Origin of the sequence: Lactonifactor sp. BIOML-A5, from assembly GCF_009677585.1 — a bacterium.
GTDB lineage: Bacteria > Bacillota > Clostridia > Lachnospirales > Lachnospiraceae > Lactonifactor.
The window spans coordinates 1-45,946 of record NZ_WKYV01000034.1; the positions used below are offsets into that span (position 1 = coordinate 1).

The following is a 45,946-nucleotide window of genomic DNA, read 5'->3' on the forward strand; positions in this document are numbered from 1 at the left end:
GGAGATTTTTTCGGCAGTCAAGGCCGAAAAAAAGTGAGCATGGGCAGAGAATGCACATCAAGCATTCTTTGCACATACGAACGGTGCTCCGGCGGGGATTCCGGTTTTGTCTTAGACTCTCTTCGCGACGGAGGTGTCCCCGGAACTTAAGCCTCCCTCCTGTCCGAACCAGCCAGCCCGCTGCCGCGGGATTTCTCTCACCGTCCCCCCGCCACCTCACACTTTCCGACTTGAATCACTTTAAGCTGAAGTCCAAGCGCTACAGCACTAAATCCCAATTATTTTCCCAACCGATAATACTCCTCCGTCACTCTCTCCAGCTCCTCTCTAACCAATTCTACTCTCTCCCCTTTCCTGGGTGCACTTATCCTGGCAGTCAATTCCATCATTTTCATATTTAGCAGTGTCCTTTGCAGCTCCACAGAATCCTCTGCCTTTTCCATACGCCTTTTAGAGGTCTCATACTCCTTCCAATTGCCTTCAAATGTCCGTATCTCACCCTTATCGAAAAACAGGAAACGTTCTCCTGTCTCCTGAGCCAGGTGCCTGTCATGGGTTACGATGAGTAAAGTACCCTTCCACTGTTTTAGCAGCAATTCCAGAGCCTCTGCAGTATACATATCAATGTGATTGGTGGGTTCGTCCAGAATTAAAAAGTTAGCATCCGAGGCCAGCAGCTTTGCCAGCATTACTTTTGCCCGTTCTCCCCCGGAAAGTACAGACACTGGTTTTTCTATATGCCTGGATGTCAGATACAGATTAGCAAGAATAGCCCTGATTACAGACTCCTTTTGGTTGGACGTAGACCGGACATTCTGCAGTACGGTTTTTTCTGGCTCCAAGGTCTCATGGTCCTGGGCAAAGTACCCCAGCCTGGCTTGTGGGGAGAAGCGTACAGCAGGATCCTGTTCTACTATTTTTCTGATCACAGAAGTTTTCCCCGTGCCGTTTGGCCCCATTATGACCGTACATTTGTTAGCTGATATTTTGAAATCAGCATCTTTTATGATAGTCGTTTTGCCGTAAGCAATTTTAATGTGCTCCGCTGTGAGAGCATTTTTTCCCTCCATGGGATACTCAGCCCCCATTTTCATAGATATTTTGGGCAAATCTTTTGGCTTTTCTTTCTTCTCCAGCTTATCCAGTCTTTTTTCTATTGCCTTTCCCCTGTTCTGCACATGTCTCTGCTGAATCGCAGCTGTTCCCTTGTAAAGAATCCACTCACTGCTGCCCATTCGTTTGGGCGGCCTTCTCATCCCCTCCGCCTCATGTTTAATCTGATGCATGGCTGATTCCAGATGTTTTTTCTCTGTCTGGAACTGTTCATACTCAAACAGGGCATATTCACGCTCTCTGCTTTTCTGTTCAGACCAAGCGGTAAAATTCCCAGGAAAAACCCGCAGTTTTTCGTCCTCAATCTCCCAGATGGTATCACATACCTGGTCCAGAAGGTATCGGTCATGGGATACCAGTACAAACGCACCTTTAAAACCCTTCAGCATTTTTTCCAGAGTTTCAATTCCCTGCACATCCAGATTCGTTGTGGGTTCATCCGCAAATAAAAGCTTTGTCTCTCGGGAAAATGCTGCCGCAATGGCCAGCCTTGTCTTTTCTCCCCCGCTCTTGCAGGCAGAGCCTTTGAGGTTCATGCAGCTTAAAAGGTAAGCGCTTGTATCGCCCTCCGTCTCCTGCTCCTGAGTAATATAGGAAGTACTGCAGGATACTTTAATATCTCCTGCATCAGCCTCAGTCTGTCCGCTGAGAATTTTAAGAAGTGTACTTTTCCCGCATCCATTAGCCCCTACCAGGCCTATCCTGTCGTGTTCCCCAATTTCTAATTTATCAATAGAAAATAATTTCTGTATTCCGTATCCTTTTTCCAGATTATGTGCTTCTAATAACAAAAAAAATCCCTCCTAAACACTCTGTCCAGAAAGGATTTTTGCATACAAATAGAATGCCGGTATCTAAAAATACCCGCAAAAATACCTGCAAGAAAAATCCGGTGCTGAACAGAGCAAAACAAATAAAAGGGCATCTACCCTTTTCATTTTAAAGTTTCCTGTTGTTTGCTTTTTGTTCAGACCTTACATTCTCATTTTCCTGCAGATACCCCGTTCTTTCTTATATTGCTTGTAATATAGCATAACTGTTCCGGACTGTCAAGGGTTCTGCAAAAGGCATGTGTTATGAATCTATGATAATATCACCTTTAGAATCATTTGAGATTATGTCCTTTTTTAACTATAAGAGATAACCGACGTATACGTCGAAAGCCGAGCCTGGAACAAACGGCCATGCCCGGGAGCATAGCCGCTGATAGGAAACCGTATTAACCGTTCACCTTGCTGTCCATTCGCAAGTGCAGGCGATGAATTGCCAGCCTTGCAATCGGCTGAGCAATACACATTTCCACAAACAGCGATATAGCAAAGTTGCGCGGCCATTTGAAGAAAAACATTCGGATAGGTTCCCATGTGATAGAGCGCGTTCCAACCCATGTACCTATTACAGTCAGCAAAATTGACATCATAAAGACTGTACACAGAATATTAACAACAATATGCGCTTGAAAGCTATCCCCTTTGGATACTATTTTTGCGGTCAGTTTTTCCGCAGGCACATAGGTCAGCAACACAATCGCAATCACACTCAACCAGATAAACGGCAGGACGGTCAGAACATCTTGATACACATATAGGTGGAACCCGGCTTCAAAGCAGGTAATCAGCGGAGCGATAATGTTTACCGAGATAATGGAGATAATCCCCATAAACAAAGCGAACTCCTTTTTGTTGCGTGGTAACTTCATGTAAAATTCCATTGTCCAGACTCCTTTCAAGGGAAAAAAATAAGCGTGAAATCATACTGATTTCACGCTGAACCATTATACGCGCTCTTTGAACAAGAAATATTATACCACACGCTTTCTGGAAATTTCAAGAACAAAATTTCACACTTCTATTACTTCTTTATTCCATATGAGCACAAAATGACGGCACGAAGACCCAGAAAGAGCGAAAAAGCAGTAAAGCCTCATTTTCAAAAGCTATTGACAGAGTTATGCAAAAGGCAGAAGACAATCCCCTGCCTTTTGCGGTCTCTAACTTCCTGTCACAAATTTTTCCAGCGCCAGGGCAACCCCTGCATGACGATTGGATGCAGTAACATAATCCGCAGTCTCCTTTATCACGGTAGCCGCATTTTCTACAGCGACGGTGAATGCCGGCAGTGACATCATGGTTGCGTCATTCTCACTATCTCCGAAAATCATAACCTGATTGAGAGGGATTTCTAAAAAGGCTGCTAACCATCGAACAGCATTTCCTTTATTCGCTCTTTTGTTTGTAATCTCCAAATTGTTATACAGCGAAGAAGTGACAGCAATATCCCCTCTGCTTCCAAGCAGCATTCTTATTCCTTCTTTCGCCCTGAGATCCGAAAAATACAGATTAATCTTTTCAATCCCTGTTCCCTTGTTTCTCACATACTCTATCACATCACCTACAGCCTGTCTTGTTTTTCTCATCATTCTGCAAATCTCCGGTTCTATTCCATAATCCTCCAGATGGGTCAGAAATCTGCTTTCAGACTTGCCGGTGCCGTCTGCAAAAACGTCGTATATAAGGGAATATGGTGTTACCTCCTCTAACACATCCACTGCCAGCAGAGGGCTTAACAGCTCTCTCTTTATCCACTTGTTTTCCTGCAAATCAATAATCTCTGCACCGTTGGCCAGAATCGCATATCGCACCAAGGAAATCAGCTCTCTGCATTCTTTGAGCCCTAAAAGATTCCTACCCGTAGCTGGTATGATTTCGATGTTCCGGGTTCTGCATTTTTTTAAGGCTTCCAGGGTTCTGTCAGAAATTCTTTTCTTCTCATCCAGCAGCGTATGATCCAGATCTGTGATAATTGCTTTTATCTCCATTGTCTTGTCCAGTTTCCGGGATAAGCCTTACGGGGTAAGGGTGATTCGTTTTACATAGTAATATTCCTTCAGAGAATAGGAAGACCAGTCCTTCCCCACTCCGCTTTCCTTTATGCCGCCGTGGGCGTAGGGCAGAGGGGAGCCGCCGCCCCACACATTGACAATAACCTCACCAGCCTCCAGCTGTTCAGCCAGTTCGAACGCCTGGTGCATATCATTGGTGTATACGTAGGCGGAAAGACCGTACCTGGTATCATTTGCCAGGGCAACGGCATCTTCGGGGGAGTGATACGTAAGTACCGGAAGAACCGGGCCAAAAATTTCTTCCTGACATACCCGCATGCTGTTATGTACCTGTGTAAGAAGCGCCGGCATCATATAATTCCCCTCCGGTCTGTCTTCCGGAATATTCCCGCCGCACCGAAGTTTGGCCCCTTGTTTTACAGCTTCCTCTACGAGACGCATCACCCTGTTCCTGTCCTCCGGGGTGATCAGCGGACCCATAGTCGCCCCATCTTCTCTGCCCCATCCCAGTTTGCATGCCTCAAACTTTTTCTGCACAAGGCTGCAGAATTCCTCTGCCACAGATTCGTGTACAATAGCCCGGTTCACACTAGTGCACACCTGTCCGCAGTTATTCATCTTCATAGATGCAACAAAATTAGCCGCCTTTTCCACATCCGCATCCGGGAGCACCACTGCCGGAGCATTGCCCCCCAGTTCCAGAGAATACGTCTTAATGCTGGTACTGGACTCCTGTATCATCTTTCTGCCTGTGGCAGAGGATCCAATCAAGGTAATCAGCCTGGGAACAGGACTCTGATTGAGCACTGCTGCCACTTCCTCCGATGGACCTGCCACAATGTTAATAACTCCTGCAGGGAACTGGATAGAGGCCGCGATTTCCCCCACCTTCAGCGCGGAAAGAGGCGTAAGAGAGGACGGCTTTATTATACAAGTACATCCGGAAGCCAGTGCTGGTCCCAGCTTTGCCCCTACATTGAGAAGCGGCATATTCCACGCAAGATGCCCCACCACAACACCTATGGGGCGGTATTCGTGGAGGTGGTAAGTGGCATGATTAGAATTATAATCGGGAATACTGATACCTGTCAGACGCTTTGCCTCCTCCCAGTAGAAATCCAGGGCGTCGATTAAAATGTGATAATCTCTGGAAGCTGCGAACAGAGGTTTTCCTGTCTCCATGCTTAAGATATCTACAAGTTCCTCTTCCTTTTTTAAAAGCGCCGCTTTTAATTTATGGATCCAGTTTCCCCTCTCTGTCAGGGATAATGCAGACCACGTTAAAAACGCCTTCTGCGCACTTTCCAGGGCAGAAAGTGTCTGTTGCTTATCCGCTGTTTTTAGCTGGCAGATCTCTTTTCCGGTGCCAGGATTGTAGATACATTTCCCCCTGCCTTTCCCTTCTTCTAATTCTCCGCCGATATATTGGTAAAACTTCATAATTCACTTCCTCCTTTTCCTATTTTGCCAGTCCTGCTTCCTCAAGAATGGGTACGTAGGTATCCACCTCTTCCTTCAGCCACGCTGTATATTCGTCTGCCCCCCTCCATATCATATTGGTATTCTGGGAAGTGACATATTCTTTGTACTCCTCACTGTCTACTGCATTCCTGAATGCCTTTTCCAGTACCGCAATGACATCCGATGGGGTACCCTTTGGCGCCACGAATCCACGGGTTGAATACACCTCACAGTCCCACCCGGATTCCCTGGCTGTCGGGACATCCGGATAGCTCTCCTGCCTTTCCGCTGTAAGCGAGGCAATAAATTCTATATCTCCGGAATCCAGCTGGGCGATACAGTCCACAGGGCAGGATACCGCCACATCAATATCCCCATTTGCCAGTGTCAGGCCAAGTCCCACACCGCCCCCCGCATTCGGCACTACATTAACTTCGATTCCAGCCACACTGCAGAACTTCAGAATAGCCATGTGCCACATCCCGCCAGCCTGTCCGGTTCCCCAGCTTAGTTCTCCCGGATGAGCCTTTGCATACTCTACCAGTTCCGGTAAATTTGTAAACCTTTCCTCCCCTTTTTTGATAAACAGGGAAGCTCCGTCAAAATTAACAGAACAGATTGCCTCGACATCCTCTCTGGAAAGCTCTGAGTATCCCAGGGCCTTCAGGGTAGCCAGATTCGTCATATTCATGGCAATGGTATATCCGTCTGCCTCAGAATCTGCCATCTGCTGCAGTCCGATAGAAGTAGAACCGCCTTCTACGTTTGTACATACGAACGGAACACCCAAATCCTTTTCCATAACAGAGGTCAGTACACGGGCAATCAGATCGCTTCCGGTACCTACACCCTGAGGGATAATCACCTCGATCTTTTTGCTGGGATAGTCTGAACTCCCGTCTTCACTCTTTGCAGCATTGCCTGATGTTTCTTTCTGCTGTGAATCTTTTTCTGCAGATGCAGCTTTTTCCCCGGAATCATTTCCGCATCCGGCCATAATCATAACTGCTGCCACTGCAATACCCAAGATCTGAAAAAATCTTTTTATCATTCTGCTTCCTCCTCTTTACTCCTTTTTGCTTTCCTGGTTTTTATCACTTTTCTGGTTTTGGGGACAACAACCATAGCGATTGTCAGCGCCCAGAATACACAGGGAATCGGCCTGAAAAATATAGCATAATTCCCCTGGGACATGGTCAAAGCCGAACGAAAATTTGTCTCTGCAAGAGCTCCCAGTACCTGACCGAGGATCAGTGCAGAGGTGGATATCCCTACTTTGTCCATAAAAAATCCCAGAATGCCGAAAATAACCATGACATAAATATCAAATACTTTATTAGAAGACGCGTAGGAGCCAATTACACATGCCATAAGAATCAAAGGCATTAAAATCTTTTTGTCTGTATTAATAAGCTTCGCAAACCAGCGGGCCGCCAGCAGTCCAATGATAATCATGAAAATATTAGCTATTATTGTATATACATATACGCTGTACACAACCTCCGGCGTCTCCTGGAAAATCATCGGCCCCAGACGTATTCCGTGGATGGCAAAAGCTCCCAGAATAATGGCTGTAACCGCATCCCCCGGAACCCTCAGAGCAAGCATAGGGATCAATGCGCCGCCCACAGTGGCGTTGTTGGCACACTCCGGCGCTGCAATTCCCTCAGGAATGCCTGTCCCGAATTTTTCAGGATGTTTGGAATTGCTCTTCTCACTGTTATAAGCCACAAATGCAGCTATAGGACCTCCTGCTCCCGGAAGAGCGCCTATGATAGTTCCTATAATAGAACAGCGCAGCAGCACCCCTTTTAATTTTCCCAGTACCCCCCATCCCGGGAAAATCCTGTCTATTTTCTGCTGCTGCTTCTTTTCGGAGTCAATCGTAAACAGCTGATTCATAATCTCAGACACACCAAACAAGCCAATAAGTGCAGGAACCATGCCAATACCGCTCATAAGATTCTGTGTACCAAAAGTAAATCTGGGAATCCCTGTAAGGTTGTCCATTCCAATTGTGGTGATAAATACTCCAATGATAGCTCCCAGAAGCCCTTTCAGAAGAGAATCTGCAGACGCATTCGCAATCACACAGAGTCCGAACACAGCAATCACAAAATATTCCGGATAGGTAAACTTTGCTGCAATCCTGGCAATGGCCGAGCATCCCACAATCAGAAAAATACAGCTCACAATACCGCCGAAGAAAGATGATACCGTAGAAATTCCAATAGCCTTTCCGCCCTCGCCTCTGCAGGACATAGGATATCCGTCCAGAGCAGTCATAACCGCAGAAGAGGTTCCCGGAATTTTCATCAAAATAGCAGATATGGACCCTCCGTACACTCCTCCTACAAAGATTCCCAGCAGCATTGCTATGGCACTGCCTGATTCCATCCCAAAGGTAAATGAAGTCAGTACTGCTACAGCCATTGTGGCAGTCAATCCTGGTATAGAGCCTACCGCGATTCCCAGCACTACTCCTACCAGTACCAGACATATTGTCCCAAAGGACAAGGTGGAAAGAACCGATGATATGGTCGCCAGCATACACACACCTTCCTTTCTACAAAAACTGCATAGGTACAGAGACCCTTAAGAATCTGACAAAAACCAGATAGACAAAGGCAATGGCGGCAGCTGGTATAAAAAAAAGCCGTTTCCATTTCTTCTCCCCACAGATAAGCATAGTTGCATCCAGAAATATCCAGGTAGAAATCTCAAACCCCACCGGACGGAGGGCTATACCATATGCAATCATAAAGGCCGGAATAAAAATCATCCGGAATAATCCCCGCATATTGCTGCCAATCTTGCCCTTTAGTTCCGCTACTTTGTACAGTTCTCTGTGAAGATAAGACATTTCTTCCGTTCCATATTTTCCTGATATCACCCGATATATTTCTGTACCCATAAGTATTACGGCCGTGACAGTAAAAAAGGCCGCGCAGCACAGAGGGAAAAAACTGGGTCCGGCAACTGCAAGACCTCCCAGCATAGGCATCTGGATGCTTTCAAAATAGATGTAAACAGAAGCAATCAGTAATAAAACAGAAGTGATTACATTTCCAATCAATGTATTTCCTCCTTCCTTTTACATGGAGCAAATAGGCCTCCCAGTTCCTGGCAGACCTATCATACCTTTACCCAATAATCATTTTTGTCTCGACCAGAGCTTTCCGGATACGCTCTACCTCCTCTTCCGTTCTTGGAAGAAATGGCTTTTTCGGGATACCAATATCAATTCCCAGCATAGGAAGAACTGCATGGTAAAAGGGAACCGGAATGCCCGAACCGGTCACTGACCTGAGAAGGTTAGCCTTCAGCTGCATATCTCTGGCTTTCTGGAATTCACCAGCTTTGCAGGCATCATATATTTCTTTGATAAATTCAGGGAAGGCATTAGACAGCCCTGATACCACACCGTGTGCTCCTCCCACAACTGCAGGTACCAGGTGGGTTTGAGAGCCGATTAGGAAAAGGAACCCTTCTTTTTTTACTTTTGCCATATAATCATAGAAAAGAGCAATGTCTGCCGAACTGTCCTTTATCCCCTCTAATCCAATGTCGGCCAATGCTGCCAGCAGATCTCCGCTGATACAGAAATTAGAGTATTTGGGGTTATTATAGGCAATAACCGGCAGATCCACTGCCTGGATCAAGTCTTTGTAGTATTGGACAATGACATCCTCTGTATGCCTGTAATAGCAGGGGGTGACAGCTGCCACAGCGTCTGCTCCCACTCTCTGGGCATGTTTTGCCAGCTCGATGGTGCTGTTGGTGTCGGTGCATCCTATCATCAGAATCACCGGCACGCTTCCTTTTGCCACAGACATTACCGTTTCTGCCACTGTTTTTCTCTGTTGAACGGTCATAATTGGGCCTGATCCATAGGAACCGCCCACAAACAGTCCGTCTACCTTACCGCACAGATATTCGGTATAAGCTGTCAATTTCTTTGTATCAACCTCACCGGTTTCATCAAAGGGGGTAATCACTGCCGGATATACTCCCGTAAATCTTTTTACATCCATAGGAATCTCCTTTCCTTTTACGTTTTCCTGCTTTCTCTTATCCTGCCTGGTTAACGATTACAGCTTTCTCTGCCGCCCATAAATGCATCCAGCTCTTCTCTGCTGGGATAGGATTCTATATTTCCTTTCAGCGTGACGCTAAACGCCCCCACAGCATTTGCCAAAGCCAGGCATGTTTCCATCTCAGCACCCTCCAGTACGCCGCAGAGATATCCCGCCGCAAATGCGTCTCCTGCGCCGAAGGTATCCACCGCCCGCTCTGCCCGGAACCCCTTGGAATAGCACTTTTCTTTGTTCTCATAGCCGATGCATCCCTGCTCTCCAATTTTTACCACCACAGTACCGGCCCCATATGCCTTCATCTGCCTTGCGATTTCATCCGGCTCCTCTGTTCCGTATAAAAGACGTCCCTCTTCCTGGCCCGGAAATACAATATCCGCATATTTCAAGAGCCTGTTCGTCGTGCGTCTGGCCTGTTCCAGCGGCCACACCTTCAGGCGAAGATTGGGATCAAAAGAAACCAGCAGACCACTCTCTTTTGCCGCTGCCATGGCATATTCCGTTGTCTCCTCAGCTTCTTTGCTGAGTCCGGGTGTAATTCCGCTGATATGGAGGATTTTTCCAGACTTTAGATAGTTTAGGTCTATGAGGTCTGGAGTCATTGTACTGGCTGCGGAACCCTTTCGATAATAAAAGTTTCTGCTCTCCCCGTTTTCCAGTCTCTGCCTGAAGAATATACCTGTAGGTGCATTGTCATCCATCAATACCTGACATACCTCTACTCCTTCCCCGGCAACCGTATTTTTTATCTTTGCGCCAAATTCATCATTTCCCAATTTACTAATCCAGCCTGCGCTGTGATTAAGTTTCACCAGGGCCACTGCGGTATTCGTCTCCGCTCCGCCTATGTGACATTCATAGTCCTGGGAATACCGCAGCTTCCCTTTGCTCAGGCTGTCAAAGACTACCATAGTCTCACCTAATGTTATTACCTCCGGCATATTTCTTCCTCTCTACCTCAGGCCGTTCATAGCTTTTTTGGCAATCCCTACAAGGTCTTCTACCCTGGAGGTTCTGGGATTGGAATAAATATTGCCGCTTTGATATGCCTTCTGCGCAATCTCCTCCAGATCTTCTTCCTTCACTCCCCAGTCTTTTAGGCCCTGAGTAATACCAATGTCTGCATTCAGCCTCTTGACAGCCTCTACCGACTTTGCAGCTGCCTCCATAGGAGACAGCCCCTCCACGTGTTCCCCTAAAAGCTTAGCTACCTCTATATACTTTTCTGTGGCTGCAGGGAGATTGTATTCCATTACCCAGGGGAGCATAATTGCATTCACCGTACCATGGGGGATCTTATACTTGGCGCCCAAAGGCATGGCAAAAGCGTGAGAAAGTCCCAATTTGCCCACATTAAAAGCCAGGGCCGCAATAAGGCTTCCCATCAGCATATCCTCCCGGGCGTCTATGTCATCTCCTTTGGTTGCCGCCTTTCGGAGAGCTCCTGCAATCAAACGCATAGCGTGATAGGAGAGTCCTTCTGATACGGGCTGTGTGGCCTTAGACACATAGGATTCCATTGCATGGCAGAATGCATCCATACCTGTAGCTGCAGTAACATGGGAAGGTACACTTAGGGTCAGCTCCGGATCCAGAATCGCCGTATCCGGCATAATCTCCCAGCCGCCCACACTGGCTTTTATGTCTTTTTCTTTGTCCCCCACCACAGCCCAGAAGGTGACCTCACTTCCGGTTCCGGCGGTAGTCGGCACCGCAATTATGGGAAGGGGCTTGTTTTTTATGTTTCCGAAGCCAAGGTAATCAAAAATTTTTCCATCGTTTGTCCACATAACAGCTACATTTTTAGCCGTATCCATGGAGCTTCCTCCTCCGACTCCAATGACCGCTGTAGCCTTTGCCTCTTTCAGCATCTCTACCGCCTCATCTACCCCTTTATAGGTAGGTTCCGGCTCCACATCATGGTAAATACTATATTTTATGTTTCCCTCCTGCAATGACTCTTCAATTGTTTTCAGCACACCGCTGGCATATACCCCCCGATCTGTCACTATTAGAACACTGTCGCTTCCCAGGTCTTTTACCTTTTCAGCGGTGTGCAAAGCTGCACCCCGTCCAAAAAACAGTTCTGTAGGCATTTTATATGTATACAACTGACTCATACGTTCTCCTTTCATACAACTTTACATAACCATTCACCCCTGTACTTCTCATAGTTAGCTGGTATCATAAAAACGCAGCATACAACCTTCTCCTCCTTTCGTTTATACTCTGTTATAGTTCAGTAAGCTTTATCACAAAATGATTATGATATTTTTTTATCAATCAGTAATTAATTCTTTTCTTTTTGATTTTTAATAGGAAAACTTTTTATACTTTTTGGTAAAATTGTGCAATTAATTCACCTTCTTTTTGTATTTTTTGCACCTATTGTATAATTTCAGTTTACACAAAGCTTGATAATTTGTCCAATTCCTATTATAATATATAAGTTATAACAAAATTGTGATAATACACTGTGCGATACATAATTCGCAGACAGGAGGCGTCATGTTTTATAAAAATTATGAGTATTTTCTTACGATAGCCAAATACCGAAGCATAACAAAGGCTGCAGATGAGCTTTATATTTCCCAGCCTGCCCTTAGCAACTATTTAAACCGTCTTGAGAAAAAACTGGGAATTGCACTTTTTGATCACTCTTCTATTCCGCTGAAGCTGACCTTTGCGGGAGAGCACTATCTGGAATATATAAATTCCCTGAATCATATGGAGAAAAGACTGGAAGATGAATTTTCCGAGATACGAATGGAAAAGCGGGGAAAGATAGCGGTTGGGCTTAGTCCCTGGAGAGCTTCCCATATGCTCCCAAGAGTGCTTCCCGATTTCAGCGAGAACTACCCGCACATCAATATACAGGCAGAAGAAGGACTGGAACATGAGCTCTATAATTTTATTGAGTGGAAAAAAGTGGATTTCAGTATAAAAAGCCTTATCCATCCCTCCCCTCAATTTCATTATGAGATTATAATGAAGGAACGTATTCTGTTGGCGATTAACATCCGCCACCCCATTCTAAAACATATTTCGTTCCAATACGATTACGATCCTAAAAACGTCCCCCATTTTGATTTGGAACGCGCCAGAAATGAACGTTTTATATTTCCAAAGCCCACCCAGAACCTGTATCATGCAATTCAGGAGATCCTTATCGTAAATCAGATAGACGGAACAGGCTTTGAAACTGCCAATGTGGCCACTGCTTTGAATCTGGTAGAAGCCAATTTTGGGATCACTTTTGTACCCGAGGCTTGTATTCTTCATTCGAATCCCTACCCCAATATTGTATTTTTTACAATTGGTGAACCTGTGCTTTTTTGGTACTTAACTGCAGTATATAAGAAAAATGAATATCTTCCCAATATTTGCCGCCTGCTGATAGAAGATTTTAAGAAAAATTATCAGACTCCCCGTCAATAAACCTTCTGCATAATCATATTCTACGCAGAGTATATGGTTCCCTCCGGATAGAGCTACCCACTGAAACTTTCTATATCCGGGCGAGAGGAAACCCGTGACGGGGACTGGCTTCTCTGGAACACAAAAAAGACGCCCCTAAATTACTGGGAACGCCTTCGTTGGATTGATTTAATGTAAATACACCACCACTACAATATCTTGTTAATTATTTTTTGAAATTCTTTTTATATTATTTCTTTTCTTTTTTTGTGCACTATCCTGTTCTTTTTGGACTGTGTTCAAATATTTTCTGGTAGCTGCTGTCACCTCTCCGCTTAAAAGAGTGATCGCAATCAGGTTAGGGATCGCCATGCATCCGTTCATAGTATCCGCAAGCTCCCAGATAAATCCCGGAGCAGTAACACATCCCGGAAGGATCACCACTATGTAGAGAAGCTTGTAAAAACGTATGTATCTTTCTCCCAGAAGATAAGTCACTGCCTGCACGCCAAAATAAGACCAGCCTACAATGGTAGCAAAGGCGAACAACACGATAGCAGCCGCCATAAACTTGCTTCCTCCGGGAATTGCGGTCTCAAAAGCCAACCCCGTCAATGTCGTCCCGTCTATGTTTTCAATTCCATTTACAATGTTAGAAAGACACTGGGTTTTGTCATACACTCCGGATGTAAGTATTACCAATGCTGTAATCGTACAGACAACAACGGTGTCCGCAAACACCTCAAAGATTCCCCACATCCCCTGAACCACCGGTTCCTTTACATCCGATGCAATATGGGCCATCACAGAAGATCCAAGACCTGCCTCATTAGAAAAAATCCCTCTGGCAATTCCCATTTTCATGGCCTGACGCATTCCATACCCCAGTACACCGCCGCCCACAGACCGCAGCTGAAATGCCTCAGTCACTATTGTTGAAAACGCCTGGGGAATATTTCTCCAATGAACAGCCAGAACAAAAATACCGCCTGCAAGATAGAAGACAGCCATAAAAGGCACAACTTTTTCCGTTACCTTTGCTAAGCGTTTCACACCCCCGAGCAGCACCAGTCCAACAGCAGCCATTGAGAGCACTCCTGTCAGAACCGGCGGAACCGAGAAGGCCTCTTTCAGCCCCACAGCCATAGAGTTAGCCTGGGTCATGTTTCCCATTCCCAAGGAAGCCAGAATACATAAAAAAGCAAACACTGCAGCCAGCCACGGACAATGTAGCCCCTTTTCTATATACAGCATCGCCCCGCCCGTCCAATCTCCTTTTGAGTCTTTTCTCCGATAGCGGATTCCCAAAATGTTCTCTGCAAAATTTGTCATCATACCCAACAGTGCAGAGACCCACATCCAGAAAATTGCTCCCGGACCTCCTGCAATTATGGCAGTTGCCACCCCTGTAATATTTCCCGTTCCCAGTGTGGCCGCCAGCGCTGTGCAGAAAGACTGAAACTGAGAAATGGCATGCTCATCATCTGTCTTTCGTACATTACGATTACGAAAAAGGGCTACAATTGTCCGTCCCATCCACAGCCTGATATGCGTGAATTGAAAAAATCCTGTACGCACAGTAAACAGAATCCCAACCGCCAAAAACATTACCAGCATCCCCGGTCCCCATATAAATCCATTCAGGCCGTGCACTGCATTTTTTATTAACTCTGCCATTACATATCCTATACTCCCTTGTCTGCTCCATCTATGTATATGCATACCCGGAAGATAAGATGACGTCAGGCTGCTTTCCGGCTGATGATTATGCAGGAGAATTATCCATCCCCAAACACTCTCCTGAATTCCAAAGCATCCTTTAGCGTATGTCTCCATCCATACACCTTAAGATCCACTCTGTTCTCCTCTCCCACCTGCACCCCTTCTGCTTCCAGCATCCTTCGCTGCATGGCGCTGTCAGCAAAGGCACTTGCCCCTGACAGATATCCTTTATGGTTTACCACCCTGTGTGCAGGCACCTCTCCTGATATCCCCCGATTCAGCGCATATCCCACCTGACGGGAGTTGTTCGGTTTGCCGCACAGCATGGCAATCTGTCCATAGGTCGCTACTTTTCCATAAGGAATTCTTCTGCAGACAATCCCCACTCTTTCATAAAAATCCATCTTTTGTCCCGTCATATAAACCTATCCTTATGAGGAAAAATCCCAAATTCTCCGCCTGTATGTATAAATAATACATTTCCGTACAGCAGGGGATTTCCCCTGTTGATTTCTGTTATTACTCCATGCATAGCCTTTCCTGTATATACCGGATCCAGAACCATACCAGTCTCTCTGGCAGTTTTTGCTATAAAGGCAATCACCTCATCGGATGCGATTCCATACCCATCGCCTACATAGTCATACGTAATACACACCTGCTCCATGGATATCTCTTTGCCGAATTCAGCAAGTTCCATTCCCTCCCGGATAATATCCCCAGCCCTTTTTCTTCCGTCTGCATTTTGATCATAGATGTTAAAACCAACAATCTTCTTTTTGCTTTCGTAGTATTCATTTGCGGCATAAAGCCCTGCGTACGTCCCGCCGGAGCCGTCAGTGACACAGATTGCGTCAAAGGTAAGCCCCATCTCCTTCTCCTGTTCTAAAATTTCTTCAAATGCCTGAAAGTAGCCATACATCCCGATGCCATTGCTTGCCCCCTCAGGGAGGACATAAACTTTACAATCTTGCTCTTCGTACTTCCTTTTAATCTCTTCCATAACCTCATTTCTTCGTGATCCATACGCCTCTTCAGAGATAAATGTCACCTTTGCTCCAAAAAGTACATCCAGAAAATAATTCCCTTCCGGATCTTTTGGCTCACCTTTAAGAACCAAATGGGTTCTTTTTCCCAGACGGGCAGCCGCCGCGGCTGTGGCCCTGGCATGATTCGATTGAATCCCCCCGCAGGTTATAAATACCTCTGCACCACTCTCAATCCCTTGTTTTAAGGCATATTCCAGCTTTCTTACCTTATTTCCGCTCATCTCAAATCCGGTAAAATCATCACGCTTTATATATAATTTTGTGTGAGCCCTTGAGTAGCTCAAACCCTCAGGGACCATAATCGGGGTAGGTAAATTGGCAAGGCTCAGTTTTGATGGTTTGATCATAATTTCTTCCCTCCTATTTTTAAAATTATACCACGGCATTTTAGAATAAGAAATCTCTTTCCTATAATTGCTGCGGACTGCATTTTTTCAAAACAAAATTGTATAAATCTTGCTTTTTTCGTGCACAAACAATATTTATATGTTATAATTATAACAAATTTTATAGAAAGGAGTGCATGACACTACCACTCTAATACATAAAAGTCATGCAATGTTAAAAGTATGGGTAGCAAGAATTTAATCGTAGGCCAGTCTGGAGGACCTACTGCGGTTATCAACTGCAGTCTCTACGGCGTTGTTTCCGAAGCCTTCCGTCATGGTGACAAAATCGATCATGTATATGGTATGGTCAATGGCATCGAAGGTTTCTTAGCCGGTACAGTTCTGGATTTTGCAGAAGCGTTACCAGGCGAATCCTTAAAAGGTCTGACCACTACTCCTGGCGCATATCTTGGTTCCTGCAGATATAAACTGCCGGAAAGTCTGGAAGATCCTGTATATCCTGAGTTGTTCAAAAAGTTCGAAGAAATGAATATTGGATATGTATTCTATATCGGCGGAAATGATTCCATGGATACGGTGAGCAAGCTTTCCCGCTATGCCGCACAGATCGGAAGCGATATCCGGGTGATGGGTGAACCCAAGACTGTAGACAACGACCTGGTGATGACAGATCACACCCCGGGATTCGGAAGTGCTGCAAAATATGTGGCATCAACAGTTCGCGAGATTGTAATTGACGCGAACGTTTATGAAAAGAAGTCCGTTACAATTGTAGAAATTATGGGCCGTCATGCAGGATGGCTGACAGCAGCCAGTGTACTTGCAAGGAAATTTGTAGGTGACAACCCTCTTCTGATTTATCTCCCCGAAGTTGCATTCGATGTAGATAGATTTTTAGCCAAAGTTGAGGAATGTCTGGAGAAGAATCCCAACGTTATCGTTTGTGTTTCCGAAGGAATCAACGATGGCAAAGGCACCTTTATCTGTGAGCTGGATAACAACGTTGGCGTTGATAGTTTCGGCCATAAGATGCTGGCGGGATGCGGCAAATATCTGGAAAACTTAGTAAAAAACAAACTTGGCGTTAAGGCTCGTTCTGTAGAACTTAATGTCTGCCAGCGCTGCTCTTCTTCCATGATGTCAGGAACTGACCAGAAAGAGGCAATAGGCGCCGGAGAATTTGGCGTACGCGCGGCATTAAAAGGTGAAACCGGTAAGATGATATCTTACGTGAGAAAAAGCGATCTTCCATACGCAATTGCATACGGACTGGAAGACGTGAATCAGATTTGTAATGAAGAAAAAACCGTACCTCTGTCATGGATTACCGATGACGGTTCAAACGTAAGCGAAGAGTTCGTTCGCTATGCCCTTCCGTTAGTGCAGGGCAGAGTTGAAGTTCCTGTTGGTACAGACGGACTTCCTGCTTTCGTTTCCCGCAAATAAGTATTTGTACAGATACGTTACCAAGCAGCTGACACATGGCAATTTGGCAGCTGCCTGATATAAATTTATTCAAAGAAAGGATGAATACCAATGGCATTAGTAACCACAACCGAAATGTTTAAAAAAGCCTACGAAGGAGGCTATGCAATCGGTGCATTTAACGTAAACAACATGGAAATCGTACAGGGTATCACAGAAGCAGCCGGAGAATTAAATTCTCCACTGATCCTTCAGGTATCCGCAGGCGCCAGAAAATATGCTAACCATACTTACCTTGTAAAATTAGTTGAAGCTGCTTTGATCGAGAATGATATTCCTATCGCTCTTCACTTAGATCACGGCGCAGACTTCGAAATCTGCAAATCCTGCATCGACGGCGGATTTACCTCCGTTATGATTGACGGTTCACATCACTCTTTTGAAGACAACATCGCTGTAACTAAGAAAGTTGTTGAATACGCACACTCAAAAGGTGTAGTAGTTGAAGGTGAACTTGGAAAATTAGCAGGCGTGGAAGATGATGTTAAAGTATCAGATGCAGATGCAGCTTATACACATCCGGACGAAGTAGAAGAATTCGTTTCCCGCACAGGCGTTGATTCCCTGGCAATCGCTATCGGAACAAGCCACGGTGCATTCAAATTCAAACCAGGCCAGAAACCAATGCTTCGTTTCGACATTCTGGAAGAGATCACAAAACGTCTTCCTAACTTCCCAATCGTACTTCACGGGGCATCCTCCGTATCACAGGAATACGTAAAAATCATCCAGGAGAACGGCGGAAACTTAGCAGACGCCATCGGTATCCCGGAAGATATGCTTCGTCAGGCAGCACGCTCTGCAGTTTGTAAAATCAACATTGACTCAGACCTTCGCCTGGCAATGACAGCTGGTGTTCGTGAAGTATTATGGAACAATCCTGCTGCATTCGATCCAAGAGAATACCTGAAAGTTGGACGCGCTAATGTTAAATCATTAGTAGCTCATAAGATTACCAATGTATTAGGAAGCGATAATAAAGCTTAATTTCCAAAAGGGGACGTGTTCTTTCTAAAAAGAACACGTCCCAAATTCATCTTGCCCTGTCCCTAATTCAGGATCTTCATCATATTTTGATACAGAAATTCTTTTGTACTTTCCCTGTTTACATCCTCTATCTGTTCCTCATGCCCCAGGAAAATAAAGAAACTGATAAAGTTTGACACGAATATCATATACACATGAGTCCCTGGAATTTCTTTTCGGATACACCCTTCTTTTTTCCCCTGCTCTATAATCAAATTGAGAATGCTGTCCAGCAGTTGGCAGTTGCCTTTTTCTTTTATGAACTCCTGATGGAGTGAATTTTGAATTTCATAGGAATTACTGGTTATTTTGAAAAATTGAGTGGTGCTTCTCTTTCCAAAGCTGCTCTCCAGCCATTCAAATACCCCGTATATCTGCTCCTTCAGGGATTTTTTTACCAACAGGAGTTCGTATATCTGCCCCAGCTGCCGCTCCATATCAAACATAAGAGCTTCCACAATCATTTCCTCTTTGCTGCTGAAGTACTCATAAGCAGTTCCTTTGCCGATCCCTGCCCGGTTTGTGATATCTGCCACTTTCATTCCATTGATATCTGCATCCTCCTCTATCAGGTCTATAACGGCCTGATAGAGAGATAACACTTTTTCGTTTCTATTTTTGCACGGACTCTGCGATTGCTTCATTCCCCTCATCCTCCTGCAATCTTGCTTCATCTTTTTTATAATTTTTTCTGTTAAAAATTGAATAGATACATGGTACTACAAAGAGTGTCAGGAAAGTACCGTAAAGCAGCCCTCCTATGGTAACAATTGCCATCGGCTGCACCATATCGCCGCCCATTCCCAGACCCATAGCCATTGTGGTCAGACCCAGGATTGTGGTCAGTGCAGTCATAACAATTGGACGAAGCCTGGATTTGCCTGCTGCAATAATGGCCTCTCTCTTGGGCATTCCTTCTTTTCTCAGCTGGTTAATATAGTCAACCAGCACAATACCATTATTCACTATGATGCCTGACAGCATGACAAATCCTATCATAGCAATAACGCTGATCTCTTTTCCTGTTACTAAAAGCCCCAGAAAGCCTCCGGTAAAGGCCAATGGTACCGTAAACATGATAATGAAGGGTGACAGGAGAGACTGGAACTGAGCCACCATAATCAGGTACATAAATACCAGAGCAAGAAGCAGCATGAGCATCAGTTGTTCCATGGCGTCATTTATGGTTTCATCCTCTCCTTTCATTTCCGCGGTATAGCCCTCCGGCAGCTCATAGTGTTCCAGGATTTCCTGAATTTCATCGCTGACCAGTCCGATGTTGTGGTCTCCGTCTATCTCCGCAGTGACAGACATATAACGGGACTGCCCATTTCTGGTAATCGCCTGAGGACCAACGGCCTGCTGGAAATCTGCGATATCGCCGATCCGTATTTCTTCTTTCTCTCCCTCGTTGTTTGTCACGGATATTTTAATGTCTGCAATATCTTCTCTTGTCAGCGTCTCATCCGTATCTTTTTCCAGGAACACATCATAATCCTTCGTGGGGGTAGAGAGGGTAGTTGCTGAAGATGGCTCCGCAAGCTTCGCATTAATAGCCTGGAATACTTGTGCCACTGTAAGCTTATGTTCCATGGCTCTCTCTTTGTTTACCACAACCCGGTATTCTGCATCGGTGTCTTCCATACCGTCCGAAATATTCTGCAATCCCTTTACGTTTTCTATTTTGTCTGCCAGCCCTGTGGCCAGAGTCTGAAGGGTATCCAGTTCCTTTCCCTTGATCTGGATATTAATCCCCGAGCCCCCCATAGCACTCATATCCATGGATGAGGTGGTAACCGCCACTTCCCCATCGATCCCCTTAGTGCGCTTCAGAATTTCCTTCTCCAACTGATTACTGTCCAGCTTCTTATCCTCTTTCAGAATAAGATAAATCTGTACAGAGTTATCGGAACTGCCTAATGACATGGAGGAGCCCCCTGCCATAGCACCTATCGTTTCTATATCATCAATATCCTGAATCTTATGGATTACCTCATCCGCTATCCTGGTAGTATCCTCAAAAGAAGTTCCCTTTTCAGTTGTAACAGTAAGTGATGCCTCTGTACTCTCCATCTCCGGCATAAAAGATGTCCCCTGCCGGATTTCCAAAACCATACTTCCGGCAAACATAAGCACTGCCAGAAGCAGAACAATGGCTTTGTGAGACAATGCCCAGTCCATGAGCAGACCATAGGCATCCCTGACCTTATCCAGCTTTTTAGAAGGTTTTATCACAGTCTTCCTCAGCAGCCCTGCAGACATCATAGGTACAAGCGTCAGCGCAACCACCAGACTGGCAGCAAGAGAATATGCAATGGTAAGACCCATATCCACAAACAGCTGTCGGGTAATTCCTTCTGTAAATACAATAGGAGCAAATACACAGACAGTAGTAAGGGTAGATGCCGTAATGGCACCGGCCACCTCTTTCGCCCCCTCAATGGCTGCCTTCTTTCCCGGAACCCCTTCACTCCGCATACGGTAGATATTTTCGATTACTACTATAGAATTGTCTACCAGCATACCTATTCCAAGGGCCAATCCCGACAGTGAGATAACATTCAGCGTTACACCGCTGAAATACATCAGTACCACCGCAGTGACAACACTGATAGGGATAGAGCAGGCAATTACTAACGTAGGACGTATATTCCTCAGGAAAAGGAAAAGAATTAGAATTGCCAGAATTCCCCCGTATATCATATTCTGCAGGACAGAATCCACTACCATATCAATATATACACCCTGATCCATCAAAACAGTAACTTCCAAATCCTCATTTTCTGACTTTAGCTGTTCAAATTTGTCCAGAATACGGTCTGTGACATCCCCGGTAGAGTACTCAGTCTGTTTCTCCACAGAAAGCATAACGCCCGGCTGTCCGTTAATCTTCGCATAGACTTCGGAGGAATTATCTGTCACCGCCACGTCGGCTACATCTGACAGGTGTATAGGTTTTAGTCCGTCCATCCCCATATCCAGAATCACCAGATCCTCCAGTTCTTCCAGATTTTCAAATTTGTCGCCAACCCGCACCAGATAGCTGATGCCGTCTTCCATCACATACCCTGCAGGCATGGCAAAGTTCTCCCCTGCCAGAATTCCCTTCAGCATATCCAGGGTAAGGATATCGTTCAGATCACTGCCCTCCATCGCACTCTCTTTGGCATCATCCAGCTGCTCTTTTCCTGCGTCCAGCTGGGTTTGAGCCTGATCGAGCTGGCTGGTGCCGGCATCTATTTTAGATGCAGCCACACTCATATCAATGGTTGCAATAATTTTCTGCGTGTTTAAAGCCGCCAGGGCATCGCTGGCCTGCACCTTGCCTGCCTCCACCTGAGTCTTGGCATTTTCCATCTCCTGCTGCTGCACCTTCAGCTGAGCGCGTGCATCATGCAGCTTTGCTTTGGCCGTGCGAATCTCGTCCCCTGTCTTTCCAAGGGCTTCCAGCTGCTGATCCATGGAAGCTTTTGCTGCCTCCCCGTCAGAAACATTCAGCTGCTTAAGTATCGCCTCCAGCTGTTCCTCCAGCTGATTCCGGCTCTTTTCTGCCTCTTCTATCTGTTTTTGGAGTTGCTCAATCCTTTTCTGAATAGAACTTGTATCGTCCCCGGCAGACGCTTCCGTCATGTCCTCTGCCCCCGAAGCCACATCCGCTGCCTGAGCCCCGGCAGTCAGCTGTTCCTGCAATTCCTCCAGTTCCTTATACATCTGCTGCAGCTGTGCATTATAGCCCTCAATCCCCTGCATAAGGCCTTCCAGACTGGCTTTCAGCTGCATAAGCTGCTCATAAGCTTTATCCGTCTCCGCAGCAGTTTTATCTAAAGCCTCCTCCGCCGCGTCCAGCTCAGCTTCCTTGCTGTTAAGTGCCTGAATCACCGGCAGAAAAAGATCCAGCTGTGTCTCCCCTTTTGTAAGTTCTCCCTGGGCGCTGTGAAGCTTTGCCTCACCCTCTCCCATCTGAGATGCCAGTTCATCTTTCCCTGCATCTAACTGATCTTTCCCCTTCTCTAGCTCTTCTTTTCCGGAGTCCAGCTTATCCTGGGCCTCCTGCAGTTCATCTTCCTTTTCCATGAAGGTTCCGTTAATGGCATCCCTGACCTTCTGGTTTGTCTCATCAACCTTATCCTGCCGGAGGGTCACCTGAACCTTCTGCTGGATTCCTCCGGTAGTACTTACACTGGCTACCCCCTCCAGGCTTTCGATTTCCGAGCTGAAGGTGTCATTTACATAGTCACTGATCTCCCCGCTGTCCATTCCTTTGACATCAACAGCGGCAACCATAACCGGAAGCATATCCGGATTCAGTTTCATAATGATAGGTTTACCGATAGAATCATCCCAATAAGATCCAATCTGGTCTAATTTCTCCCTCATCTCAATGGTTACCGAGTCCATATTGGTACTCTCATTAAACTCCAGTATAACCATTGACATATTTTCACTGGAACTGGAACTTACATTTTTTATGTTTCCAACGGTAGCCATGGATTGCTCCACCGGCTTTGTAACCACCTCTTCAACCGTCTCCGGATTCGCCCCGGGATATGTAGTTAACACCACTGCATAGGGCAGGTTCATACTTGGCAGTAAGTCCGTACTCATTTTTGTAAAAGATACGATCCCAAGGATAATCACCAGTACCACGGCAACCACAACGGTATAGGGTCTTTTCACACTATAGCGCGATAACATATTTTTCCTCCTGCTGCTTTATTCTAACATCTGTCAAACCTTCGACCGACCAGCCGGTCAATGATTAAAAGTATACTCGCATCTAGTGTGTCTGTCAATGAATGATACCTACGTTTTTTCAATAAGCTCCCACAGTTTCACCGGCCACAAAAAAAGCTGGGGCTGACATATCTGTGTCCTGTCAGCTCCAGCCTGTCTCTCTATTCGTATTCCACCGCCTCCACGGCCCGCACAACTGAGCCCAGGAAAGAAAGAGACCCAAACGCAACTATAACGTCATCCTTTTCTGCTCTCTGAAAGCTTTCCCGCACAGCTTTCCTGATACTGCTCATGGCCTCCACCTTTGGATTATATTTCCGTACTAATTCAGCCAGTTCTTCAGCCGGAAGCGCCCGGGGATTGCCGGGTGTCTGAATGGTAATAATATCATCTGCCAGTGAAGCGGTTCTCTTAATTACCTTCTCACACTCTTTGTCCTCAAACATACCCATAATAAAATGCATTCTCTTTTCCGGGAAATACATAGTAAGGGATTCTCTTAAGGTCCTGGCCGCGTCCTCATTGTGAGCTCCGTCGATAACAACGATAGGATCTTTCTGAAGAATGGTAAATCTGCCTCTCCAATGGGTTGTCATCATCCCTTCCCGTATCTTCTCCTCCGAGATCGCATAGCCCAGATCCCGCAGGGCATCTACTGTCTCCAGCGCTACAATGGCATTTTCGATCTGATAACTGCCCGCCAGACGTATTACCATATCCTCATAAACCCGTTCCCTGCATCTGTATGAAAATATCTGTTCTTCATATCCTGACGTTACCCCATAGGCATTCTCTTTTTTTGCCGTTCTAAGGGTGCAGTTTTCTTTTCTGCACTTTTCTTCAATGACCCTCATTGCATCCGGCTGCTGCCAGTCAGTTACCACAACAGTGCCCGGCTTAATGATACCGGCCTTATTCTCTGCAATCTCTGCAAGGGTATCTCCCAGAAATGCCATATGATCCATACTGATGGATGTCATAACTTCCACCAATGTTGTCTGTATCACATTTGTGGCATCTTCCAGGCCGCCCAATCCAACCTCAAGAACCACAAAGTCACATTCCATCTCCTTAAAATATAAAAATGCCAGGGCCGTCTCTATTTCAAATGGTGTCGGGTGGGGACGTCCTTCTCCTGTCATCCCCTCAATTGCCCCTGCGATCTCTGTTACCAGACGGGCCAGCGCCTCTCTGGTAATATACTCCTCATTTACCTGGATTCTTTCCCTGTACTTAAAAAGCGTGGGTGATATGTATCTTCCCACCTTATACCCCGCACAGGTCAGCACAGTGGAAACATAGGCCAAGACCGAGCCCTTACCGTTCGTGCCTGCTATGTGTACATATTTGCAGGCGTTCTCAGGGTTATTCAGCCGTCTTAATAATTCCCTGATATTATCCAGGCCCAGTACGCTACCGTACTTATTGGCATCCTCCAGATACTGTCTTGCTTCCCGATAGTTCATATTCATACCCTCTTCCTCAATTTATTGTGCTGTTTCTTGTTTCCTGCGGGTTTCAAATTTTTCCTGCCTTTTGTTCCTCTATTTTTTCTGCCAGATCATTCAGATATACCCAGCGTTCCATTTTTTCTTCCAGCTCTTTTTCTGTCCTATCCTTTTCCTCTGACAGTTGGAACAGCTTTGCCGAATTCGTGGCATTGGCAGACATATCCTCATCTAAAGATACAATTTTTTCTTCCAGAGCCTCAATGTCATCGTCTATCGTTTCAAATTCCTTCTGTTCTTTAAAGGAGAATTTCAGCTTCACAGGCATGTTCTGTTTCCACTCTTTTCCCGGGGCTTTCTTCTTCTCACCGGTGTTCTTTCTGACGGAATCATCCTCCGCCGTCTGCCGGTACTGTCTGGACTCCAGATAATCTGTATAGCCTCCCTCATACTGCTGCAGGCGACCGTCTCCCTCAAAGGCAAAGATACGATCCACAACATTATCCAGAAAATATCTGTCATGGGATACCGTAATCACAATCCCGGAAAAAGAATCCAGATAGTCCTCCAGAATTGTCAGTGTGGGAATATCCAGGTTGTTGGTAGGTTCATCCATGAGAAGAACATTAGCTCCCCCTGCCAGTATGCTGAGCAGATACAGCCTTCTCTTTTCTCCTCCTGAAAGCTTTCCTATAGGAGTGTACTGCATGGATGCGTCAAAGAGAAAGCGCTCCAGAAGCTGTGACGCGCTGATTCTTCCATCCTTTGTGGGAATATATTCCGCGATATCTCTTACATAGTCGATGACTCTCTGTCCCGGATCCATATCCACTTCTTCCTGAGCAAAATAGCCGATTTTAACTGTCTCTCCAACCTCTATGTCTCCTTCGTCCGGTTCAAGGACGCCTGCCAGCAAATTCATAAGTGTGGATTTGCCACAGCCATTTGGACCTATAATTCCCAGGCGCTGATTCTTCAGCACAATATAGTCAAAATCGTGAATAATCCGCCTCCCCCCATACTGCTTGCTCACATGGTGAAGTTCGATAGTCTTCTTCCCCATTCTCGTCTCCGCGGAATCCATCTCCACGGTCTGATCTCTGCACGGACCCGTTCCGTTTTTCAATGCTTCCAAACGCTCCAGCCGTGCCCTCTGTTTTGTGCTTCTGGCTCTGCAGCCTCTCTTGGCCCATTCCAGCTCCATGCGCAGAATGCTCTGGCGTTTTCTCTCCGAAGCCAGCTCCATCTCTTCTCTCTGGGCTTTCATTTCCAAAAATTCTGTATAATTAGCCGTATAGCTGTACAGATTTCCGTGGCTGATTTCCACAATCTTATTTGTAACCCTATCCAAAAAGTATCTGTCATGGGTAACCATAACCACAACACCTTTAAACTTCATCAGATACTCCTCAAGCCACAAGACCATCTCATTATCCAGATGGTTTGTGGGCTCATCCAGGATTAGAATATCTCCGGGGTCTACCAAGGTTCTGGCAAGCGCCACCCTTTTTTTCTGTCCCCCCGAAAGTTGGCAGATTCCTGTCTCATGCTCTGTAATTCCCAGCTTGTTTAATATATTCCTGGCCTCGCTGTCTCTGCTCCACTCATTTTGCCGGATCTGTTCTATGACATAGGACAGAATTGTAGAATCCCTGGGAAACTCCGGATTTTGAGGCAGATAGGAAGTCCTCAGGCCGTTCTGGGCAACGATCTGCCCCTGGTCCGGTTCTTCCAGTCCGGCGATCATTTTCAATAGCGTTGTCTTTCCCGTCCCATTGATCCCTATAATACCTATTTTATCCCCCTCGTGAATTCCGTAGGAGACATCATCAAAGATAACCTTATCCCCAAAGATTTTGCTTACATGCTCTATATTTAATACATTCATATTTTCACCTGCTGATATAATTTTCTATGGCTGTCCGGCTTCCCCGTACATATCCTTGTACCATCTCCGGCTTTCCCCCGCCTTTTCCATGAAAGACAAGATTAAACTCCTTCGCAAATTCTCTCACATCCTGTGTCCGGCTTCCAAGAATATACTGGTATCCGCTTTCATCATCCCCCGCAAAAACTCCGCAGATACCGGTACATTTTTCTGCTCCTGCATTCACAAAGTTTCTCATTGCAATGGTATCCAGCCCCGGCTGGAACAGACAGACCGTCTTCTGTCCCATTGGAATCTGCTCCAGTTTCTGGATAAGAAGCTGTTCCTGGAGACCGGCAATGCGCTCCTTTTTTTCCTGGAGCTCGGCCAGAAGCCTTTTTACTGCAATTGCCACTTCCTCAGGCTTTGCAGACAACAAAGCGGAGATTTCTGCAACATTCTTTTCCTTCAGATTATAGTCTTCCAACGCCCTCAGGCCGCACAGCATACTGACCCTTGTTCCTCCTTTATATCTGGCGGATCCAGTCAGTTTGATGCTGCCGATCTCTCCGGTAAGGCTGACATGGGGTGCACAGCAGGCGCACACATCATACCCAGGGATCGTTATCAACCGTATCTGTCCCTCTATCTCTATCTTACTCCTATATTCCAGCTGTGCAAGTACTTCCTTTTCCGGATACGATACCTGTACCTGCAGATTAGCCGCAACTGCCCGGTTGGCTTCCAGCTCCACACGCCGCAGCTCCTCCTCGTTGAGAGGTCCGCTGAAATCCATGGTAACTGGCCCGTCCCCAAGATGGAACCCAACATTGTGATACCCGAAAAAGCGGTGAACCAGCCCTGACACAATATGTTCCCCCGAATGATGCTGCATCCTGGAAAACCGCTTTTCAAAATCTATGGCCCCCTGTATTGCAGAGCCTGGCTCCAGAGGGCCGCGTGTGTAGTGAAAGATACGGTCACCGGTCTCCTGGGTATCCCATACTTCGATCCCCTCCAGGCTTCCGGTATCCCCTTTCTGCCCTCCTCCTTCCGGGAAAAAAGCCGTACGGTCAAGTTCAACCTTCCATCCTTCTTCTATTGCTTCACAGGATATCACTTCTGCTGTAAATTTCTGCAGGTGACTGTCCCTGTCAAATAATCGTTCTGTCATTCATATCCTCCGGTCTGCTGTTCTGCAGCTGCATTTTGGGCCAGTACCTTGCCTAGGTTCCATTTTCTAACAGGCAAATCCCTATATTGCAGGTATATCCTGTCATGATAGCTGGCCAGTTCCTGACTGATATATTCCCAGTCCTGCACTTTCCATTGTCTTTTGGAAATCCGGGCAATCTCCGGGGCTGCATCGTCGGATAATGCCTGAGTCATATAGACAATGTCACGGTAAGACAATTCCTCCATATGGCTGATATTATATCTGGCAATCCATGCATCCGGTCTGGCCAGGGCAAATCCAAGATACCCCACCGCACCTACGGTAACAACAAATTTAAAGTAGTTTATTTTATTATGATAAATGCTGGCAATTGCTCCTGTCAACCATATTGTCAATACTCCTAAAAACCATAGTACCAATATCCGGAGAAATGTCAAATGATACTGCCTGATATACAGGACCATCCTGTATGCGGAAGAGCAGATAAGAATATACGTACAGCCGGAAACAACCGTCAGACATACTTTCAGAATCCGATTTTCCCTGACGTGTTCTACACATAGGGTAACAATGGCCAGATTCAAAAGACTTACAAACAAAAGCTCAAAAAACCCCTGCCTTGCATACTCTGAATACGTCATTCCTTCAGGAAGCCGGAAAATCCCCCCGGCAAATAAGTACATAACCTGAATTCCGCAGAATAACAAATAGATACCTGTAAGAGCACCTGTAACGATAATCGCAGTCACCGGCTCAGCCCTTTTCTCCGCCTGTCTATTCTTTTGCTTTTTTACAATATTCACAGCAAAAAAGCTGTACATGAACACAAAAGCCGCAAACGCCATGAGAAAAGCTCCTAAAAATCTGGTTGGAATAAATATATTCCGGAACAGTGCGCCGAACAGATGGGAAAATATCTCATCTGCTCTTGCAAGAAGCAGCAATACCAGTAAGGATACAGGCACAGCAATTCCGACTCCCATATAAATATATTTTCTGCCTGGATTCTCTTTCTTTCTATGCTCTTCCCGATAAGCTTTATAATGGGCAAAGGGATAATAGCATCCTCCCAAAATATGAATGCATTTCCAAAGAAAATGCCCTGCATAATCTTCAATGCTCCTATTTTCATTTCCATAGATCTGCTCTGTCATAAAAAGAAGTAAGAGCAAAAAGGCTCCCGCTTTATGAAAGGTTCTTAGCACCTCACTGGCAGTCAGACATACCCCCGTACCCAGCAGCACTGCCAGGAGTACATAGATCCAGGTGCTCTTCCTAATCTTTCTTCCCATATGCTTCAGCCCCAGGATACAGAATCCGAACGTAGCTGCAACCATAAAAGGAAATGTAATTCCCGCAGGATTCTGATACATACAAACAGCATAAAAAACGCCGTACAGGAGAGCTGCAGCAGCGAAATACCGGTAATGCTCCTTCATGAATACGATTTCAGGTGCCTCTTCCCTCTGTTTTCCTATATCTGCGGGGAGGAATACCTCCTCCTGCACATCGGTCATCTCTATACTCATCTGATACCCTCCTTACTCTTTCTCACAATCCTCTTCCACATATTCCAGAATATCTCCCGGCTGGCAGTGCAGCGCCTTACAGATAGCCTCCAAGGTACTGAAACGGATAGCCTTTGCCTTATTATTCTTTAATATGGACAGATTTGCCATGGTAATATCCACTTCCTCCGCCAGTTCCTTCAGGCCCTTTTTTCTCTTAGCCATTACAACATCCAGATTAATAACAATTCCCATAAGGCACCTCCTAAATCGTCAGATCGTTTTCATTCTTGTAGTTCACCGCCTCATGAAATACCTGAGAGAGGACCAGGCTGAAAAGCCCTCCCACAAGAAATACCAATATAATAATCAGGGTAGCCGGAGTAATAATAAAAAACAAACGGCCCCCCATGACAACCGCCAAACCAAATGCCAGACAGCCCATAACCTTGAGGCTTTTGGTATTCTCCTCCACAAAACAATTTTTCCGGAGTACGGTTTTAAATATCTTTCTCAGCTGCCAGATAATGGCTACTGCCAGGATACCGGCCCCCCCATAGATAAAAAGCATCTGTGTATAGAACTCCTGAAACGAAGGATAGTAGCTCCCCAGCCACTTCATCCACCACGGGAGAGAAATACAGGTAATGATACCTCCATAAAACATAATATCCAATAATACCTTAGTAACAGAAGCCAGATGGTTTTGCTTCATAAGAATCGCCCCTTTCATTTTTGCGTTTGGTACGTACCGCTACTTTTTTATTTCATTTCACCATACACTATATCACCAGTAAGAATGAATTTCAATATATTTTTATTGTTTTTCGATAAATATTTGTTAAATATCAAAAAAGGACCAACCTCATGGTTAGTCCTCTCCTGCTGTTATGTAGGGGCACTTCATACTTTCTAATATAGTTCTCATACTATTGTTCACCTTCTCTAATTCCGCCTGCCAATCATCCTCTCCTTTGTACCAGAATTCTGTGACATATTTTCGGATTCCGATCTCCCATGCGGCTTCTATTATCTTTCTGAAGTCCACATGACCGCTCCCAAAGGGAACCTCCCGGAATTGGCCCGGCTTCGTTTCCTTTAGATGGAGTGAGGTTATATGTCCCCTACCAGACTGCAGGTCTTTTATCTCATCAAACCCCAGAGATACAGCGGCATTTTTTATATTTCCGGAATCCGGATAAATACCTAAATAGACAGACCCTATCTGCTCCACATAATACATGGCTTTCCATACTGTATTCATGAAATTATTCTCCATGGTTTCCAATTCAATTAATACCCCATATGCCGCAGCCATATGGGCTGCTCTCTGAAGGTTATCAGAGAAGCGCTTTTGTGTTTCAGACGTGGATTCCTCATAATAAACATCATACCCTGGGATCATAATAATGCGAATTCCAAGATCATCTGCCAGCTCAATAGCTTTTTCCAGAATTTCCATCCCTCTTTCCCGCAGCTTGGCATTACCGCTGCCCAGTGAATATTTTGTGAGGGCACTTACACACATTGAGCGGACAGGGATGCCCACTTCATACATGTTCTGAATTAATGACAGTCTTTCTTCTTTGGACATATAAATACGGTTTATTTTTTCCTCAGTACTGTCAATGCTTAACTCCACATAATCATAATGAGCGAATTTCGCTGCTTCCAGCTTCTCTTTCCAGCTTAATTCAGGGGGCATTGCTTTTTCATATAATCCAATTGTATAAGCCTTCATCTCTTCAACCCCTTATGCATTCAGATAATACATAGCCAACTCATCGATTTCCCGGTTTGCAGCTATCAGAATATCCCTGCCCTGTGTATGCCGATAGAGTACGTTGGCTGCGCCGCAGCCATGATCCAGTGTACAGGTCCGCAATTCCCCGTTGCCGTCGCTTATCAATGCCAGCAGGTCCATATCACCCTTTCTATGTCCGATAAATACTGCCGGGGTGCTGCCTATATAACCCTTCCCTGCAGCATGCAGAAATTCCAGTTTTTGAGGATGCTCATATATCTTCCGAAACCTTCCGTTCTTTTTTTTATAGACCTCCAGCTTATCCCCGTGAAAAGGAGAAAACAGGAACAGTTCCTCTTCCCCGCACTGGTCAATATCTGCAAAAAAAGCTTCACTTGCCGGTGTTTCCAACAGCCTCTCTATCCTCCACATATCTTTGTCTTCCGACGGAGGGGATACCTCATAGATTCCCTGATGACAGGCAATAATACCTTTCTCCTCCCCATTTCGGCAGATCTTGCAGTATCCGTGGTTCTTCAGCATACTGTCCTTTATAACCTGAAGTTTCAATGGATGGCCATTGTGACACTGGGACAAATCAAAGGGAAGTTCCGCTCCGTATACTTTTCCAGGCTCCGACCAGTCATCCTTATACTTATGACCCGATTTCAATGTACAGGCAATCAGATATTTCTTTCCCTGATTCCTTAGAATATCGAAACGATGCACAAACGGCAGCTTTGTAAGAGTCTGGATTTCCCAACCGCCTGTTTTCCTAGGAGAAGCTGTGATGATCGAGGCCTCACTGGAATCATTGGGGGAATAAAAGCGGCGGGTTGCGAGAAATTGTCCGCCGCTGTCCGGATTTTGTACCATCGTCATAACACCTCCCGGGCTATCCCAGACCACTTCCAGCATATTTCCTTCCATATCGTAAATGCGGCACTCTGCTTCTTTTTCTGATGCCGCCAGAAAGCATTCTTTTCCTTTGTAGAAGAAAGGTGCCAGCGCATAACATTTTTCTAATTTGCCTATCACTTTTTTCTCAATTCTCATCCGTTCATACCCTCCTGCTGCTTTCCATGCTTCTCATGTACTGAAAAAGAAGTTCCGTCCTGGTTTCTATTTCCTCATACAAAGCAGCTGCCTCCCGGTTCGGCTCATAAACCGTTCTGGTTTCCTCCCATTTCCCGGACTGAAAGGCTGATTTTACATCAGAGAAGACAGCAAGTGCCACCCCTGCCCCTATGTAGGCGCCAAATGCTGTTGCCTGAGGATTCTCCAACGAGACTACAGGGCAGTTATATACATCAGCCTGTATTTGATTATAAACTTCACTTTTTGTCATGCCTCCGGAAACGTAAATAGTTTCAAATGCCGCTCCGTCGCCTTTTAAAAGCTTAAGATTTTTCTTCGTCTCAACAGCAATCCCCTCTAACACTGCCCGTATTAATTCTCCCCGGCCTGTGTCCAGAGAAATTCCTGTAAAGGCAGCTCTGGCCTGTGGATTCCAGGCACGGGTCCCGCAGCCGCTGAAATGAGGAATGCAGGATACACCGCCGGAACCCGGAGGCACCTTTTCAATTAAAGTATTAATCCATTTATAATCTGGCTTACCCTGAGTTCCAGTTTCAGATAACAGCCTGCAAATCCAATCGAATCCTGCTGAGCCTGACAATGAATTGGCCTCCAGGATATATTTTCCAGGTATAGAGGCAGCATTGCATATGGATGTTAACTCATTTTCAGGTACTTCCTCTATAACAGTAACCGCAAAGGTTCCCGTTCCGCTGTTCACCACCGCTGTACTGTAGTCCCATGCTCCCGCTCCCACCGCGCTGCACTGCTGATCTCCTCCAGAGGTAATTACCGGTATGCCGTGGGGTATAGAGAATTGTTTTGCCGCTTCAATAGTAGTATACCCCACACGGCTGCCGGGCGGGGTCAGCTCGCATAGCTTACTGCTGTCAATTTCAAAGATCCTGCACAGTTCGTCATCCCATCTCAATGTATGAAGGTTCATCAAATGGCTCCTGCTCCCATACGTATAATCGGTTGCAAATCTGCCCGTCAAATGGTATATGATAAAATCAGCAACGGTTACCATCTTATAAGTTTTTCGGTATATGTCAGGATAATTTCTTTTTATCCAGGTAATTCTGCTGCCGCTGAACACGGTATTCAGATCTGCGCCCGTCTTCTTACGTATTATGGGATTAAATCCCTGCAGTTCCCGGCAGATGCCGGAGTTTCTGGTATCCTGCCACATAATACCGGGAAGAAGCGGAGTACCCGTCCGGTCTACTGCTATCACGGAAGAACGAAATGCTGTCACCGCGATCGCGTCTATTGCAAACTCTTCCTGTATCTGACGGCAGATTCTCTGCATGCCGTTCAGCCAGATAACAGGATCTTGCTCTACGATACCCTCTTTTTTATAAATGCAGGGTGTCTCACAGGCGATTTCCTTTACTACTGCTTTGCTCCCGCAGTACATTACCCCGCGCATACTGGTTGTCCCAATATCAAGAACTAATATATTCATATACCACCACCTGCTACCAGTATTTCTCCAATACCTCTCTTATTATTTGGACTCCTTGTCCCAGTTTGTGTCTGTCTCCGTACAAAGCGTATACATCCCTGGCAATAATCTCTGTCTCACAGCCCCTGGCAGCCAGCACACTTTTCTTTATATGTTCTCTGTAGTGTTCCGCATTCAACGGCGTATCCAATGCCAGATAGTTTGGGCTGGGCTTCTTTGAGTAGATAATCTTACTGCCCCTCAGATATTCCCCCATAAGCTCATCGTCTGCCCAGGGTGATACAGAAACCTTTCTGAGATTATCCAAAGTAGAAAGGTAATCTTTCCAGATTGGATTTGTAGGTTCACAGCACCCATAATAAACAAGTCCAAATTGTTCAGCCAGCCTTTTATAGTGAGGCCAGTAGAACGCCCCGTACATATCGGGAGAAATACTGAGAGTTTCCTGTGAATTCAGATTCACCCACAAGTCCTTCAGCTCGATCTCTCCGGTTTTAAGATACTGCCCGGATGGCAATTCTCCGGTAAATCCATAGCTGCCCGCTCCGGCGTAATCATTTCCATTATTCAGGCACAGAAGACCTTCCCTATTCATCCATTGAAATGTTTCCAGTACATCGTCCACCAGCATTCCATAAAGCTGCTGATACCTTTCGGGACAGTCGTAAGGCGCCAGCATCATACTCTCAAGCCCCATAAGATAAATTGCTTTTTTAGAAGGACTGACCATCCAGTTAACAGAAGGAGGCATCTTGATTTTTACAGGAAGAATATCTCCAAAAATCTCCTCCACCCTTTCTTTGTATCGATATGTATACTCTTTATCCGCTCTGCGGACAGTCTTTCCAATCTTACAGAAGCTTTCTTCCAGATTTTCCAGATGATGTATGGTTGTATATCCCACACTTTTCCCTCTGTTGTCAATCACTCTTTTTTCTTCCATATCCAGGTCAAAAGTTCGGATATCCATATCCCAGTATACGGTAAAATATCCTGGGATCACCTTATCGTCGTCCACCAGTGTGTGGTTCACCAGCTGTGTCAGCAGCTCCTTTTCAACTGCCCGCGCGAACTCTGTTTCACATTCCAGATCCAGATAATCGTCAATACAATATTTTATCTCCATGACCACCAAAGGATAATCTCCCCGGCAGCTGCCCTGACAACTATTATGCCTGTACCATCTCTCTTCCCGTTCCCTCATAACAGGAAGCTGGGATATCTCATACTGCTGTTTTGCCAGCTCTCTTAAGCGCATCCTGTCCTTTTCTGTTACCTTCAGAATTATTTTCTCCATTTTTCCTCCTCTTTAAAGTGCAATTAAAACAACCTTTGGAAATACGATGCAGATAATTAATACCGCTACCATCCCTGCAATATAAGGCATTGAGCCCTTAAAAATATCTATTACACTGATATCGTCTCCATCTGTTGAGCCGATGTCTCCCAGTGCTGACTTTACTGTAAATACGCTCATACCGAAGGGGGGCGATATAATACCGATTTGAATTGCAATAATGGATATTATGCCAAACCAGACCAAATCATATCCATAATTTGCTATAATAGGGCACATAATGGGCATACAAAGCAGGACAATGGAGGTGGAATCCAGTACGCATCCCAGCACAAGGAAGATAATCATAAACATAATAACAACTAATATCGGTGGCATACGCAGCGAAAGGATAAAGTCTTCCACAAGGTTAATGGCTCCCGATACAGCCAGGGCACGGGAATACATTTGTGCTGTAATCAACAAAAACATAACACTTCCCGTACTCACCCCCGCATTTCTCAAGACTTCTAAAAACCCTCTTGGAGTAAACTTCTTATTTGCTATTACCAGAAGCAAAGCACCGAATGCCGCTACACCGCCAGCTTCCGTGGGAGTAAAATACCCCATCCAGATTCCGCCCAGGCTAACAAGAATCAATAAAATCATGGGCCAGGGTTTTAGAATAATACTCATTCTTTCTTTTCGCCCCATAGTTTTAACGGCTTCGCCCATATTCGGCACAGTATCCGGTTTGATCTTTATGGTCAGCCAGATAGTAAACATAAATATCACAGTCGTAATAATTCCCGGAATTACTCCCGCAACGAACAGATGCCCTATGGAGGTACCTGATGCGGTTCCGTACAGTATCATAAGTACACTGGGGGGTATCAGCATTCCCAGTATGGAACTTCCGGCCACACTTCCCACGGAAAACTTCTTTTCATATCCATGCTTTCTCATCTGCGGCACTGCAATCTTGGTAAAAACTGCCGCTGAGGCTATGCTGACACCGGTGACAGCGGCAAAGATTGCGTTTGCAACTACGGTGGCATATCCCAGTGACCCTTTCAGCCTTCGAAAGAGCAGATGGCAGGAGTCGTACAGGCTTCCGCTGGCGCCTGAAAGGTTAGCCAGCAAACCCATTAAAATAAACAGTGGGGTGACCCCAAATATATAATCTTTCAGTGAATTATAGGCTGTGGATATTACCATATTGACAGCTACGTCATAGTTTCCCACGGCCAGAATCATACCCACAATGCTGCAGCTGAGCAGGCTCACCCCCAGATGAACCCCCATTGCAACCAGGATAATCAGCAATAAAAATGACAGTAACGTTATCTGCAGTGTGCTCATACTTTAACCTCCCGATTTTTTCCCGCAATTTTAAATATTGTGTCGAGAATATGAATTACATACTCAATCAGCAGTGTTACATATCCAATGAATATGGCGAGTTTCGTCGGCCACGTAGGAATTCTAAGAGCGCCTTCTCCCTCAAACTCTCCACTGGAAACTGCTGCAAGGAATACATCCAGTGCCGGGTGGATCAGAATTACAAAAATACAGAATCCTATCAAATATGAAAAAAGGTCCAGAAAAAGTTTTGCTTTGTCATTTGCCTTGTCGTAAATAATGGTCGTTCTCACATGCTTTCCCACTGCCAGACAGTAAGCAAACTGCATAAATGCGATCGCTACGATAGAGTTTGCCACTATTTCTGCCGTTCCCTGAAAAGAATAGTTGAAAAAGGTTCTGGCAATTACATCAAACGTTATTACACACATTAATACCGCAATAAGCATTGCCCCTGCCGAGCTGTAGTAAGACAAGAATGTCTCATAACCTGATTTAATTTTCATAAATACTTTCAAAATACAGACCTCCGATTTGTCCAGAACGTTATTGCAGCTCCCAGTCGATTACCATATCATAACCGTTTTTGCCTAATTCTTCCCAATATGCTTTATATATTTCTATTGTCTGATAGCCGGCCTCGTTGAATTCATCCACTGCAGACTGGACAACATTAGGTATTACCTCCACCCATCTTTCTTTTTCTGCATCACTCAACTGGATAATCGTCGCACCAGCTTCCTTTAATCCTTCCAAATCACTGGCGTATTTTTCCGCTGTGAGTTTCGCTTCTGCTTCCGTATAGCCGGCTCCTGTCTCCAGTATGACATCCTTTAAGTCTTCGGGAAGGCCATTGAGAGTGTCATTGTTAACCGTTAGGGAACCCGCCATCTTAGAGCCAAAATCTGTTAGAATTACATAGGGTGCAACCTCATATAACTTCATTCCATAAGCGGAACCCAGGGGACAAATCATCGCGTCATACACTCCGGTCTGCATGCTTGTATATCCATCGTTTAAGCTGGACTGCACTGCCGTGGCACCAGTATTCTCCAGCCAGTACAGATAGCTGGCGCCGCCGCCGATTTTCATTCCCTTCAGGTCTTCTACAGACTCAATTGGCTTTGTAGAATAGATACAGTAATTATCTGTCACTCCAATTCCCAGGGAGGTCTGGTTGTATTTCTGGAATGCGTTTGTAAACTCATCCGGGTATTTATCGAACAGGCCTGCTGCAGCTTTGCTTACCACTTCAGGATCCGGACAGGTAAAAGGAACTCTAAAATCAATGTTATGGATTTTCAGAGTTGACGGCTCAAATCCATAATTTACATAAGTAAAGTCCAAGATTCCTCCTTCTACTGCCTCCAGAGCTTCTCCTAATTTTGCCACTGATCCGCCGTAAGATTTTACCCATTCAATTTCGTAGCCGAGGCTCTTTGCTTTCTCTGTTACCGTAGGTACAAAATATTCTTCCATTGCCGTAGTCCAGGTAATGTTCTCCACTACATGTCCAGCCCCGATTCGAAAGGTAAACTTTTCAGACGAACTGTTTTCTTTGGTCTCACTCTTCCCTCCGCACCCTGCTAAAACACCGCTGCACAGTATAATACCTGCTGTAAGTAAAGCAATACTTTTTCTTCTATTCTTCATAATATAATCCTTTCTTTCATTAAGTATACCCAGGGTGTCTTCCCTGCCTAATACCTCTCATGCCCGGCAGTAATATTCCCTTAGGGTGATTGATTCAGCATCTTCTCCATAATTATAAAATTGAACAAAAAGGTGTATTGGGTTCTCTTTCAAAGCAGTCCTGAAATCCTCTGTCATGATGATATTCTGTTTTCTCTGCATCCTGAGGATAGATATACCTCCCTCCCACTTCCCAGAAAAAGGGATGAAACCTATAATTCAGACGTTCTTTTTTCATCCTGTACAGAACCCGTATTTCATTCAAATCCGCCATAAAATTTGTCCATACATCATAGTGCACCGGTATTACCACCTTACACTGCAGTGCTTCCGCCATCCGCAGAACATCAACCGATGTCATCTTATCCGCTATCCCAACCGGATTTTCACCAAAGGACGCCAGTGCCACGTCGATCTTATGTTCCTTTCCATGTTTTGCAAAACAGATAGAATAGTGGCTGTCACCGCTGTGATATATATTTCCTCCCGGAGTCTTAATCAGATAATTCACCGCCTTTTGATCCATATCATCCGGACAGGTTCCTCTGATGTCCTCCACTCCGTCTGTAGTTACCAGGCACGTCCGGTCAAAAGATTCCAGAGCAAGAATCTCCAGATCTTTTATTTTTATTGTGTCTCCGGGTCTGACAGTAATACATCGCTCCTCGGGAACCCCCCATTTTATCCATAGCTCTACTGCCTTTTGGGGACCAATAAAAGGGATGGGTTCCTGAACATTCGAGAGAACTGCCCCTGCATAATTCACATCCATATGATCCTGATGGTAATGTGTTGCCAGTACAGCATCTACTTTTCTTACCGCAAATGGATCCAGTACAGCCACAGACGCTCTCAGGTTCGGCTGCAGTTTTCTCCCTCCGGACATATTCGCCATCTGATGACCCAAAGCCATTTCCTTCACCCGTTTTGTTCTCTTCCCTCTTCCGCACCATAGGTCAATGCTAATGTTACAGTCTCCAGGTGTTTTTATCCACACCCCGGTACATCCCATCCACCACATAGCTACACTGCCTTCCTCCACCTTCTGCTCCTCGATCTCCTCATTCAGCCATGTACCCCATTCGGGAAAAGTGTCCAATATCCACCTATCCCTTGTTACCTCTTCAATTCTGCTCATTTTCTCTCCTTCCTGGTTTATTAATTATTTTTTGTTCGTTTATTTGATGTTTTTATTGTACTATTAATCAATTTTAATGTCTATTGACTTATTTCCGATAATTTAATTCGTTTTTGTACACTTTTTACATCTTTTCATTCGTTTAAATCACTTTTCATTCATTTAATTTATGGTTTTCAAATTTTATATCGATATTTTATTGCATTTATCTTTCTATTGCTTTATAATCGAACTAATAAACCAAGTATTAAGAGTAAGGAGTGTTCAATATGAACCAATCCAAAAACGTGATTCAAGAAAGACAGAAACGGTTGTTTGATTATATTACAAAACACAATTCCATAAAAGTTTCCGATGCCAGCAGGATGCTCCAAGTTTCCGAACTGACTGTCCGCCGGGATTTGGCTGAATTAGAAAAAAAGAACCTGGTACAGAGATTTCACGGTGGGGCAGCACTGAATACCTCCACAGCGGATTATGATGTTGTAGTGGAAGAAAAAAAGATCCTGAACGAACATATTAAAAATTGCATTGGAAAAAAGGCTGCTTCACTTGTTCAGGATGGATCTACTGTATTCCTGAACTCAGGTTCCACAACCCTTGCTGTTATGAAATATCTTAACAGCAGATCCGTCCGCATAATGACCAATAATGCGCTTGCCCCCTCTTCTGTCTGGAGCGATAATGTAGAACTGATAATGACCGGAGGAGAGTGCCGCAGCCGCTCCAAATCTCTTGTTGGAAGCTATGCGCTTAATGTTGTAAACAGTATTTACGGGAATGCCTGTATCCTGGGAGTCAATGGAATCAGCAGTACTTGCGGCACTACCACCTCAGTTTACCAGGAGACCTCCATTAATGAGGCCATGGTTAAGCGCTGCAACGGACCCGTGATTATAGCGGCAGATGGATCCAAAGTTGGAAAGTCCTATAATTTCATCAGCATACCTATCCAGGATATAGATATTCTAATTACGGATCCCAGTGCAGATCCCGCTGAACTGGAGAAGATTGCGGGAAAAGGGATTAAGGTTATTACGGTTGATATCTAACCATTCTAACTTATTTTTAACCAAATATCTCAGGAAATAATTTCCTGAGTGTAGCATCCGAAGGGTTAAAAAAAGAGGCTGTCAGGAAATAGCACTTTTTAACGCCCCGACACCCCATTAGAATATCCCCGCAGGAATCAGGGCTTTCATGCCTTTTGATTGATTCCTGCGGGGATGTTCCTTTCACTCTTTTCTGTTGTTTCGCGTAGTTACAATTCTCATCCCAGCTTAATTCCGGGATCATTGCATTGTCATATCATCCATTTGTACCAGCTTTTATCTCTCCATCCCCCTTACGCATTCAGATAATACATGGCCAGTTCGTCGGCTTCCATGTTTGCAGCTATCAGAATATCCCTGCCCTGTGTATGCCGATAGAGTACGTTAGCCGCCCCGCAGCCATGGTCCAGTGTATAGGTCCTTAATCCCCCGTTGCCGTCGCTTATGAATGCCAACAGATCCATATCACCTCTTCTATGTCCGATAAACACTGCCGGGGTGTTACCAATATAACCCTTATCTGCCGCATGCAGTAATTTCAGTTTTTGAGGATGCTCATATATTTTCTGAAACCTTCCATCCCTTTTTTTATAAACCTCCAGCTTGTCCCCGTGAAAAGGAGAAACCAGGAACAGCTCTTCCTCCCCGCACTGATCAATATCTGTTAAAATGGCCTCACTTGCCGGTGTTTCCAGCAACATTTCTATCTCCCACAGATCTTTGCCCTCCCGTGGAGGGGATATCTCATAGACTCCCTGGTGGCAGGCAATAACCCCCTTTTCTACCCCATCTCGGCATATCTTGCAGTATCCATGGTTCTTCAGCATACTGTCTTTTATGACCTGAAACTTCAACGGATGGTCATCATGATACTGGGATAAGTCAGAGGGTAGTTCCGCTCCGTATACCTTTCCTGGCTCTGACCAGTCGTCCTTATACTTATGACCTGATTTCAATGTACAGGCAATCAGATATTTTTTTCCCTGATTCCTTAAAATATCGAAACGATGCACAAACGGCAGCTTTGCCAAAGTTTGGATTTCCCAGCCCCCTTTCTCCCTTGGAAAAGCTGTGACGATCGAGGCCTCACTGGAATCATTGGGGGAATAAAAGCGGTGGGTAGCGAGAAACTGTCCGCTGCTGTCCGGGATCGGAACCATCGTCATAACACCTCCCGGTCCATCCCAGACCACCTCCAGCATATTTCCTTCCATATCGTAAATGCGGCACTCTGCTTCTTTTGCGGATGCTGCCAGAAAGCATTCTTTTCCTTTATAGAAGAAAGGTGCCAGGGCATAACATTTTTCCAATTTACTTATCACTTTTTTCTCAATTCTCATCCGTGCATTCCCTCCTGCTTTTTTCTATGTTTCTCATGTATTATAAAAGAATTTCCGTCCTGGTTTCAATTTTCTATTGTACCTCCCTTGCGCTCTCCTTAAAAACCTGTTATAATCTACGCCGATACGAAGTCTGTTGTTACCATTTAAGCTTTATCAAGATACCCCAGGAGGAGAAATGTTATGAACTTTATTCACAACCCGAACCAAATCGCTTTATACGGGGACAGCCAAGAACTGCTGGCCGAAGTTACTTTTCCAAATCTAAACGCAACTACTGTAAATATCAACCATACCTTTGTAGATCCCTCCCTCCGTGGTCAGGGAATTGCCGGTAAGCTGCTCCTGGAAGCGGCAGAGGAAATCCGCACACAGGGGAAACTGGCCCTCCCCACTTGTTCCTATGCGGTTCAATGGTTCCGGGAACATGAGGAATATCAGGATATTTTGAAATAAACCTGCACATACTGTTCCTATCAGGAGGTATTAGTGCTATGGAAATAAAAAATAATCTGAATTCCCCTTTGGAAATGCCCCTTTCCTGTAAATCAGCCCTGGAACGTATTGAACGGGAAATACGGGAAGAGGACGAACGCCAGAAAGCAGCTGATAAAAGCAGCAAAAATTCCCATAAATAACTGACTACTGCTGTTGCCACGCAGAATAAAAGCGGAGAGGATGTCTCCGCTTTTTTATGTAGATTCCTATTCTTCTCTGCACTTCTTTGGAATCTTGCTGTTAGCTACCTGGAACCTGTATTCAGCAATCAAGTCATCCTGGTTAAACGTATCCTCCAGATTTCCATTCAAGTCTCTCAATACAAATTTGTCATCGCATTGATACGTCTTCAGTCCCTGTCTGTCGAACCATGTGTCCATTCTCTGGCCTAATTCCTTATCATCTAAAACGTCTTTTAACAAAACAGCTGTTTCTTTTTGCTCACCCATAATATGTACCTCCTTTTTATAGTTTTTGCTGCTTTTATTTTATAATATTATTTACTTTTTTTCAATATATATAGAAAATTATCTTTTATATTTTTTAATTTCAAGATTATTTATAGTTCTACTTTACTATTAAGTCTTAACTCATACTCAAAGCATTCGGTGGGCTTTTTTCCGCCCACCGACGCTGTGCACACTTGCCCCCCATTTGCCTCAGCTGTAGTTATGGTGGGAGGGTGCAATTCCCTCTTCTCTGACGTTATGTGTCTGATTTTGATTCTCTGGTTTTACTTTCTGAGTAATGCTGTTAAACTTCTCCAGGTTTTTTCTTCTGTTATTCTTTTCTGACTGTTTTTTATCCATGCTATCACCTCAGTAGTTAGGCTTGCCATTTTTACGAGTACTATACCGGCCAAGTATTGGTTCTTAAGAAACCGTTTACACTTTTTTAAATTTGTTCACAGATTCTTTAATTGGTCATCACAGAATCCTCACACTTATTGTGTATTATAATACTTGTAAAGAGGCCAACAACCTAACGCAAAACTTTTTCTTTTTCATAAGCCAGTACCCCATGGGTACTGGCTCTCCTTCATTATAGAGCGTCTGTTTCATTCACTCTGTTGAAATAAGTGAATTCTATCTGCTCCGCAGTAAATGCTGCTTTAGGATTATTCATTTGTTTTTTTACTTTTAAAAGAATACGTTTTAACAATTCAAAATACACTTCTCTGCTATGAAATTCTGAGGGGTTTCTCACACATACAATCTGAACACATTTTTCGTCCATCTTGCATCCAAGCATCTCCCCGCAAACCAATTTATGCTCGCATATCATAGCCGATATATAAACTCCGGTATTTTCATAAACCTCATCCGCAGCTATTCTCCAGAACATCTCAGCCTCCTGAGCTCCGAATGCCTGATCCTCTATACAGCTAAGTAAAATAATATATCTCTCCGTTACTGTCATCTGCGCCGACCCTTTTTAACTATTTTATGAAAAATCTTATCTATAGTTTACAGTTCTTGGATAAGACTTTCAAATCCGGGATTTTTTTATTCATTTTTAGCGGCCTGCTTTATAATCTGATTGATATAAGTACTTAGTCCTGCCACCAGTATTCCCTGGGTAAAGGTTGTAAAAACAGCCATTGCCAACTCCTTAGGGGAGGAACAGGAGCAATTAGAAAATACCCAGATTCCGCAAAGCAGAACACCCGTTCCACCCAACAGCAGGGGAATATATTTATCCTTCACAAAGCTTGCCTTTTTAAACCACATTCCAATAAAATACAGCACCAGAGATACCAGAACAAGCTCCGGTTTTATGTAGTTCATCACTTCTTCCACTTTGACTCCCTATATAATTCCTTTTGACATATTATAGAATAATCGGCAGACAATTATGAGAGATATTTTCCATTTTCGGCAATTAACACGCCTGCCTTGAATACCTGACGTTCCCTTGGTCCTGCAGCCACACATTCTGCAATATTATCAGCACGTACCAGAAGAAAGTCTGCACTGTTGTCCTCTGATATCCCATATCCCTCCAGCTGCAAAAGCTTCGCACCGTTCTCTGTACATATTTTCAGTGCCAGTTCCAGATCTTCATCTCTTCGGAACCCATTCCTCATGGCAATCAACTGAGCCCTTTCTATCATATCACCGGTACCATATGGACTCCACATATCCCTGACATTATCGTTTCCGCCGCACACATTCACTCCTGCGTTCAGAAGCTGTTTCACTGAAGGCACTGCAGGCACATATGCCTGCCCTCCAGTGGTAATCTGAATTCCTGCATCGGAAAGCAATTCTGTCAGAGCATTCGCCCGTCTCTCCTCCAGACTTCCCAGACAGAATGCATGACTTATAGTCACTCGTCCTTGAAGGCCGGAGGCTATGGTATGATCGGCTATAAGTTCCATAGTAAAGGCCCCCAATTCCCCTGGCTCATGAAGGTGAATATCGACTCCCTTATCAAAATGCTCTGCAAGAGAAAAAATGGCTCCTATACTCCCTTTTGGATCCCGGTCTACGGCAGCGGGATCTATTCCCCCAACCAGATCTGCTCCCAGCCTTAGAGCTTCCTCCATCAATTCTATGGTTCCGGGCCTACTCACCAGACCACTCTGAGGAAAGGCTACCAGCTCTGTATAAAAACAGTCCCGATACCTCTCCCTTGCTTCTAATACACCCTCCAGACAGCTCAAACCGTTTGCCGTATCTATATCCACATGACTTCTCATGGCCAAAGTGCCCATAGAAATGGATCTCTCAATAAGTTTCCCTGCCTGTATACAGGAATCCAATCCAACTTTCCTTCGGGATTCTCTCTCATTGGCAATGCGCTCAGAGAGAAGAGGGCCCAAATTATTATGGAACCACTTCATCCCCAGCATTGTCTTGTCCAAATGGGCATGGGCATCCACCAGAGGCGGAAGGAGCAGGCAGCCTGTACCGTCCATATGCTCCGCTGTCGAAGAATTCTCGAGTTTTCCTGTCTTTGCAATTGCAGCAAACTGTCCATTCCGCAGAAGTAAATCATAGCGTATGCCATCCGCCAAGGTTACATTATAAATTATCTTCTCCATTTCTTGTATCCGTCCTTTCCGTATTCTCTATATGACAATTATATCATTAGTTTTGAGTCTAGGCATTCCCGAAAATGCATAAGCTATTAGCCCTGGTACTTACACTAAAGTCAATAGTAGAAAAAGAGAATACAGATCTAATTTCCCATAGCCCCATATAGTATTTGGATAAACCTCTGCACTACTGCGGTCTGCCCCCCTCATAATTAAAGTGTTCACATCGTTACCAGTAATGGAGGTAAAATTCCCCTGAATAATAGCCCATTCAAACACAATTGCCACTGCGCCAGATGCATGTGCAGCTGCGGCGCCTGTTCCTGTCAGAGACAGATATCCATTATTAGGGGACGCACATGGTATTTCATAGCCCGGTGCCGCAATATCAGGTTTTACCAGTCCAAAACGAGTGTAGCCCCGGCTGGAGGTTATAAGTATGCTATCCGTGAACTGATTATAGGCACTTGTAGTTAAGGCATAGTAGGCATTCCCCGGAGATGTGATCGTTGTGTCCGGGGTTGACTCTATAAAAAAAGTGTCCTCTGAAATCAAGTCTCCGCCAGGAAGCCAGCTGTGAAAAGAAAATGGATTACTGTCAATATTTTTAAGGCGAACGCGCCAGATTCCCTCTGAGGCATTTCTTAACCGAATCAGGATTAACTGTGTCCCATTTTCCTCTTCAATTAATACATTATTGACCCAGACATATGTTGAACTTAGTATAAAATCATATGCGACACATCCCTTAAACGAGGGGTACACAATAGGCATAGTTTCCCCATTAGGGGCTGTTATCTGAACAGAGAGCCTGGCCCGAAGATCCGGCCATATTTCAAAAGCAAATGAGGGGTCATTTCTGGAGACTCTCAGTTCAAACTCCTTGGAATGCATTCTGCGGAGCCCAGCGGACTCTGATGCGTTTCAGAGCGGACGCTATGCGGATCATAACGGACGCCCCAAAAC

At 45.0% G+C, this 45,946-nt stretch carries 42 protein-coding genes; 6 read left to right on the forward strand and 36 right to left on the reverse strand.

Annotation, left to right across the window (positions count from 1 at the left end):
* Positions 1-278: 278 nt before the first annotated feature.
* The 10 genes from abc-f to GKG41_RS19970 form a co-directional block, all read right to left on the reverse strand.
* Positions 279-1,904, reverse strand: a complete 1,626-nt coding sequence (gene abc-f / locus GKG41_RS19925; RefSeq protein ID WP_154261589.1) for a ribosomal protection-like ABC-F family protein — start codon at positions 1,902-1,904, stop codon at positions 279-281.
* A 428-nt stretch (positions 1,905-2,332) separates the two neighbouring features.
* Complete coding sequence (locus tag GKG41_RS19930; protein ID WP_154261590.1) at positions 2,333-2,824, reverse strand: hypothetical protein; 492 nt, start codon at positions 2,822-2,824, stop codon at positions 2,333-2,335.
* 279 nt (positions 2,825-3,103) lie between these two features.
* Positions 3,104-3,931: an HAD family hydrolase gene (locus GKG41_RS19935; protein WP_154261591.1), complete on the reverse strand. Its 828-nt coding sequence runs from the start codon at positions 3,929-3,931 to the stop codon at positions 3,104-3,106.
* 27 nt (positions 3,932-3,958) lie between these two features.
* Complete coding sequence (locus tag GKG41_RS19940; RefSeq protein WP_154261592.1) at positions 3,959-5,395, reverse strand: aldehyde dehydrogenase family protein; 1,437 nt, start codon at positions 5,393-5,395, stop codon at positions 3,959-3,961.
* A 19-nt stretch (positions 5,396-5,414) separates the two neighbouring features.
* On the reverse strand, positions 5,415-6,467 hold the full coding sequence (locus GKG41_RS19945) for a tripartite tricarboxylate transporter substrate binding protein (protein WP_154261593.1): 1,053 nt from the start codon (positions 6,465-6,467) through the stop codon (positions 5,415-5,417).
* Entirely contained in the window at positions 6,464-7,966 is a 1,503-nt protein-coding gene (locus GKG41_RS19950; RefSeq protein ID WP_154261594.1) for a tripartite tricarboxylate transporter permease, read from the reverse strand. The genes GKG41_RS19945 and GKG41_RS19950 overlap by 4 nt, the downstream gene beginning before the upstream one ends.
* 16 nt (positions 7,967-7,982) lie before the next feature.
* A complete protein-coding gene (locus tag GKG41_RS19955) occupies positions 7,983-8,492 on the reverse strand; it encodes a tripartite tricarboxylate transporter TctB family protein (protein WP_154261595.1) in 510 nt (169 codons plus the stop codon).
* Positions 8,493-8,559: 67 nt separating this feature from the next.
* A complete protein-coding gene (locus GKG41_RS19960) occupies positions 8,560-9,450 on the reverse strand; it encodes a dihydrodipicolinate synthase family protein (RefSeq protein ID WP_154261596.1) in 891 nt (296 codons plus the stop codon).
* A 50-nt stretch (positions 9,451-9,500) separates the two neighbouring features.
* A complete protein-coding gene (locus tag GKG41_RS19965) occupies positions 9,501-10,451 on the reverse strand; it encodes a sugar kinase (protein WP_154261597.1) in 951 nt (316 codons plus the stop codon).
* Between the two features lie 12 nt (positions 10,452-10,463).
* Entirely contained in the window at positions 10,464-11,630 is a 1,167-nt protein-coding gene (locus GKG41_RS19970) for an iron-containing alcohol dehydrogenase (protein WP_154261598.1), read from the reverse strand.
* Between the two features lie 388 nt (positions 11,631-12,018).
* Between GKG41_RS19970 and GKG41_RS19975 the strand changes: the two genes are divergently transcribed.
* Entirely contained in the window at positions 12,019-12,948 is a 930-nt protein-coding gene (locus tag GKG41_RS19975) for a LysR family transcriptional regulator (protein WP_154261599.1), read from the forward strand.
* A 201-nt stretch (positions 12,949-13,149) separates the two neighbouring features.
* Here the strand turns inward: GKG41_RS19975 and GKG41_RS19980 are convergent, their stop codons facing one another.
* From GKG41_RS19980 to GKG41_RS19990, 3 genes are all read right to left on the reverse strand, one after another.
* Positions 13,150-14,604, reverse strand: a complete 1,455-nt coding sequence (locus GKG41_RS19980) for a sodium:alanine symporter family protein (RefSeq protein WP_243141079.1) — start codon at positions 14,602-14,604, stop codon at positions 13,150-13,152.
* A gap of 101 nt (positions 14,605-14,705) precedes the next feature.
* Positions 14,706-15,068: an MGMT family protein gene (locus GKG41_RS19985; protein WP_347563366.1), complete on the reverse strand. Its 363-nt coding sequence runs from the start codon at positions 15,066-15,068 to the stop codon at positions 14,706-14,708.
* A complete protein-coding gene (locus GKG41_RS19990; protein ID WP_154261600.1) occupies positions 15,065-16,045 on the reverse strand; it encodes a pyridoxal-phosphate dependent enzyme in 981 nt (326 codons plus the stop codon). Before GKG41_RS19990 ends, GKG41_RS19985 begins: the two co-directional genes overlap by 4 nt.
* Positions 16,046-16,267: 222 nt before the next feature.
* Between GKG41_RS19990 and GKG41_RS19995 the strand changes: the two genes are divergently transcribed.
* Positions 16,268-17,494: a 6-phosphofructokinase gene (locus GKG41_RS19995; RefSeq protein ID WP_154261601.1), complete on the forward strand. Its 1,227-nt coding sequence runs from the start codon at positions 16,268-16,270 to the stop codon at positions 17,492-17,494.
* 90 nt (positions 17,495-17,584) lie between these two features.
* Positions 17,585-18,520, forward strand: coding sequence for a class II fructose-1,6-bisphosphate aldolase (gene fba / locus GKG41_RS20000; protein WP_072854780.1), 936 nt, complete (start codon positions 17,585-17,587; stop codon positions 18,518-18,520).
* A 62-nt stretch (positions 18,521-18,582) separates the two neighbouring features.
* Here fba and GKG41_RS20005 read toward each other — a convergent pair whose 3' ends face one another.
* From GKG41_RS20005 to ulaG, 16 genes are all read right to left on the reverse strand, one after another.
* Positions 18,583-19,203, reverse strand: coding sequence for a TetR/AcrR family transcriptional regulator (locus GKG41_RS20005; RefSeq protein ID WP_173015670.1), 621 nt, complete (start codon positions 19,201-19,203; stop codon positions 18,583-18,585).
* Positions 19,172-23,254, reverse strand: a complete 4,083-nt coding sequence (locus GKG41_RS20010) for an efflux RND transporter permease subunit (protein WP_154261603.1) — start codon at positions 23,252-23,254, stop codon at positions 19,172-19,174. The genes GKG41_RS20005 and GKG41_RS20010 overlap by 32 nt, the downstream gene beginning before the upstream one ends.
* A gap of 200 nt (positions 23,255-23,454) precedes the next feature.
* Positions 23,455-24,765: a folylpolyglutamate synthase/dihydrofolate synthase family protein gene (locus GKG41_RS20015; protein WP_347563367.1), complete on the reverse strand. Its 1,311-nt coding sequence runs from the start codon at positions 24,763-24,765 to the stop codon at positions 23,455-23,457.
* Positions 24,766-24,811: 46 nt separating this feature from the next.
* Positions 24,812-26,629 (reverse strand): ABC-F family ATP-binding cassette domain-containing protein, encoded by a 1,818-nt coding sequence (locus GKG41_RS20020; RefSeq protein ID WP_154261604.1) that lies wholly within the window; start codon positions 26,627-26,629, stop codon positions 24,812-24,814.
* Between the two features lie 4 nt (positions 26,630-26,633).
* Positions 26,634-27,782, reverse strand: a complete 1,149-nt coding sequence (locus GKG41_RS20025; RefSeq protein ID WP_154261605.1) for a DHHA1 domain-containing protein — start codon at positions 27,780-27,782, stop codon at positions 26,634-26,636.
* Positions 27,779-29,314: a DUF4173 domain-containing protein gene (locus GKG41_RS20030; RefSeq protein WP_154261606.1), complete on the reverse strand. Its 1,536-nt coding sequence runs from the start codon at positions 29,312-29,314 to the stop codon at positions 27,779-27,781. Before GKG41_RS20030 ends, GKG41_RS20025 begins: the two co-directional genes overlap by 4 nt.
* Before the next feature lie 12 nt (positions 29,315-29,326).
* Positions 29,327-29,548 (reverse strand): helix-turn-helix transcriptional regulator, encoded by a 222-nt coding sequence (locus GKG41_RS20035; protein ID WP_154261607.1) that lies wholly within the window; start codon positions 29,546-29,548, stop codon positions 29,327-29,329.
* Positions 29,549-29,558: 10 nt separating this feature from the next.
* A complete protein-coding gene (locus GKG41_RS20040; protein ID WP_154261608.1) occupies positions 29,559-30,008 on the reverse strand; it encodes a DUF2975 domain-containing protein in 450 nt (149 codons plus the stop codon).
* Between the two features lie 156 nt (positions 30,009-30,164).
* Complete coding sequence (locus GKG41_RS20045; protein WP_154261609.1) at positions 30,165-31,034, reverse strand: L-ribulose-5-phosphate 3-epimerase; 870 nt, start codon at positions 31,032-31,034, stop codon at positions 30,165-30,167.
* Between the two features lie 12 nt (positions 31,035-31,046).
* A complete protein-coding gene (locus GKG41_RS20050; RefSeq protein ID WP_154261610.1) occupies positions 31,047-32,093 on the reverse strand; it encodes a hypothetical protein in 1,047 nt (348 codons plus the stop codon).
* 4 nt (positions 32,094-32,097) lie between these two features.
* Positions 32,098-33,582 carry an FGGY-family carbohydrate kinase gene (locus tag GKG41_RS20055; protein ID WP_154261611.1) on the reverse strand — a complete coding sequence of 495 codons (1,485 nt, stop codon included), beginning with the start codon at positions 33,580-33,582 and terminating at the stop codon, positions 32,098-32,100.
* Positions 33,583-33,595: 13 nt separating this feature from the next.
* Complete coding sequence (locus GKG41_RS20060; RefSeq protein ID WP_154261612.1) at positions 33,596-34,879, reverse strand: hypothetical protein; 1,284 nt, start codon at positions 34,877-34,879, stop codon at positions 33,596-33,598.
* Between the two features lie 12 nt (positions 34,880-34,891).
* Positions 34,892-36,220, reverse strand: a complete 1,329-nt coding sequence (locus GKG41_RS20065) for a TRAP transporter large permease (RefSeq protein ID WP_154261613.1) — start codon at positions 36,218-36,220, stop codon at positions 34,892-34,894.
* Positions 36,217-36,738 (reverse strand): TRAP transporter small permease, encoded by a 522-nt coding sequence (locus tag GKG41_RS20070; protein ID WP_154261614.1) that lies wholly within the window; start codon positions 36,736-36,738, stop codon positions 36,217-36,219. Before GKG41_RS20070 ends, GKG41_RS20065 begins: the two co-directional genes overlap by 4 nt.
* 28 nt (positions 36,739-36,766) lie before the next feature.
* The gene (locus GKG41_RS20075) at positions 36,767-37,873 is read right to left on the reverse strand and encodes a C4-dicarboxylate TRAP transporter substrate-binding protein (protein WP_154261615.1); all 1,107 of its coding nucleotides are present in this window, start codon (positions 37,871-37,873) and stop codon (positions 36,767-36,769) included.
* Between the two features lie 112 nt (positions 37,874-37,985).
* Positions 37,986-39,050, reverse strand: a complete 1,065-nt coding sequence (gene ulaG / locus GKG41_RS20080) for an L-ascorbate 6-phosphate lactonase (RefSeq protein WP_154261616.1) — start codon at positions 39,048-39,050, stop codon at positions 37,986-37,988.
* A gap of 269 nt (positions 39,051-39,319) precedes the next feature.
* Here ulaG and GKG41_RS20085 point away from each other — a divergent pair, with 269 nt between their 5' ends.
* On the forward strand, positions 39,320-40,102 hold the full coding sequence (locus tag GKG41_RS20085) for a DeoR/GlpR family DNA-binding transcription regulator (RefSeq protein WP_154261617.1): 783 nt from the start codon (positions 39,320-39,322) through the stop codon (positions 40,100-40,102).
* 293 nt (positions 40,103-40,395) lie between these two features.
* On the opposite strand, the gene GKG41_RS20090 is transcribed toward GKG41_RS20085, so the two are convergent.
* Positions 40,396-41,442 carry a hypothetical protein gene (locus GKG41_RS20090; RefSeq protein WP_154261618.1) on the reverse strand — a complete coding sequence of 349 codons (1,047 nt, stop codon included), beginning with the start codon at positions 41,440-41,442 and terminating at the stop codon, positions 40,396-40,398.
* Positions 41,443-41,625: 183 nt separating this feature from the next.
* Here GKG41_RS20090 and GKG41_RS20095 point away from each other — a divergent pair, with 183 nt between their 5' ends.
* Both GKG41_RS20095 and GKG41_RS20100 read left to right on the forward strand, forming a co-directional pair.
* Positions 41,626-41,898, forward strand: coding sequence for a GNAT family N-acetyltransferase (locus tag GKG41_RS20095; RefSeq protein WP_154261619.1), 273 nt, complete (start codon positions 41,626-41,628; stop codon positions 41,896-41,898).
* Between the two features lie 38 nt (positions 41,899-41,936).
* Positions 41,937-42,080, forward strand: a complete 144-nt coding sequence (locus GKG41_RS20100; RefSeq protein ID WP_154261620.1) for a hypothetical protein — start codon at positions 41,937-41,939, stop codon at positions 42,078-42,080.
* A 66-nt stretch (positions 42,081-42,146) separates the two neighbouring features.
* On the opposite strand, the gene GKG41_RS20105 is transcribed toward GKG41_RS20100, so the two are convergent.
* The 6 genes from GKG41_RS20105 to GKG41_RS20125 all read right to left on the reverse strand — a co-directional run bounded on the left by GKG41_RS20105 (position 42,147) and on the right by GKG41_RS20125 (position 45,874).
* The gene (locus GKG41_RS20105; protein WP_154261621.1) at positions 42,147-42,389 is read right to left on the reverse strand and encodes a hypothetical protein; all 243 of its coding nucleotides are present in this window, start codon (positions 42,387-42,389) and stop codon (positions 42,147-42,149) included.
* A gap of 210 nt (positions 42,390-42,599) precedes the next feature.
* Entirely contained in the window at positions 42,600-42,749 is a 150-nt protein-coding gene (locus tag GKG41_RS23220) for a hypothetical protein (RefSeq protein WP_173015671.1), read from the reverse strand.
* Between the two features lie 232 nt (positions 42,750-42,981).
* Positions 42,982-43,284: a hypothetical protein gene (locus GKG41_RS20110; protein ID WP_154261622.1), complete on the reverse strand. Its 303-nt coding sequence runs from the start codon at positions 43,282-43,284 to the stop codon at positions 42,982-42,984.
* A 161-nt stretch (positions 43,285-43,445) separates the two neighbouring features.
* Positions 43,446-43,727, reverse strand: coding sequence for a phage holin family protein (locus GKG41_RS20115; protein ID WP_154261623.1), 282 nt, complete (start codon positions 43,725-43,727; stop codon positions 43,446-43,448).
* Between the two features lie 65 nt (positions 43,728-43,792).
* The gene (locus tag GKG41_RS20120; protein ID WP_154261624.1) at positions 43,793-44,986 is read right to left on the reverse strand and encodes an amidohydrolase family protein; all 1,194 of its coding nucleotides are present in this window, start codon (positions 44,984-44,986) and stop codon (positions 43,793-43,795) included.
* Between the two features lie 99 nt (positions 44,987-45,085).
* Positions 45,086-45,874 (reverse strand): S8 family serine peptidase, encoded by a 789-nt coding sequence (locus GKG41_RS20125; RefSeq protein ID WP_154261625.1) that lies wholly within the window; start codon positions 45,872-45,874, stop codon positions 45,086-45,088.
* Between the last annotated feature and the right edge of the window lie 72 nt (positions 45,875-45,946).

Excerpts from the sequence above, each read along its gene's own strand:
- GKG41_RS20040 (WP_154261608.1), bottom strand. The coding sequence starts at position 30,008 with ATGAAGCAAAACCATCTGGCTTCTGTTACTAAGGTATTATTGGATATT.
- GKG41_RS20035 (WP_154261607.1), bottom strand. The coding sequence starts at position 29,548 with ATGGGAATTGTTATTAATCTGGATGTTGTAATGGCTAAGAGAAAAAAG.
- GKG41_RS19995 (WP_154261601.1), top strand. The coding sequence starts at position 16,268 with ATGGGTAGCAAGAATTTAATCGTAGGCCAGTCTGGAGGACCTACTGCG.
- GKG41_RS20050 (WP_154261610.1), bottom strand. The coding sequence starts at position 32,093 with ATGAGAATTGAGAAAAAAGTGATAGGCAAATTAGAAAAATGTTATGCG.
- GKG41_RS20115 (WP_154261623.1), bottom strand. The coding sequence starts at position 43,727 with ATGAACTACATAAAACCGGAGCTTGTTCTGGTATCTCTGGTGCTGTAT.
- GKG41_RS20065 (WP_154261613.1), bottom strand. The coding sequence starts at position 36,220 with ATGAGCACACTGCAGATAACGTTACTGTCATTTTTATTGCTGATTATC.
- GKG41_RS20060 (WP_154261612.1), bottom strand. The coding sequence starts at position 34,879 with ATGGAGAAAATAATTCTGAAGGTAACAGAAAAGGACAGGATGCGCTTA.
- GKG41_RS20015 (WP_347563367.1), bottom strand. The coding sequence starts at position 24,765 with ATGAATATGAACTATCGGGAAGCAAGACAGTATCTGGAGGATGCCAAT.
- GKG41_RS19990 (WP_154261600.1), bottom strand. The coding sequence starts at position 16,045 with ATGATCAAACCATCAAAACTGAGCCTTGCCAATTTACCTACCCCGATT.
- GKG41_RS20025 (WP_154261605.1), bottom strand. The coding sequence starts at position 27,782 with ATGACAGAACGATTATTTGACAGGGACAGTCACCTGCAGAAATTTACA.
- GKG41_RS20020 (WP_154261604.1), bottom strand. The coding sequence starts at position 26,629 with ATGAATGTATTAAATATAGAGCATGTAAGCAAAATCTTTGGGGATAAG.
- GKG41_RS19930 (WP_154261590.1), bottom strand. The coding sequence starts at position 2,824 with ATGGAATTTTACATGAAGTTACCACGCAACAAAAAGGAGTTCGCTTTG.
- GKG41_RS20105 (WP_154261621.1), bottom strand. The coding sequence starts at position 42,389 with ATGGGTGAGCAAAAAGAAACAGCTGTTTTGTTAAAAGACGTTTTAGAT.
- GKG41_RS19970 (WP_154261598.1), bottom strand. The coding sequence starts at position 11,630 with ATGAGTCAGTTGTATACATATAAAATGCCTACAGAACTGTTTTTTGGA.
- GKG41_RS19980 (WP_243141079.1), bottom strand. The coding sequence starts at position 14,604 with ATGGCAGAGTTAATAAAAAATGCAGTGCACGGCCTGAATGGATTTATA.
- GKG41_RS23220 (WP_173015671.1), bottom strand. The coding sequence starts at position 42,749 with ATGGATAAAAAACAGTCAGAAAAGAATAACAGAAGAAAAAACCTGGAG.
- GKG41_RS20075 (WP_154261615.1), bottom strand. The coding sequence starts at position 37,873 with ATGAAGAATAGAAGAAAAAGTATTGCTTTACTTACAGCAGGTATTATA.
- GKG41_RS20125 (WP_154261625.1), bottom strand. The coding sequence starts at position 45,874 with ATGCATTCCAAGGAGTTTGAACTGAGAGTCTCCAGAAATGACCCCTCA.
- GKG41_RS20055 (WP_154261611.1), bottom strand. The coding sequence starts at position 33,582 with ATGAATATATTAGTTCTTGATATTGGGACAACCAGTATGCGCGGGGTA.
- GKG41_RS19945 (WP_154261593.1), bottom strand. The coding sequence starts at position 6,467 with ATGATAAAAAGATTTTTTCAGATCTTGGGTATTGCAGTGGCAGCAGTT.
- GKG41_RS20010 (WP_154261603.1), bottom strand. The coding sequence starts at position 23,254 with ATGTTATCGCGCTATAGTGTGAAAAGACCCTATACCGTTGTGGTTGCC.
- GKG41_RS19985 (WP_347563366.1), bottom strand. The coding sequence starts at position 15,068 with ATGACGGGACAAAAGATGGATTTTTATGAAAGAGTGGGGATTGTCTGC.
- GKG41_RS19965 (WP_154261597.1), bottom strand. The coding sequence starts at position 10,451 with ATGCCGGAGGTAATAACATTAGGTGAGACTATGGTAGTCTTTGACAGC.
- GKG41_RS20100 (WP_154261620.1), top strand. The coding sequence starts at position 41,937 with ATGGAAATAAAAAATAATCTGAATTCCCCTTTGGAAATGCCCCTTTCC.
- GKG41_RS19975 (WP_154261599.1), top strand. The coding sequence starts at position 12,019 with ATGTTTTATAAAAATTATGAGTATTTTCTTACGATAGCCAAATACCGA.
- GKG41_RS19940 (WP_154261592.1), bottom strand. The coding sequence starts at position 5,395 with ATGAAGTTTTACCAATATATCGGCGGAGAATTAGAAGAAGGGAAAGGC.
- GKG41_RS20110 (WP_154261622.1), bottom strand. The coding sequence starts at position 43,284 with ATGTTCTGGAGAATAGCTGCGGATGAGGTTTATGAAAATACCGGAGTT.
- fba (WP_072854780.1), top strand. The coding sequence starts at position 17,585 with ATGGCATTAGTAACCACAACCGAAATGTTTAAAAAAGCCTACGAAGGA.
- GKG41_RS20045 (WP_154261609.1), bottom strand. The coding sequence starts at position 31,034 with ATGAAGGCTTATACAATTGGATTATATGAAAAAGCAATGCCCCCTGAA.
- GKG41_RS20095 (WP_154261619.1), top strand. The coding sequence starts at position 41,626 with ATGAACTTTATTCACAACCCGAACCAAATCGCTTTATACGGGGACAGC.
- GKG41_RS20030 (WP_154261606.1), bottom strand. The coding sequence starts at position 29,314 with ATGAGTATAGAGATGACCGATGTGCAGGAGGAGGTATTCCTCCCCGCA.
- ulaG (WP_154261616.1), bottom strand. The coding sequence starts at position 39,050 with ATGAGCAGAATTGAAGAGGTAACAAGGGATAGGTGGATATTGGACACT.
- GKG41_RS19935 (WP_154261591.1), bottom strand. The coding sequence starts at position 3,931 with ATGGAGATAAAAGCAATTATCACAGATCTGGATCATACGCTGCTGGAT.
- GKG41_RS19950 (WP_154261594.1), bottom strand. The coding sequence starts at position 7,966 with ATGCTGGCGACCATATCATCGGTTCTTTCCACCTTGTCCTTTGGGACA.
- GKG41_RS20005 (WP_173015670.1), bottom strand. The coding sequence starts at position 19,203 with ATGAAGCAATCGCAGAGTCCGTGCAAAAATAGAAACGAAAAAGTGTTA.
- GKG41_RS19960 (WP_154261596.1), bottom strand. The coding sequence starts at position 9,450 with ATGGATGTAAAAAGATTTACGGGAGTATATCCGGCAGTGATTACCCCC.
- GKG41_RS20090 (WP_154261618.1), bottom strand. The coding sequence starts at position 41,442 with ATGAGAATTGAGAAAAAAGTGATAAGTAAATTGGAAAAATGTTATGCC.
- GKG41_RS20085 (WP_154261617.1), top strand. The coding sequence starts at position 39,320 with ATGAACCAATCCAAAAACGTGATTCAAGAAAGACAGAAACGGTTGTTT.
- GKG41_RS20120 (WP_154261624.1), bottom strand. The coding sequence starts at position 44,986 with ATGGAGAAGATAATTTATAATGTAACCTTGGCGGATGGCATACGCTAT.